At 69.4% G+C, this 54,929-nt stretch carries 50 protein-coding genes and 2 pseudogenes; 32 read left to right on the top strand and 20 right to left on the bottom strand.

Annotated elements, in window-relative coordinates:
- Window positions 1–642: 642 nt before the first annotated feature.
- The 5 genes from ACH4TV_RS31690 to ACH4TV_RS31670 all read right to left on the bottom strand — a co-directional run bounded on the left by ACH4TV_RS31690 (window position 643) and on the right by ACH4TV_RS31670 (window position 4,522).
- Window positions 643–1,470: an alpha/beta fold hydrolase gene (locus ACH4TV_RS31690; protein ID WP_398404164.1), complete on the bottom strand. Its 828-nt coding sequence runs from the start codon at window positions 1,468–1,470 to the stop codon at window positions 643–645.
- 551 nt (window positions 1,471–2,021) lie between these two features.
- Window positions 2,022–3,092, bottom strand: coding sequence for a methyltransferase domain-containing protein (locus ACH4TV_RS31685; RefSeq protein WP_398404162.1), 1,071 nt, complete (start codon window positions 3,090–3,092; stop codon window positions 2,022–2,024).
- A gap of 405 nt (window positions 3,093–3,497) precedes the next feature.
- Window positions 3,498–3,770 carry a TfoX/Sxy family protein gene (locus ACH4TV_RS31680; protein ID WP_398404575.1) on the bottom strand — a complete coding sequence of 91 codons (273 nt, stop codon included), beginning with the start codon at window positions 3,768–3,770 and terminating at the stop codon, window positions 3,498–3,500.
- A gap of 7 nt (window positions 3,771–3,777) precedes the next feature.
- A complete protein-coding gene (locus ACH4TV_RS31675) occupies window positions 3,778–4,254 on the bottom strand; it encodes an SRPBCC family protein (protein ID WP_398404573.1) in 477 nt (158 codons plus the stop codon).
- On the bottom strand, window positions 4,199–4,522 hold the full coding sequence (locus ACH4TV_RS31670; protein WP_398404160.1) for a PhnE/PtxC family ABC transporter permease: 324 nt from the start codon (window positions 4,520–4,522) through the stop codon (window positions 4,199–4,201). Before ACH4TV_RS31670 ends, ACH4TV_RS31675 begins: the two co-directional genes overlap by 56 nt.
- 1,405 nt (window positions 4,523–5,927) lie before the next feature.
- On the opposite strand from ACH4TV_RS31670, the gene ACH4TV_RS31665 reads away from it, so the two are divergent.
- From ACH4TV_RS31665 to ACH4TV_RS31655, 3 genes are all read left to right on the top strand, one after another.
- On the top strand, window positions 5,928–6,431 hold the full coding sequence (locus ACH4TV_RS31665) for a flagellar motor protein MotB (RefSeq protein WP_398404158.1): 504 nt from the start codon (window positions 5,928–5,930) through the stop codon (window positions 6,429–6,431).
- A 255-nt stretch (window positions 6,432–6,686) separates the two neighbouring features.
- Window positions 6,687–7,334 (top strand): hypothetical protein, encoded by a 648-nt coding sequence (locus tag ACH4TV_RS31660; RefSeq protein WP_398404156.1) that lies wholly within the window; start codon window positions 6,687–6,689, stop codon window positions 7,332–7,334.
- A 60-nt stretch (window positions 7,335–7,394) separates the two neighbouring features.
- Complete coding sequence (locus ACH4TV_RS31655; protein WP_398404154.1) at window positions 7,395–7,682, top strand: hypothetical protein; 288 nt, start codon at window positions 7,395–7,397, stop codon at window positions 7,680–7,682.
- Window positions 7,683–7,741: 59 nt separating this feature from the next.
- Here ACH4TV_RS31655 and ACH4TV_RS31650 read toward each other — a convergent pair whose 3' ends face one another.
- Entirely contained in the window at window positions 7,742–8,614 is an 873-nt protein-coding gene (locus ACH4TV_RS31650) for a PIN domain-containing protein (protein ID WP_398404152.1), read from the bottom strand.
- A gap of 103 nt (window positions 8,615–8,717) precedes the next feature.
- On the opposite strand from ACH4TV_RS31650, the gene ACH4TV_RS31645 reads away from it, so the two are divergent.
- The gene (locus tag ACH4TV_RS31645) at window positions 8,718–9,704 is read left to right on the top strand and encodes a PIN domain-containing protein (RefSeq protein WP_398404150.1); all 987 of its coding nucleotides are present in this window, start codon (window positions 8,718–8,720) and stop codon (window positions 9,702–9,704) included.
- 46 nt (window positions 9,705–9,750) lie between these two features.
- Here ACH4TV_RS31645 and ACH4TV_RS31640 read toward each other — a convergent pair whose 3' ends face one another.
- On the bottom strand, window positions 9,751–10,977 hold the full coding sequence (locus tag ACH4TV_RS31640; RefSeq protein WP_398404148.1) for a hypothetical protein: 1,227 nt from the start codon (window positions 10,975–10,977) through the stop codon (window positions 9,751–9,753).
- Window positions 10,978–11,215: 238 nt separating this feature from the next.
- Between ACH4TV_RS31640 and ACH4TV_RS31635 the strand changes: the two genes are divergently transcribed.
- A complete protein-coding gene (locus ACH4TV_RS31635) occupies window positions 11,216–12,427 on the top strand; it encodes a hypothetical protein (RefSeq protein WP_398404146.1) in 1,212 nt (403 codons plus the stop codon).
- Between the two features lie 46 nt (window positions 12,428–12,473).
- A complete protein-coding gene (locus ACH4TV_RS31630) occupies window positions 12,474–13,136 on the top strand; it encodes a hypothetical protein (protein ID WP_398404144.1) in 663 nt (220 codons plus the stop codon).
- Between the two features lie 719 nt (window positions 13,137–13,855).
- On the opposite strand, the gene ACH4TV_RS31625 is transcribed toward ACH4TV_RS31630, so the two are convergent.
- Window positions 13,856–14,599 carry a hypothetical protein gene (locus ACH4TV_RS31625; RefSeq protein WP_398404142.1) on the bottom strand — a complete coding sequence of 248 codons (744 nt, stop codon included), beginning with the start codon at window positions 14,597–14,599 and terminating at the stop codon, window positions 13,856–13,858.
- A 199-nt stretch (window positions 14,600–14,798) separates the two neighbouring features.
- Between ACH4TV_RS31625 and ACH4TV_RS31620 the strand changes: the two genes are divergently transcribed.
- Window positions 14,799–15,074 (top strand): hypothetical protein, encoded by a 276-nt coding sequence (locus ACH4TV_RS31620; protein ID WP_398404140.1) that lies wholly within the window; start codon window positions 14,799–14,801, stop codon window positions 15,072–15,074.
- Between the two features lie 110 nt (window positions 15,075–15,184).
- Here the strand turns inward: ACH4TV_RS31620 and ACH4TV_RS31615 are convergent, their stop codons facing one another.
- Window positions 15,185–15,715 (bottom strand): hypothetical protein, encoded by a 531-nt coding sequence (locus ACH4TV_RS31615; protein ID WP_398404138.1) that lies wholly within the window; start codon window positions 15,713–15,715, stop codon window positions 15,185–15,187.
- Window positions 15,716–15,955: 240 nt separating this feature from the next.
- Between ACH4TV_RS31615 and ACH4TV_RS31610 the strand changes: the two genes are divergently transcribed.
- On the top strand, window positions 15,956–16,801 hold the full coding sequence (locus tag ACH4TV_RS31610; RefSeq protein WP_398404136.1) for a hypothetical protein: 846 nt from the start codon (window positions 15,956–15,958) through the stop codon (window positions 16,799–16,801).
- A gap of 137 nt (window positions 16,802–16,938) precedes the next feature.
- Here ACH4TV_RS31610 and ACH4TV_RS31605 read toward each other — a convergent pair whose 3' ends face one another.
- Window positions 16,939–17,298, bottom strand: coding sequence for a PIN domain-containing protein (locus ACH4TV_RS31605; protein WP_398404134.1), 360 nt, complete (start codon window positions 17,296–17,298; stop codon window positions 16,939–16,941).
- A 188-nt stretch (window positions 17,299–17,486) separates the two neighbouring features.
- On the opposite strand from ACH4TV_RS31605, the gene ACH4TV_RS31600 reads away from it, so the two are divergent.
- Window positions 17,487–19,061: an ISL3 family transposase gene (locus ACH4TV_RS31600; RefSeq protein WP_398404132.1), complete on the top strand. Its 1,575-nt coding sequence runs from the start codon at window positions 17,487–17,489 to the stop codon at window positions 19,059–19,061.
- Here the strand turns inward: ACH4TV_RS31600 and ACH4TV_RS31595 are convergent.
- Window positions 19,008–19,457, bottom strand: a complete 450-nt coding sequence (locus tag ACH4TV_RS31595) for a hypothetical protein (RefSeq protein WP_398404130.1) — start codon at window positions 19,455–19,457, stop codon at window positions 19,008–19,010. The two genes, ACH4TV_RS31600 and ACH4TV_RS31595, sit on opposite strands and share 54 nt — an antisense overlap.
- A 474-nt stretch (window positions 19,458–19,931) precedes the next feature.
- Here ACH4TV_RS31595 and ACH4TV_RS31590 point away from each other — a divergent pair, with 474 nt between their 5' ends.
- The gene (locus ACH4TV_RS31590) at window positions 19,932–20,156 is read left to right on the top strand and encodes a hypothetical protein (protein ID WP_398404128.1); all 225 of its coding nucleotides are present in this window, start codon (window positions 19,932–19,934) and stop codon (window positions 20,154–20,156) included.
- Between the two features lie 265 nt (window positions 20,157–20,421).
- Entirely contained in the window at window positions 20,422–20,985 is a 564-nt protein-coding gene (locus ACH4TV_RS31585; protein ID WP_398404126.1) for a uracil-DNA glycosylase, read from the top strand.
- A 622-nt stretch (window positions 20,986–21,607) separates the two neighbouring features.
- Here the strand turns inward: ACH4TV_RS31585 and ACH4TV_RS31580 are convergent.
- Window positions 21,608–22,141 (bottom strand): TerD family protein, encoded by a 534-nt coding sequence (locus ACH4TV_RS31580; RefSeq protein WP_398404124.1) that lies wholly within the window; start codon window positions 22,139–22,141, stop codon window positions 21,608–21,610.
- A gap of 246 nt (window positions 22,142–22,387) precedes the next feature.
- Window positions 22,388–23,262: pseudogene (locus tag ACH4TV_RS31575) on the bottom strand (PucR family transcriptional regulator); the annotation flags it as partial.
- Window positions 23,263–23,509: 247 nt separating this feature from the next.
- Between ACH4TV_RS31575 and ACH4TV_RS31570 the strand changes: the two are divergent.
- The 4 genes from ACH4TV_RS31570 to ACH4TV_RS31555 all read left to right on the top strand — a co-directional run bounded on the left by ACH4TV_RS31570 (window position 23,510) and on the right by ACH4TV_RS31555 (window position 31,555).
- Entirely contained in the window at window positions 23,510–23,998 is a 489-nt protein-coding gene (locus ACH4TV_RS31570; protein WP_398404122.1) for a hypothetical protein, read from the top strand.
- Window positions 23,999–24,075: 77 nt separating this feature from the next.
- Window positions 24,076–26,109 carry a flotillin family protein gene (locus ACH4TV_RS31565; RefSeq protein WP_398404120.1) on the top strand — a complete coding sequence of 678 codons (2,034 nt, stop codon included), beginning with the start codon at window positions 24,076–24,078 and terminating at the stop codon, window positions 26,107–26,109.
- Between the two features lie 80 nt (window positions 26,110–26,189).
- Entirely contained in the window at window positions 26,190–31,109 is a 4,920-nt protein-coding gene (locus ACH4TV_RS31560; protein WP_398404118.1) for a DNA repair ATPase, read from the top strand.
- Window positions 31,106–31,555 carry a hypothetical protein gene (locus ACH4TV_RS31555; protein ID WP_398404116.1) on the top strand — a complete coding sequence of 150 codons (450 nt, stop codon included), beginning with the start codon at window positions 31,106–31,108 and terminating at the stop codon, window positions 31,553–31,555. The genes ACH4TV_RS31560 and ACH4TV_RS31555 overlap by 4 nt, the downstream gene beginning before the upstream one ends.
- Here the strand turns inward: ACH4TV_RS31555 and ACH4TV_RS31550 are convergent, their stop codons facing one another.
- Complete coding sequence (locus ACH4TV_RS31550) at window positions 31,556–31,828, bottom strand: hypothetical protein (protein WP_398404114.1); 273 nt, start codon at window positions 31,826–31,828, stop codon at window positions 31,556–31,558.
- A gap of 118 nt (window positions 31,829–31,946) precedes the next feature.
- On the opposite strand from ACH4TV_RS31550, the gene ACH4TV_RS31545 reads away from it, so the two are divergent.
- Window positions 31,947–32,504: a hypothetical protein gene (locus tag ACH4TV_RS31545; RefSeq protein WP_398404112.1), complete on the top strand. Its 558-nt coding sequence runs from the start codon at window positions 31,947–31,949 to the stop codon at window positions 32,502–32,504.
- Between the two features lies 1 nt (window position 32,505).
- On the opposite strand, the gene ACH4TV_RS31540 is transcribed toward ACH4TV_RS31545, so the two are convergent.
- Window positions 32,506–32,880 carry a hypothetical protein gene (locus tag ACH4TV_RS31540; protein WP_398404110.1) on the bottom strand — a complete coding sequence of 125 codons (375 nt, stop codon included), beginning with the start codon at window positions 32,878–32,880 and terminating at the stop codon, window positions 32,506–32,508.
- A gap of 148 nt (window positions 32,881–33,028) precedes the next feature.
- On the opposite strand from ACH4TV_RS31540, the gene ACH4TV_RS31535 reads away from it, so the two are divergent.
- Window positions 33,029–33,169 (top strand): hypothetical protein, encoded by a 141-nt coding sequence (locus ACH4TV_RS31535; RefSeq protein WP_398404108.1) that lies wholly within the window; start codon window positions 33,029–33,031, stop codon window positions 33,167–33,169.
- Between the two features lie 101 nt (window positions 33,170–33,270).
- Here ACH4TV_RS31535 and ACH4TV_RS31530 read toward each other — a convergent pair whose 3' ends face one another.
- The 3 genes from ACH4TV_RS31530 to ACH4TV_RS31520 form a co-directional block, all read right to left on the bottom strand.
- Window positions 33,271–33,615: an STAS domain-containing protein gene (locus ACH4TV_RS31530; protein WP_398404106.1), complete on the bottom strand. Its 345-nt coding sequence runs from the start codon at window positions 33,613–33,615 to the stop codon at window positions 33,271–33,273.
- A gap of 252 nt (window positions 33,616–33,867) precedes the next feature.
- On the bottom strand, window positions 33,868–35,121 hold the full coding sequence (locus tag ACH4TV_RS31525; RefSeq protein ID WP_398404103.1) for a cation:proton antiporter: 1,254 nt from the start codon (window positions 35,119–35,121) through the stop codon (window positions 33,868–33,870).
- Window positions 35,122–35,127: 6 nt separating this feature from the next.
- Window positions 35,128–35,613 (bottom strand): cation:proton antiporter regulatory subunit, encoded by a 486-nt coding sequence (locus tag ACH4TV_RS31520; protein ID WP_398404101.1) that lies wholly within the window; start codon window positions 35,611–35,613, stop codon window positions 35,128–35,130.
- Window positions 35,614–36,072: 459 nt separating this feature from the next.
- Between ACH4TV_RS31520 and ACH4TV_RS31515 the strand changes: the two are divergent.
- The 10 genes and pseudogenes from ACH4TV_RS31515 to ACH4TV_RS31470 all read left to right on the top strand — a co-directional run.
- Window positions 36,073–36,387 (top strand): annotated as a pseudogene (locus ACH4TV_RS31515) (Na+/H+ antiporter NhaA); the annotation flags it as partial.
- Window positions 36,387–36,653: a hypothetical protein gene (locus ACH4TV_RS31510; RefSeq protein ID WP_398404099.1), complete on the top strand. Its 267-nt coding sequence runs from the start codon at window positions 36,387–36,389 to the stop codon at window positions 36,651–36,653. The pseudogene ACH4TV_RS31515 and the gene ACH4TV_RS31510, both read left to right, overlap by 1 nt.
- Before the next feature lie 114 nt (window positions 36,654–36,767).
- Entirely contained in the window at window positions 36,768–37,064 is a 297-nt protein-coding gene (locus ACH4TV_RS31505) for a hypothetical protein (protein WP_398404097.1), read from the top strand.
- 468 nt (window positions 37,065–37,532) lie between these two features.
- Window positions 37,533–37,736 (top strand): hypothetical protein, encoded by a 204-nt coding sequence (locus ACH4TV_RS31500; protein WP_398404095.1) that lies wholly within the window; start codon window positions 37,533–37,535, stop codon window positions 37,734–37,736.
- A 263-nt stretch (window positions 37,737–37,999) separates the two neighbouring features.
- The gene (locus ACH4TV_RS31495) at window positions 38,000–39,163 is read left to right on the top strand and encodes a hypothetical protein (protein WP_398404093.1); all 1,164 of its coding nucleotides are present in this window, start codon (window positions 38,000–38,002) and stop codon (window positions 39,161–39,163) included.
- A gap of 244 nt (window positions 39,164–39,407) precedes the next feature.
- The gene (locus tag ACH4TV_RS31490; protein WP_398404091.1) at window positions 39,408–39,980 is read left to right on the top strand and encodes a DM13 domain-containing protein; all 573 of its coding nucleotides are present in this window, start codon (window positions 39,408–39,410) and stop codon (window positions 39,978–39,980) included.
- A gap of 688 nt (window positions 39,981–40,668) precedes the next feature.
- A complete protein-coding gene (locus ACH4TV_RS31485; protein WP_398404089.1) occupies window positions 40,669–41,874 on the top strand; it encodes a lactonase family protein in 1,206 nt (401 codons plus the stop codon).
- Between the two features lie 630 nt (window positions 41,875–42,504).
- Window positions 42,505–43,593 (top strand): PP2C family protein-serine/threonine phosphatase, encoded by a 1,089-nt coding sequence (locus ACH4TV_RS31480; RefSeq protein ID WP_398404087.1) that lies wholly within the window; start codon window positions 42,505–42,507, stop codon window positions 43,591–43,593.
- A 52-nt stretch (window positions 43,594–43,645) separates the two neighbouring features.
- Entirely contained in the window at window positions 43,646–44,182 is a 537-nt protein-coding gene (locus ACH4TV_RS31475) for a MarR family winged helix-turn-helix transcriptional regulator (protein WP_398404086.1), read from the top strand.
- 269 nt (window positions 44,183–44,451) lie between these two features.
- Window positions 44,452–45,123, top strand: coding sequence for a hypothetical protein (locus tag ACH4TV_RS31470; RefSeq protein ID WP_398404084.1), 672 nt, complete (start codon window positions 44,452–44,454; stop codon window positions 45,121–45,123).
- Window positions 45,124–45,149: 26 nt separating this feature from the next.
- Here ACH4TV_RS31470 and ACH4TV_RS31465 read toward each other — a convergent pair whose 3' ends face one another.
- Window positions 45,150–45,896 carry a DUF4142 domain-containing protein gene (locus ACH4TV_RS31465; protein ID WP_398404082.1) on the bottom strand — a complete coding sequence of 249 codons (747 nt, stop codon included), beginning with the start codon at window positions 45,894–45,896 and terminating at the stop codon, window positions 45,150–45,152.
- Window positions 45,897–47,485: 1,589 nt separating this feature from the next.
- Here ACH4TV_RS31465 and ACH4TV_RS31460 point away from each other — a divergent pair.
- Both ACH4TV_RS31460 and ACH4TV_RS31455 read left to right on the top strand, forming a co-directional pair.
- Window positions 47,486–47,923, top strand: coding sequence for a hypothetical protein (locus tag ACH4TV_RS31460; RefSeq protein WP_398404080.1), 438 nt, complete (start codon window positions 47,486–47,488; stop codon window positions 47,921–47,923).
- 116 nt (window positions 47,924–48,039) lie between these two features.
- Window positions 48,040–49,857: a copper resistance CopC/CopD family protein gene (locus ACH4TV_RS31455; protein ID WP_398404078.1), complete on the top strand. Its 1,818-nt coding sequence runs from the start codon at window positions 48,040–48,042 to the stop codon at window positions 49,855–49,857.
- Between the two features lie 224 nt (window positions 49,858–50,081).
- Here ACH4TV_RS31455 and ACH4TV_RS31450 read toward each other — a convergent pair whose 3' ends face one another.
- On the bottom strand, window positions 50,082–51,314 hold the full coding sequence (locus ACH4TV_RS31450; protein ID WP_398404076.1) for a cation:proton antiporter: 1,233 nt from the start codon (window positions 51,312–51,314) through the stop codon (window positions 50,082–50,084).
- 390 nt (window positions 51,315–51,704) lie between these two features.
- On the opposite strand from ACH4TV_RS31450, the gene ACH4TV_RS31445 reads away from it, so the two are divergent.
- From ACH4TV_RS31445 to ACH4TV_RS31435, 3 genes are all read left to right on the top strand, one after another.
- Window positions 51,705–52,760: a PucR family transcriptional regulator gene (locus ACH4TV_RS31445; RefSeq protein WP_398404074.1), complete on the top strand. Its 1,056-nt coding sequence runs from the start codon at window positions 51,705–51,707 to the stop codon at window positions 52,758–52,760.
- 433 nt (window positions 52,761–53,193) lie between these two features.
- Window positions 53,194–53,625 (top strand): NfeD family protein, encoded by a 432-nt coding sequence (locus tag ACH4TV_RS31440; protein WP_398404072.1) that lies wholly within the window; start codon window positions 53,194–53,196, stop codon window positions 53,623–53,625.
- 4 nt (window positions 53,626–53,629) lie between these two features.
- Window positions 53,630–54,667, top strand: coding sequence for an SPFH domain-containing protein (locus ACH4TV_RS31435; RefSeq protein ID WP_398404571.1), 1,038 nt, complete (start codon window positions 53,630–53,632; stop codon window positions 54,665–54,667).
- Window positions 54,668–54,929: the final 262 nt, after the last annotated feature.

Raw genomic sequence — 54,929 nt, 5'->3', positions numbered from 1 at the left:
TCCCCCCCCCCCCCGGCCGCGGGCGCCCCCGGCGGGGGCTTGGGGGGGTCGGGGGCCCTGGGGGGGGGTGGGCCCCCGGGGGGGGGGGGGGGGTGCCCCCGGGGGGGCCCCCCCCACCCCGCTGCCGCTCCTGTCTCTGAGAAGGCTTCCGCATACCGGTCGATGGGTGTGGTCAGTCAAACTGGGTGCTAGATCGGGTGATCGCTGCGGCGTCGGCGCATGAAGACTTCTTCTCCCGGGCCTCCAGCATTTCGAGCACCGACGGCACAGCCACCTCCACGGACAAGATGAGCAGACGAACCGCCCCATCTCTCCCACCCACAGGCGGAGTTCACGCCCACCAACCTCGAACCACACGATCACGTTCGGAAAGCGGAAGCCTTCTGACATCAACCCGGGCCACCGGCCCAAGTGCTGGGAAACGATCAGATGGTGGATGGGAAGCGATCTCTGATGGCTTGAGATGTCGCTGCTCAGATCTACTCGTGAACACCCGTCCAGGGGTTCCACGGTGCCGATGGCACGCCGGCCGCTGCGGGCGATGCGTTTACGCCTGGCGCACCAGAGCTTGGGGAACGGGCCGTGCAATGGGCGGTGGCTGACTCCAACTCCGCCGAGCGGGCGCCCCGGTGGCCTTGTCGGCTATGACGGTTGGCGGTGTTCCTCGATGAAGTCGGTCACGAGGCGTGCGTAGTCGTCGGGGTGGGTGACGTGGGGGATGTGCCCGGCTCCCTCGAAGGTGTGTGTGCGGGCCTGGGGCAGTGCTCCGGAGAGTCTGGCGATGATCTCGGAGAACCATGGCGGGCTCTCCGTGCCCTTGGTCAGCAGGGCGGGCCCGGTGTAGCCGGGGAGGCGGCCGAGGTCGAGGTTCGCCCAGTCCGGGTCGGCCTGCTCGTCGAGGAATGTGGGGGCGTTGGTGAGGAAGGTCTGGCGGAACTGGTCCGGCAACTGGTCCCAGGCTCCGGGGCCGAGCGCGACCTCCTCCACGAACTGGCGTGCCCCCGCGAGGGTTTCGCCGGCCCGGAGGTGGGCGAGGACGCCTTCGATCCGCTCCCCGGCGGCCGCCATCAGCGGCAGCAGCCGGGTGTCGTCGGCCATCACACCCATGAGTGGGGGTTCGTGGGCGACAAGGCCCCGGAGGAGTTCGGGACGCCGGGAGGCCAGGCTGAGCACGGTCGAGGCGCCGAAGGAGTTGCCCGCGACGTACGCCGGGGCGAACCCCAGAGTCTCCATCAGTGCCGCCAGATCCTCCTCGTCCTCGAACCGCGACCCCTGCCCCGGCGGACGCTCGCTCCGGCTGTGGCCCCGGCGGTCGTAGACCAGTACCCGGAATCGCTCGGTGAGGGCGGGCAGGACCGGGGCCCAGTTGTTGTGGTCGCCCCAGGAGCCGTGCACCAGGACCAGCGGATCGCCGTCCCCGTCCCCCTCCTCGTAGTAGAGCTGGACGTCGTTGGCCTCGATCCGTGGCATGTCACGGTCTCCTCATCGGAAAGATGGTGTCCGCCCTGGAGCCATTCAGCCACCGCAAGCCCCGCGCGTACGACCTGCCAGTGCCTTCGTGGACCGAACATCATGCGTCCGGCCCATCGGCGACTCTGGTGCAAGACGAGTGCTGATCGATGCATCTGGGGAAAGGTCTCCTGGCCGGAATCCACGAGACCGGGGAGCTGCGGATCCGCAGGATGGTCGGCTCGGGTCCATGGCCGTCGCGTTGAGCCGAAGCGACGCCGATCGACGTGCGGACCTGGAGGGCAGGCCAAGGCGCCGTCAGCCGGCAGAAGCCGCCCTCACCGCCCTGGACGCGGAAATGGACGGTGGTGATCGTCGACAGCACCGGGGCCTTGCGGTGGGAGCTTCGGAGTGCTCGCCCGCGTGGTGAGGGTGCGGCGGTGCGGATCTGGGCCTCGCTGCCGCAGGACACCCTGCTTATACGGCATGGCGGCCACGGCCAAGCCAGTTCGGTCACCCGAGACACGGCTGCGGACGTGCCTGCCCGTACCGCCGCGAGGCTCGCATCCGCTCTACGGCTTGATGTCGTAGAGGACGTTGAACGGGTCGTCCGCCGTGGACCGGGCCACGTCGCTGAAGCCCGCCTCGGTGCACAGAGCGCGTACGACCGTCTCGGGCATACCGCACGTTCCGAGGGCGGCTCCGCCGTTCGCGAGGGACGTGGTCATGCAGTAGAACACGCTGAACCCGTAGAACATCGAGGCAACGGGGCCCACGTTGTCCTCGGGCCGGTCCTCGCAGTTGACCTCCAGCATCAGATAGTCGCCGTCGTCCTTGACCGCGGCCCTGATGGCGGCAAGCAGCCGCTTCGGTTCCGCCGAGTCGTGGAGGACGTCGAACGTGGTGATGAGGTCGTAGCGCCCGGGAAGCCCCTGGGCGGCATCGACCGTCTCGAAGGTCGCCCGGTCGGCGACACCAGCCGTCTCCGCGTTCGCCCGGGCACGTTCCACCTGGCCCGGGAAGTTGTCGAACCCCGTGAAACGGGAGCGGGGAAACCTCTTGGCGAGCACGATCAGAGCGCGGCCCGCGCCGCATCCCACGTCCGCGACGTCGATGCCGCGCTCCAGCCCTTCGACGACGTGAGGGAAGGTGCTCAGCCAGTCGTCGACCATCACGCTCTCGAACCAGCTGCCGGTGAAACGGCTCATGCCGTCCCACAGGCTGTCCGGGTAGTCGCCCTGCCGTACTCCGCCCCCACTCCGGAATGCCTCGACCAGTCGTTCGTACGGCGCCCAGGCTGCGGGCATCATCTGGTACACGCCGCCGAGGAACATGGACCCTGTCTCGTCGGCCAGAGCGGGGGCGTGCTCGGCGGGAAGGGCGAAGCGCCCGGCCTCACGTTCCTCCAGATAGCCTGCCGCGGTGAGACCGCGCAGCCACTCGCGAACGTATCGCTCGTTCAGGTCCAGTCGGTCCGCGAGCTCCTGGCTGCCGGCGGGGCCGTTGGCCGCTAGGTCCTTGAACAGACCCAGCCGGTCGCCCAGGTGGCACAGACCGACAGCCATCGTCCCGCTGATGTCCCCGAGCGCCTTCTCCATGAAGGCTTCGACCTTCGCTTCGTCCAATTCACCCTGCGCCGCCACGGTGTGCCTCCTGACCGAGCCCGATCGCGGGGCGCGACCGGCCCGGAAAGCAAAGCACCGGGCTGCCCCCTCGGGTCGGCCGCCACGACGGGCAGAGTCGCTCGGGCCGGATCGCCTCACCCGATCCGCGTACCGGACGCGCCGAGGGACCGACGGCCCGACATCCTGATCCCGAATGGCCTGCAGGCGTGCGTGCGAGAGGGTGAAGCGCGGCATCCCCGACACCGAACTCGAAGGCGATGGCCTCCAGGGCGCGGCGGTCGCTCAGCCGCTCGCCTCACGCCGGACGGGCCGTCACCGACGGTGGCTGAAGCACGGGCGTGGGCGCCGACGGCCGGCCCCGGTCTGTCTGAGGCTGACGAACCGTCGGCGTGGTGCACCCAGTGACGGAGCGGACCTCCGCGCTCACTGCTTGGGTGGCAGGCTCTCGGCGAAGGCGCGTCCTTCGTCGATCCACGTGCCGAGGACGTCATCTTCCGTGAGAGTGGGCCCGGCGACGAGGATCCAGCCGCGCATCGGCCGGCCGGTCATGTCGAAGAGACGTGTGCCGGGCCGGGCCAGGGCCGCGTCGGTGTTGTCGGGGCCGACCCGCACCATGAGATCGTCGCCGCTCACGCTCACGGCCATGTTGCCGCGGTGCAGGAAGGCAATCCCCCCGAACATGTGCTTCTCCCTGATGTCGGGATCAGCGTCCAGCCGTTGTCTGATCCGTGCCCTTCGTCGTACGGCATGAAGGTTGCTCCTGCTCTCTGGTGAGCCGGTGTTCGAGGTCGCGCAGGTCCTTGCCGATGGAGGAGCGGACCTGGCGGGCCAGGAGAGGCGCGGTCAGCCGGTAGAAGCCTCCTCCGCCGCCCCGGACATGAATGCGGGCGAGGGTGCCGTGCGGGTCCGGCTCGAAGGTGTAAGTGACGTGCATGGGCATCGGGCCGGCCGCGGAGATCATGTCCAGCAGGCGGGGCGGCTCGTACGCGGCCACGCGCAGGACGTAGTCGATGCGTCGGCCGAGGAAATGCGCTGTCCGGGTGACCTCGGCGCCCACGCCGAATCCGCCTTGATCCGCTTCCCGGGTCAGCTTCGCGGTGCGGATGCCCTGGGTCCACTCGGCGTCATGGCGCCAGTCCATGGCATACCCGGCCACCAGCTCCGGCGGGAGCGGAATCATTCGCTCCACGGATACGTCGTACGCAGATCTCGAACCGGTAGAGCGTGTAGGTGATCAGGTGGTTCGCGGACGGCGGTCCCATGGACACGACGGCCGAGATTGCTCGGGTTACGCCGGCGTTGCGCAGGGACTCCCGGGGTGCCAGGTCCATGGTCTCCCAGGCTTCGGCGACCAGGCGGCCGAGGATGCCGCCGCTGTAGAGCTCCAGCGCCACGGCTCCGGGCAGTACTCCGTGGAAGAGGCCCAGGAGCGCGACGACGGCCCACACGGTTGGTTGGGGGGACCGACCGCAGCAGCGGCCTCCCGATCGTCCGCTACACCCACGCCGAACTCGCCGACCAGTTTCCCGGCGCGGGCTCGGTCTGGGCCGCAGTCTCGGTGGCGTCTTGGTGACGGCGGCTCGGTCTCGGCGAGCGCATCGCGCTGACCCGCGGCGGCCAACATCGTGGCCCAGTGCGGCGTCGACGTTGCGGTGCAGGGTGAGATCGACGATGCGGTCGTCGCTGGGCCGGAAGGGGTGGTTTGGATCCGGCATGCCGAGGAGCGGTTGCGCACCTCCCTCTCGGTGGAGAGCAGGGCGTACTGCTCCCGTTCGGCCCGTTCACCGAGCGCGCTTCGGCCCGAGCGTGATGTGGATCACGGGTTACTCCCCATAGATGGATACCCGGGGCCCCTTGCCCTGGGGACTATCGAACACGTCAACCCGAAGGAGGACCAGCTGGGCCGCGATCACGTCGGCTGGGACCCGAACATGGACGACTGCGGCTGCGGGGAGCCCGTCGCCACCGGCTGGTTCCTGATCGGGCACGACCAGAAGGCTCTGCACGTGCACCGTGACCGACCGTTGCACCCGGCCACGATGAAGCCCGCCACCCGACGGTGGCGTGCCTCCGGCCACTTTCCTTGCTGGCCTCGTGTTCCCGTCCCTGACTCACGGCGCACGGAAGCGGTCAGGACTTCCAGATCGGGGTCTTCTCGGTCTGGCGGAGCACGCGGCCTGTATGGGCCAGTAAGATGCCGCGACGCCGTGTGGGGACGCGGTGGGGGTAGGGGGATCAAAGGTGCGCTCGGCGTGGGATCGCGTGACAAGGGCCTGCGCTGTGGCCGTGGGTGCATTCCAGTTGTTCTGTGCCGTCATGTTCGTGCCCGTGTTCGTGGGTCTGATGGTCGTGGGACTCCTCTGGGAGGACCCCGACGAGGCGAAACGGCCGGCACCAGCCCCGGCTGCGCCGGGAGAGCCCTCCGTGGCGCCGGTCGAGTGGACGTACCAGGGCGCGGTGTGCGCTGACGGCTGGGTGTCCCTGTCGGTTGGGGAGCGGGGCGCATGCAGCCATCACGGGGGAGTCGCCGGAAGCTGGGTAGCGGCAGATGGCACCGAAGCGACCTGTCGGAACTATCCGCCGCGGACTCAGGAGCAGATCAACCGGCTGGTGACGAAGTTCGGCCGAATTGTCTGCTAAGTCAGCACCCATGCCTGTTGCTGACATGCCAAGGACTGGTCCTGCCCGGTAGTGACGTTGCTTGTTGAGCTGCTGCGCCTACGGGCGAAGCCCCAAGTAGCGGACGAGCGCGACGGGCCATCACGGGATGGTCACCACTCCCGCAGATAGCGGACGCATCATCCCCCCGGCAGTACCGTCGTCCCCCTCCAGAACCGCCTGCAGGGGGACGAGATGACTAACCCGTACATGTGGCCGCCCAGACCGCAGCAGCCACCGCGCCTGGCCGCGAGATGGGCGCGCAAGAGGTACGTCCTGCCCACGCTCGGCTTCGCGTTCTTCCTCGGCATCGGCATCGGCGCCGGAGCCAGCGGTGACGGCGGCACGGCCGACGGCGCGAAACCCTCGGTGGCCAGCCCTGGCCCGACCGTCACTGTGACCGCGACGGCGACGGCGACGGCGACGGCGACGGCGAAGCCCGCGCCCACGGTCACTGCGACGAAGACGGTGAAGGTGAAGGTGACCGCTACTGCACAGGCCGCCGCAGACAGCGGCGACGACTCCGGCGGTAGCGGGACAAGCGGCGGGAGCAGCTCTGGCGGCCAGACGGGTGTCCAGTTCGGATACGCCTGCTCCCCCGTCGGCGCTCTCGGCACCGCTGAAGACGGACGGCCCGCCAAATGCTTCATGGGCAAAGACGGCCGGGCTCGGTGGGGCTATGACTCGAACCGCGGATAGATTCTCGGGAAACCGACGTCATGCCTGATCACACCGCCACCGAGTTTGGGCTGCTGATCGATTATCCGCCGGGCACCTACACCCGCCGGTTGTGGCGCCGCTGCCCCGGGACACCAGCCAGGACAGCCTCGGGCAGACTCAGTCAGACGGTAGGAAACGGCTTCCGAGCCTCACAGCTCTCACAGGCCGTGCGGAGTCGGTGTCAGTGCCGGGGCCGATGATGGGCGGCATCTGCCCTGCGAACGAGAGGCCCCCGTGAGCACGACCTACGCCCTGACCGTGATCGAAGAGCACGGTGCCCGCCCGGGCCTGGCCGGATTCATCGAGAGCGTGCACTCCATGATCAGCGTGGTCGCCGACGAGCTCGACGCTCCGGAGTCGGAGCTGACGGTGGTGCTCACCGGCGATATCACGGCGTCGATCCGCGCACGCAGCGAGATCGAGAGGGACTTCACCCCGGAGCGGTCCGGCGGCATCGTGAAGGGCAAGACGATCAGTCTGGCCCGTGACTTCAGCAAGACGGTCATCGTTCTCGACACTGGCGACGCGGCGGGCGAAGAGGAGTTGGAGCAGGCGGAACTCCTTCACCTGGTCGTGCACGAGTACGGACACGCCCTCATCGGCCGGCTTCGTGCAGCAGCCGACACCCGGCCGCCCAAGACGACGCGTCCCAAGACGCCGGAGGAGGTGGCGGCAATCTGGGCGTACGAGGCCGCCGACGAGTTCCGGTGCGACCTGTTCTCCAACGCGCTCATGGGCCAGTGCATCACCGTGACGCCGAGCAGCGGCGGTGAGTCCCGGCGGTTCACCCTTGCCGATCTCCTGGGCGAGGGCTGCCGCGACGCCTTCGCGGGCCTGCTCGATGACGTGCATCCCGGCTGGGCCGACCTGGTCTACGCCTAACAGACACACCAGGGCGGCCTGGACGAGATGTACGAAGGCTTGCTCTTCGGTACTGGCGCGATGCTCAAGCTCATTGCGCACGCCGACGCCGTGGAGGAGGCTGGCGGGAACGCGCCGCTGCTCACCGGGTACGCGGACCATCCTGCAGTCCGGCGGCTTCTGGGCCCTGTGTGGACGCCGATCCGTGAGGTGCTGGATACGACGCCCACCCTGCTGCCGCTGGCTGACTTCGCGGCCGTGGACCGGGCTATCCAGGACTGTGGCCGGCACATCGTCGCCATGTGGGCGTCCCTCGGAGTCACCGGGCGTCTGACGGAGGACGACCAGCTGTACATCTCGGTCCGCTGACGGCCCGCTCGCGTGACCACAGCCTTACATCCTCCTGGGCGGTCTGCTGCCCCTGGGGATCAGGGTTCGATGAACGGCAGGGCGACGGCGTGCAGTTTGGTCTGGAGGTTGATGTCGCTGGTGGCGACGTACCAGGCGGAGCCGGGGTGCCGGGACTGCAGGAGCAGGGTCGAGGCGATGAACCGGTCGTCCGGGACGCCCAGGTCGAGCCAGTCGGGCAGCGCGTCGGACTTGGGTTCGATGTACTCGAAGACGGCGTGGACGTCGCCGGCGACCCGGACGCCGAGGGTGACGTCGCCGTTGTTGCGCAGTCCCTTCAGGCGCCGGTCGGCCTTCTTGGCCGCGTCGCGCAGGACGTCGGTCCGGCCTGCGCGCTTCTTGTCGTCCAGCTCGCGCAGCACGACCGGCAGCAGGTGCGCCATGTAGCGCGGACCGATCTGGGCGGTGTAGACGGCGAGATCGGGGTTGTCGATCAGGGCGTTGGTATCGACGGTCAGGCGCACCGGCCATGGATCCGTCAGGAGCAGGCCGGTCAGACCGTGCAGCTGTCGGACCGATGCCCGTGCGAGTTGCACGGCCTGGGGGATGTGCTGCGGGATGGAGTAGTCCTCCCACGTACGTTCGCGGAGAAGCCAGCGCTCCAGGAGTTCCAGGCTGTCCTTGAGCTTTTCCGCCGTCTCGGGCGTCGGGTGCGGGAACAGCAGGAGGAAACGCGGTTTCCAGTCCCGCAGCCGGCGCAGCAGGTCCATCCGCTGCATCTCCAGCTCCGGGCCGCTCGGCGCCCACTCCCAGTCCGTTGCGGTCACGATTCCCGAGTCCACGTACTGGGTACCGGACGCTTCCAGGACGGCGACGTAGTCGCTCTCGATCGCGTCCACCTGCGTCAGCAGGCGCTCTTTGTACGTGGGCGGAAGGGGCTTCTTCGACGGCATCCACCGATGATGGCCCACCCCACTGACATCGTCGGTCCCGCCAAGTTTCGTCGCCGGGGAAAACCCGTGCACCAAGGCCCTGGCGGGGGCCTACGCTCCCGTCATGTACAGCAGCACCTACCCCCGCCCGTTGACCGGAGGCTTCCGGCTCGGAGTCTTCGACACCTCGGCGCTCACCCAGGACATCACCGCGGCGCTGAAGCGGGGCCGGCCGTCCTCGATCCTCGCCGGAATGCAGCACGGGACGCTGCGCGGCTTCATCCCGCACTACGTGTGGGCGGAGGTCCCCCGGGTGCTGGCCGACCGCAAACGCGAGGGCGGCACCTTCGATCTCGTCAGAGCGGAGCGGCTGTGGTGGCAGCAGTACGTGCCGCTGCTGCACGTCGTCTCCGTAACGGGACTGCCCATGACAGCGGCCGCAGACAAGCTCGCCCAGGAGGACCTCAGCGACGTCGGCATCCTCCAACTCTCCGACGTGCTCGCTCCCGTGGTGCTGTTCGCCGCCGACCCCGACCTGATCCGCCACGGCGTCGCCGTCCCGAACTGGGAAGCGGTACGAAGCGTGCTGGGGCGGATCGGCAAGGCGGAGACGGACATGCAGGGCAGCACCAGCGCGATCCTGGGTACCGGATACACCCTGGCCGGGGCCGCACGGCTGGCGCGCGCCCACCCGCTGGCCGCCGGAGTGGTGGTGGCCGCCGCCGGCGCCTACGCGTACCGCAACCGCACCCGGTTCACCAGCGACAGTCGCGCGACGCTCGCCCGGCTCGGCACGGAGGCCCTCAAGATCCTGGGCGAACCGTTCGTTCAGCACGAGGTGCACGGGCGCGACTGGACGCAGGCGGAACGCGGAACCGCCGGAGAGGACGTGCTCTCCCGGGTCGCCCGGCTGCTGGCCCGTGCGCCCGAGCCGATGACCCGCACCGACATCCTCGCCGCCCTTCCCGCCTCGGTGCACCAGCCGCACCGCCGGCAGATGGACGGACTGGGACGGCTCCTGCACCGCTTCCCCGCCTTCCACCAGACAGGGCCCGGCAGATGGCAGATCGGCAGGACCAACGCGCAGATCACGGCAGCGCCTTGGGGCTAGGCACGGCGGGTACGAGGCCCGTGGTGACCGGACGCGGATCCTCTGCCTATCGGCCCTGCTTGATCGGCAGAACGAAGGGAAGAAGCGCAAGGTGGATTTCTCGTTCGAGATCGTCGTTGGCTCGAATCACGAAGTCGTAGCGCCCCTCTGAGGGGCGGGCATCGAGCGTCCGCTTGCAGTTCGGGTGTTCTTCAATCCTCTGGATTGCCTTCTGGGTCGCGTTTGTCGCGTCTCCCCGTCGGATGAAGAGCAGAAGGGCCCCCTTCGAGTCCCGCCAGACGTGGTACTTCAGGAGCTGGGTGAGGGCGTCTCCGACGACTTGAGGGCCGTCCCAGATCTTGCACTCCCCGATGAAGACATTACGGTCTTCCATGCGGATCAGGATGTCGGTCCTGCCGTCGCCGTTGAACAGCTCACCTCCGCTTGCTCCCATGAAAGTGCTGTTCAAGCTGACCAAGAGCAGGTTGCGGATGTCTTCCTCGCCGAGTTTGGCGATAGTTCCGGGGGTCCGTTCCAGCGCGTTGCGTGAGTGCGTGATGACCCGAATAGCCTCTTCGTAGTCTTTGTCCAGGAGTTCCCACTCGGGCCTGAACGGTTCTGCGACTCCTGGCTGGCGTCGGGGCACCACTTGGCGACGGCTGACGGGAACGGAGAAAGCCGGAGGTCCGTCTTTCTGTCTGACGGGGATCCCGAGAGCGGCTTCGAGTTCTCGGTCGGCAAGGAGCTGGCTCTTCCTACGAGAAACCCGAGCGGGCACCGTCTGCTTCAGGAGCTCGTTGTGGCTCGCGATCTCGGAGCGAGCATGGCCAAGATTCCTCTCGATGACATCGAGCTCCCCGTTGATCTTTTGCAGCACTACGGCCGGGTCCGCGGTGTCACCACGCCAGGTCACATGGATCTCCGAGCCCACAATCCGCGCAGACTGTCCGCTCAGCAGCGACGTGTATGAGCCCGGGCGGTACCTCATCAGGTCCATGTCGCCCTCGCAGGGGACCACGATGGTGATCTCGGTCTGCCGGACATCCCTGCGCCCCATGAGGTCGTCAACGGGGACGACGTGCTCGGTTGACGGGAGCCGTTGCCTCTGGTCGCGGTGCATCACGGGAGCTTCCGCTCCGTACTCGTCGATCAAGTACTTGATGATGTCGGCTTCGGGGGAGGCCAACAGCTCATCCGCGTTCCAGGCGTTGATTTTCTTCAATGCCCTGTCCAGGCGATCTGCAAGGAGTTGACGGAGGCTCTCTGTGTCGAACGGCCCGCTGTGCTGACGCATGCCGCCCAGTGTGAACGACACCACCGACAACCGGCCCTGACCACCTCATGAGCGAGCTTCGGCACGGTCTCCGCCAGATCCAGTGCCGCAGCAACCTCATCGACGGATGTCTCGCCGAAACTGGCCTCGCCTTGACGACATCACGGCAACAACGTCAGTAACGGCACACTTGAGTAACTCGAAGGCGATTAGGCTCTGTCCAGCAAGACCTTATGAGCTGCTCCGGAGGGTGCCAAGAGTGAGTGAGAGTGCCCGGCCGCAGCCAGACGGCGGCCGACTGCCGACACAGACGTGGCGGCCGGAGAAGCGGCGCGCCTTCCTCGGTAGGTTCGCCCCGGCCTTCTACGACGAGGCGAACTCCCATCAGGTGTACGGGCACGACCGCCCCAACGCGGTGCTGGAGAACGCCGTCGGGCTCATGCTGTGCTACGACGAGTTGTGGTTCCTCAGCCGCGACCTGTGCCCTGCGGACATGCAGGAACTGGACTTTGTCCGGTTCGTGTCCGACGACGCCGAGCTGTCGAAGACCGCTCGTGAGGTGTTCCGCGCGCGCCAGGTGGACCTGCGCCGCGAGTTCGCGGAGTGGAGTGACGACACGCGCCGACCGCACCTGCGGGAGGCGGCGATAGCCGGGGATCTCGGCAGGTTCTCCGACTGGGAGGCATCCCGGAATCGGCAGGGACACGCGCAGTACCGAGGGCAGTCGCAACGCCATCGGTATCTGCGGGATCACCTGACGGCGGCCATGAACCGCGCTGGACACGCCACGTCACTGCGGCCCCGCATCGACTACGACGCGATCGCACAGCACGCACAGGCGCCCGGCGACCAGCTTTCGACAGCGGCACAAACCCTGCTCAAGAGCCGGGAACTGGCAGATCTCGACCAGATCGCCGAATGGTCCGTTACTGATGCCCTCCATCTCGGCCCTATGGACTGCATCGTCAACACCGGCTCGGCGATCCTGCTGGCTCCTCCGGAGGACGACCCGGACGACGACGTGCAGTTCGAGACGCACAAGATCGAGGCCATCGAGAAGATCCTCCACCTGCGCAGCACGGACACTCTCACCCCGCGCGGCGCCTATGATGACTACATCGCCGACCTCCGCAAGGACCAGCGGGTCAAGGACCTGCGGCAGTTTCTGGCGGGCCGCCCGTCCCCGGACGGCTCGGCCGCCACGCTGGCCGCAGAAGTCGAGAGGGTCATCGAGGCCCACCAGCGCGAGGGGTTCCGGCGGATGCACCGGCCGGCGAAGCTGCGGGCCGTCGCCAGCATGGCTCTGGGAGCAGTCAATCAGGTGGTCCCCGGTCTCGGGACTGTGCTCGGCGCCATGGTGAACGCCGACCGGAACATCGCGGACTTCAAGTTCAGAAGGGACAGCCGGTGGGCGGTGTTCGTCGTCGACGCCCGTTTCCGGCAGAACCCCGGCCGGGAAGACAGGATCTGACGGCGACGCTGACGCGGTTAGCGACGAACTGGAAGGTGGAGTCCGGATGAGTGGTGCGTTGCTCGCTGCGGCCGAGACCAATCCCTGGGCATCCGGCTGGGACATGCTCGTCGCCCTCGGCACACTCGGCCTGGCTGTGGGGACCGTACTCCTCGCCGTCTTCACGTTCGCGCTCGCCCGCCGAACGCACGATCTCGCACGCGACAGCGAGGCAACCGTGCGCAGTCAGTGGCGGCCGGTCCTGCTGCCGGCCGGCCACAAGCCGTACGAGGAGGAGGGATTCACGACCACCCCGCGGATCAAGCCCCTGGCGTACAACCCGAACGAGCAGATCCTGACTGTACGCATCCACAACGCAGGGACCGGCCCCGCTCTGTACGTGCGCGCGCACCTGGAGCGACCCGATCAGCCGGGCGGCATCAGCCCCCGCAACTGGTCGCGGGCGGCCCTCGCCCCCGGTGAAGCAGCAGACCTCGTGTTCGAGAACGCATCCTTCGCTCAGCGCGCCCAACTCCTCCTCGATTACCGGGACCTGGCCGGTCACCAGTACGGCACGGCGTGCACGATCGAACGGGTCAACCTTGAACCGCGCATGTATGACGTCCTGGTCGAGGACCACTCGGTGACCACGCTGGGCGACGCGGTGTACCCGCAAGAAGGTCTGCGGGACGCCAGGCTCCCTGCCTCGGCTGGACCCAGCCTGACGTAGTTGGCTCAGGGACCCCTGGGCCTCTGGGGCCGATCCGCAGGTCAGCTCGCTTAAGTACCGGCAGCATGTCCGAGTCGCCCAGCTACTGGGCGGCCAGTTGTCCCCTGGTGTCCGAGTTGGGATTCCGGGGCCGACTCCGCCACAGCGCACTCACGCACGACGCGGAAGACGGCACCTCAACGCCGATGCTCCTGGCTCGCTCCCGCCACGCCTCCGTACGACCCCTGGAGAGGTACGCCTGGCCCGGCGTCGACGCGGTTGCCCAGCACGTCGCCGAGCGGGACCCGGCCGCCCGCCGACGGAGTAAGCCGGAGAACTTCCGGTGTGCTTCCCGGACGACACCGCACTCCGAGCGACATCATCCCAGGTCAGCGATATCCGTTGTTTCTGCGGCCGTTACTCTGCCCCTGGCCACACAGCGGGATTCGTCCACGAACCGCAAGGCACCCCGAACTCCATGACCTCACAACGGGCGCCCCGCCGACCCAAGTCGCGGCACACGCTGTGTCCCCCGCAGGTCGCGTCGCTTTCCCCGGAGTGACGGCACGGGCGTGTGTCCCCGCCGTCCAGTCACGAGATGTGCTTTTCCGGGCGGATTGAGACACGGCTTTATGCCGAGCATCACACACAACCCCGACCGGCTGCCCGCCACCTACCTTGGCCTCGCAGATCAGCCGTTCTGAGGCTCCCGCGCTGTGCGGGTGGTGCTGATCAGGTGGTCAGGTGAGGTCGACGAGGGACGGCGCCGGATCGGCCTCCAGGTCGTACTCCTCGAACTCCCACAGCACGATGTTCGCGTCCTTGGGTACGCGGTACACGAACTTCATCTCGTCCTTGAAGCCGGGCTGCAACTGCGCGTTGCACTCGGGGTTCCCCGGGACGTAGTCCAGGTCCTCGATCGTGTCGAAACGTCGGCCCTGGTCATCGATCAGCGCATTGATGATGGGCAGCGAGCACGTGAGGTCCATGCTGGCCTTGGTCTCGTTGCGGACGACGGTCTCGAGGATCACGTACTTTGCGTCCGGGTCGGCCTGTTTGGCGGCACCGTTGAAGGTGATGCTGTTGGCCTCCCGGACCTTCTTCATCGTGACGACGGTGCCCCGATTGCGCGCCTCCTCCCCGACCTTGAACTCGGCTTCGGTAGGCGCCTCAGTGTCGGCGTTGCCGCCGGTCGCTCCTCCTGCCTCAAGGACCTTGTCGCCTGCCTCGTCAACGGCTTGCGACCACTGCTCGTCTGTGAGGTCGGCGCAAGCCTCGGGCCGGGAGTCAGGGGTGTCGGCGCCATTCACCTGGTCGATCATCAGGTCGAAGACGGCGTCCGCGCATTCTTTACTGATGCCGGTTTCGGTGGCGGCAGGTTCGGCTGCACTGGGTGCGGCGGCCGACTTGCTGTCACTGCTGCTGCCGCATGCGGTGAGGCTGGCTATGAGCAGCGCGGCGGTAGCCACCGTTCGGGCGCGCATGGTCCCCCCCAGGAGTCGTGAAGTGCTGGACATCATGCACCTTGTGGTGAGGTTACAGAGAGGCTGTGTTGAAGTCGTGACTTCGCCGCGTCTTCGGTTGCCATGACGGTGGAGCGGATCGAGTGGACGACGGCCACCATGGCGTCTGCGTCCGGCTCCGCACCGGTCGGCGTTCCGATTCCAGCGTGACCGCGACAGCGTGGAACTGCCAGCATCCGGCGAACTCCTCGTTGAGCTGCGCCAACGCCGCTGCTCGACATCGAACACCGGGTCGGTGCCGACCACCATCCACACGGCGATGTCGGCGTTGCCGACGTACGCGCAGGTGACGATTTTCGCGATGCTTGTGGGCGCCCTAGCCGAACTGGGCCTCGATGACCACCTGCCTGCCCTGCTCGTCGCGGGCGGCGAGGCACGGGCGCAGCCCGCCTCGCCAGCCGGCAACGTCCCACGGGCGAGTTGGAAGAGCCGATAGGTCGGCGCGAGCACGGATCGGCGAGATAGATCGGCGGCTTTCAGGTACGCGCGTTCCGCCAAAGCCAGGAATCGGCGACGGTTCGCCGAGCAGGACCGGATGAGGCCCGCCTACGGGAAGGGAGGAACCCAAATGCGCACGCCGAGATGCCGATAGGCGTCTGCATTGTCCCGGATCGTCCACCAGTTCCGGCGGGTGAACTGCAGGGAGGTCGACTGGCCGGTGTGGCGCTTGCCCAGGGCTGCGCAGATCTCGGTCAGGTCAGGAGGGAAGGCCAGTACGCCCGTCACGGTGAACGCTTCGTAGACGACTAGCGCGTACCAGTCGATGCCGGGGATGGTCCGCACAGTGTGCTCGTTCGGCCAGTCGGAGAGAGGGTTGGCGAGGTACTTGACCTGTACATACTCGCCGTCGGCCGATATCAGGTCGTAGTTCGCCTGGACCCGGGATTCAGCGAGCCGGCCTCCCGACAGGGCCGCGACCAGGTGCTCAGCGAACTCGGCCAGGGGGTCCCGGTTCGACTGGCCGAGCCCCAAGGCCCCCAGCAGGGTTTGCCGCGCCAACCGGTAGGAGTCCAAGGCGCTCAACAGCTCGGGTATGCCAGCGCCGTTCGGCGCGGGACGAAGAACGCTATCGGTCACGCAGCAACGATGTCGCACCAGGCTGCAGGTCCGCCAGTGGTTCCTACTGCCGAGGTGATGGCGATATCTGTAGCTGATTTCACGAATCCCCAGGCGGGACATGGAGTCGATACTCCCCCGGGGGTCACACAAGGTCACCAGCCAGCTGGGTTCCTGGGGGACCGACGGCAGTTGAATACGAGAGTCCGCCAGTACCGAAACCCGTCGCGACCGCGTCACGGTGCTGCCACACTCGCGCCCATGAGCGACGACAGCGCCAAGTGCCCCGACGGAGCCATCGGCACCCACGTCAACGCCATCACCTACGAGGTGATGGACTGGGCGACGGAAGCACTGTCGGCGCACGTACCGGCGGAAGACCTGAAGAAGTTGAAGCTGGCCGCGGGCGAGCATCTCGCGGCGATGCTGACGACCGCCTATCTTGGCATCGTGCCGGTCGCCGTAGACGTCCACGGCGGTGTGGATCTCGTCTACCGCGTGGCGGACTCGGACAGCGACGCTCTGTCGTCGCTGCTCGGCCGCAACGGTGTCGAGTTCGCAGACTTCGAGGTGAAGTCGATACCTGGTGACTTCCGCGAGCACGACGCAGCGGTCTCGCGGGCACTGAAGCGAGGTGAGGAGCCAGGCACTCATTGGGCGACGTTCCTGTCAGCGAACGATGTCGTCGAGGCGGCCCAGTCGATGATCGCCAAGGCCGCGAAGCAGTTGCGGGACAAGTCCTCGCCCGACAGGGCGCGGGTGGTGTTCATCGTGTCCCACTTTCTCGACCGGCCCTACGTGGAATGTCTCGACCCGGTGATCGCGCACACCTTGACTGTCCCGACGCTGCCAGACGAGATCGACGCCATGTGGGTGTTCTTCGCGCCCTCGCACCTGGTGGTGTGGTCGGCTGTCGAGCAGCGCTGGACGCAGCTTCTTCTCGGCAGTTTTAAGGAGGACGGGACGGCCCCGGAGGTCGACTTCGGCATGGAGCTGCTGCAGCACTACGAGGGGCTGTTCCTGGAGCGGGCGGGGATCGACGGGCCCTCGCCCTTCTACTACGGCCTCGGGACTGGTGAGCTCCCATCCGCGGTTGACGCAGAGTGACGGCGGCCCGCATCCGTCCGGAATACGCGACACCTCAACATGCGAGCTCACCAGTCAGTAGGCGACCTCCAAGGGGGGGGGAACCGCCGGTTCAGCCCCCGCCTCCCGTTCGACCGGAACTGATCATCTCGGTTCGGTTACCCGGCCGGCTGGTCTTTGCCGCTCTCTGCGGGGAGCCGCAGTGTCTCCAGCCCGGCAGCAGTGGCTCGCAGTCGCATCCCGGTGTCTGCGGTGACCACGGTGACCGGGGCGCCGGTGATCTGCGCCAGCAGCACGCCGCGCTCGATGACTTCGTCGTCGGCGGAGGCTTCGCGTCGGTGACCGGGCTCATCCATCAGGATCTCGATGGTCACGCCTGCGCGTCCGGGCAGCGGCGCCACCCTGCCGGGGCGCGCGCCGTCGAGAAACTTGTCCAGCGCTCGCAGGGCGCTCCGGGCGCGCTGTGCCATCCTGTCCGAGCCTTCGTGCTGTTTGCGGTCGAGTTCGTCGATGACCACGAGGGTGGCTTCGTAGGTGACGGTTGGGCTCTGGCAGCGATCACGGGGAGCCGTCACGGTCGGTGAAAGGACTGTTCGATTCCAGACTGCACGCCGGGGTGCGCCTCAGTCCGAATCGCCACATGTGACGCTCCATCAAGTTTGGTGGGTGCGGGCTGTTTCGTACCGTCCGGGTCGATGCCCAGGACATGGACCACGACGAGATCTCCTGGCAGGACGTGCTGTTCGAGGGCGTCGAGGTGTTGATCACCGCCGCAGCGCACGGCGTAGGCGGACTGATGGTGCGGCTGGCCGGGCGGAGTGGTGAAGGCGTATGTCCGTCCTGCGGCCGGGCGTCGGCACGGGTGCACGACCGCTATGAGCGACAGCTGCAGGATCTTCCGCTGGCCGGGCACGCCGTACGGATCCTGCTGTCCGTGCGACGGTTCGTGTGCGCCGGTCCGGCTTGCTCCCAGCGCACATTCGCTGAGCAGATATCGGGGCTGACCAGCCCGTACGCGCGGTGCACTGACCGGCTCGGCGAGCTGCTGGACCGAGTCGCGCTCGCCTTGGCGGGCCGCGCCGGGTCCCGGATGGCTACTGCCCTGGGGCTGACCGCGGGGCGGATGGGGCTGCTGAACCGCGTCCGGGCGATGCCTGACCCGCTCTACGACACCCCGCGGGTCCTCGGTGTCGATGATTTCGCCACCCGCCGCGGTGTCCGGTACGCGACGGTGATTACCGATGGTGAGACGCACCAGGTCATCGACGTGCTCCCGGGCCGCGAGGCAGGACCGCTGGCCGACTGGCTCACCGCGCACCCGGGCGTGGAGGTCATCTGCCGAGACAGGGCCGGGGCTTACGCGGAGGGCTCCCGGCTCGGCGCCCCGGAAGCGGTCCAGGTCGCCGACCGCTTCCACCTCTGGCAGGGCCTCGGTCGGGCCGTGGAGAAGACCGTCGGCGCACACCGCTCCTGCCTGCAAGAACCGGCCCCGGCCCCGATACCGGCAGACGGCACCGAGCCTGCGGTGGCGGCGGATCCGACCGGCCCGCGAGCGGTACGCAAGCGGGCCGCTCACGCCCAGGTCCACGAGCTGATCGCGCAGGGACACAGCCTCCGGGCGATCGCCCGGCATCTTGGGTGGGGCCGGAAAACGGTGATGAGGTACGCGCACGCCGCCCGCTGGCAGGACACGATCGTCGGGATGCCGATGCGGCCGAGCAAGCTCGATCCCTACAAACCCTACTTGCAACGCCGCTGGTCAGAAGGGTGCACGAACGCCCTTGCCTTGCACTGCGAGATCACCGGACAGGGCTACCCCGACGGATACGCCTCCGTCCGTGACTACCTCGCGGCCTTCCGGCGCAAGGCCGGCACCCCGGCGCCCGCACCACCCAGCGTCCGCCGGGTTACCGGCTGGCTCACCCGCCACCCCACCACGCTCAGCGAAGAAGAACATCAGTACCTCAAGTCGATCCTGGCCCGATGTCCCGAACTGGAGGCCGCTCACCAGCACATCCGCGACTTCGGCGAGATCCTCACCTGCCGCCTCGGAGCCCTGCTCCCCGACTGGATCGACGCCGTCGTCCGGGACGACCTGCCCGGACTGACCGGCTACGCCCGCAGTATGAACAGCGACTTCGACGCCGTCACCGCCGGCCTCACCCTGTCCTGGAGCTCCGGCGGCACGGAGGGTGCCGTCAATCGCATCAAAAAAGTCAAAAGGCAGCTATACGGGCGTGCCGAATTCGAACTGCTCCGCAAGCTGATCCTGCTTCAGTAACCAACCGTGACGGCTCCCCGTGAGGGGGACCACGAGCCGTACAGCCTGCGCCTTCACGCGTGCGGCCCAGTCGATCGCGTCCGGGGGCTGGTAGTGCATCAGGCTGTTGGTGTCATACACCAGCACCCGGCCCGGCCACTCGGCCAGTGCGCCGAGCTGCTCGGCCTGGCGGGCGAGCGCGGTCAGAGCAGCCAGTTGCGCGGCGGCCTCCTGCCCCGCGGGGTCGGGGACCGGCAGGTTGGTGTTGATCCACACATCGTCGGCCTCGGCCTCGTGGTGGCGGTAGAGGTGCCAGTAGCGCCGGGTGTGCAGCAGCGCGACGATGTCAGGCTCGGCGAACACCGCACGCAGCCGGTTCTCGCAGGTGTCCGCCCAGGCCAGGTACTCCACACACATCGGAGAGCGTCCGAGTATTTGTAGGTCCGCTATCACCTCGGCGAGCCGCCGGGATGCCTCACCGATACTCACCCCTCGCACCAGCCGCATGCCGCCGCCCCGGGTTATCGGCGCGGGCCGGTGTCGCACCGGTAACCTGTCACTGGGCCGTCGCTCGCGCCGAGCGCGCCCGCAGACGGGTCCTGCGGCCGGCGGGCTTCCTCGTCCGTCAAGGCACCGGTGTCTTCGGGGGCGTGACGCTTGTGCACCCGCTCACAGTAGCGGCGAGGCACACACCGCGCGGACACTTTTCCGGGACCTGGGGTCGGGCTGCGCGTGCTCTCTGCGCGGCTCCTACTCGACCCCAGCCGCAGACCCGGTGGGGCCCGGAGCTTCCGGGCCCCACCGCACGAAGGTCAGCCCGCGTCGCCGTACGCGGCCGTGCCGCGGGCTACGGCACGTTTCCGACATAATCCCGCTGGCCTCCTGATCGGGGTGGCCGGACTCGACACGACGCAGGCCATGAAGGACTTCGTCACCGACACCGGGGTCGGCACCTTCCCGAACCTGGCCGACGAGGCCGGGGACATCTGGAAGAAGTTCGAGACCACCCAGCCGAGCGTCTACGTGATCCTCGACAAGGACGGCAAGACCGTCTTCACCGGCAGCCTCCCGGCCGGCAAGGGCCTCGCAGGCGAAGTCAGCCCGCTCGTCGGCTGAACTGCCACGTCCGACCTGCCCCTGGCCCTCGCCCCGACACTCAACGTGCGACAGAGCGGGGGCCGGCTCAGCAGCTCACACCACTTGCCTGGACACCGCCGGGAAGAGGGCTGAGCTGGGAGGACGCCGATCGGGTGGCGGGCTTGTCAGTGGGCGTCACTACTGTGAGCCGAGCGAACCAACGACTTGGAGATTCGAAGTGGCCAGACGTATGGCGGACGACGGGTTCCGTGACGAGCAGGACAGAGACCGGTACACACCGCATGTGCGCGCGATCAATGAAATGGTCGACGAACTGCGCGACCAGGACGGCCGCGGCTGGATGCCGTACGTGGCGCCCTGGCACGGAGGCGTCGAGGCGCGCGTGCTGTGCGTTCTCCGTGATCCCGGCCCCAAAACCCAGGAAGGCACCGGTTCGGGCTTCCTCTGCGTGGAAAACGACGACGCCACTGCAGAGCGGCAGTGCACGGGCTTCGCCGAGGCCGGCATAGAGGCACGCGACACCATGCCCTGGAACGCCTACCCCTGGTACATCAACCGTGCGCCCAACGCCGAAGAACGCAGGGCCGGAGTGACGATCCTGGCACGTCTCCTTGGTCTGCTTCCGCGTCTCGAAGTGGTCCTTTTGCAGGGAGTCGACGCCCAAGACTCCTGGAGGCGACTGGAAAGGACCCATCCACAGTTCATTCAGCAGAGCGGCTATCAGGTTGTCAGCACCTATCACCCCAGTCGGCAAGCCCTGTGGTCACCCGACCCGGACGTCCGTGCCGCCCGGGAACAGCAGCGACTTGACTCCTATCGGCGGGTGGCGAAGCTACTCCAGCGGTAGTTGTTGCGAAAGCAGCCCCCACACGGCTATCGCGCGGAAGGCCCGGTGAAGTCCCCGGTCGCCTGACGCTGGTTGCCGAACACCAGTGCGGGTACGGCGCGATGACGCCGACGTTTGGAGATCCCGCGCGATCTTGGCCAGAGCTGGCAGGTGGATGCCCGACTCGGTGCAGGAGAGCCGCACCCGCCGACGCACCGCCTGCACGCCTTCGACGCTTGCCACCAAGCCGTCCGAGGGCGGCGGCGTACTGGCCCAGCAAGGTGCGGATGTTGATGACCATGCTGCCGCGCAGGCCGTGAGATCTTCATGGCGGTGGCGTGTCCAGCACGCAGAGCGGTCAGGTCCTCTGGACGGGAGGTCGGCGACGACACTGGGGCGGTTACGGGAGTGCCGCTGAGTTTGGCTTCGATGGCGCACATGATCGCCAAGGAGTCGGAAGGTGATGCATACCGCCCCACTGTCGCGCGTCTTGCGGCCGAGCCCTCCCTGCGCAACCAGCGTATTGAAGACCTGTTGCGCGCCTACGATCAGCCACCTCTTGGACGAGCAGTGCTGGGACCGGGAGGAAGCCGACCTCGGGCGCTACGGCGGTCGGCCGTACACTTGTGCGCTGTTCCGTCAGTCAGGGCTGCGGGGCGCTGCCCATCTCCGCGGTGAAGATCACGGGGTTGCTGTCGAATCCGCGGACCATCTCGTGAAACTCCCAGGCTCCTGAAGCATCCCGGGTGAACTCCGCGACCGTCACCGCGGTGGATCCGGCGACTTGCGTGAAGTCGTCCTTCAGGAGCTCCTTGTACCCGTCGAGGACGAGCACTCCGGCGTTCGACAGGTCACCGAATGACTTGGGTCCGCTGGCCTGGTGGATCGCCACGCCCACGACCACCCGTGCGAAGGAGGCAGCGAGGCGATCGAGCTCCAGGGTCATGACTTCGACGTAGCCGAAGCCCTGACCGGTCTGGCTGTGCCGGCTCATGTTGATGGTGCCGTCCGGTGAGCGGCTGTCGAAGTGGACGATGTACACAGGCCGCCCGTAGGCGGCATCCGCTGAGTAGGTCGTGGCGATGATGTCGAGATGGTGAGGTGGCTGATTCCAGGGACTCGGGTCCCACTTGAGCCGTACCTCGGCCTTCCCCACGCTCTGGCTCTCATTGCTCACCGGATTGCTGCCTCTCCCGTGCCACCACCACGGGTGGTCCCCCGCAAGGTCAAGTATGTCTTTCGGCCCACCTGTTGAAGCCTTCCTGCGCAGGCCCCTTGGACGGGTACGCGGTGTTGAGGAACACTCAGTGGATGCCATGGCAGTCGATGGTGTGGGCCGTGGTCAGTGTCGGGCCGGGGGAGTGGTTGCGCGGTCGTCGCTTGTGCTGTCCGCCCCGCCCCGCCCGGTGGGTGCCGAGTGGCAGAGGCCCTTGGCAGCGCAGTCCAGCAGCCGCGCGCCGATCGCCTCAGTCTGGAGCATGTAGCGGTGGGTGGAGTCGGCGGGGTCGAGGAGGGTCGTGGTGAGCGGGCCCACAGTGTCGGCGCAGAGGTGGGTGGGCCATTGCTTGGCGGTCGCGGGGTGAGGACGGGGTGAACGGGCAGGTCGGCGGCGTGCAGGACGCGGCGCCGAGGTCGAGGACGCCCAGGGCTTCTTCGTGGGACTGGACAACGCGTCCGGGGCCGGGTTGGGGGCGGCCGACGGCGACCCGGCCGCCGTCGGTGGTGGCGTGTGCCTGTGTGGCGAAGTGGGCGAGTACCTTGTCCTGGTGCCGGGGGCGATGCGCAGGAGACGGCCGTCGTTGGTGGTGATGAGGCCGCTGCGGTCGCCGAAGCGGGAGCTGAGCTCCGGTTCTGCCTGCCGGGGCATCGGGTCGCCTTCGTCGTAGGCGGCCGGGCCCTGCGCGACGGCGACCCCGTGGGCGTGGGGCAGGCGCGGGCTGCAGCGTTAGGCGAGGCGGCCGAGGTCGCTGCGGCCGTCGAGGAGGCTGTCGACGAACTCCCGGCGGGCGGCTTCCTGCTGGCGCACTGCAAGAAGCTGGGCGTGTTCGTATCCCTCGGCGAACGCATCGATGAGCTACTGCACGGCGGCAAGCGCGCCGTCCGCGGCGCCAAGCGGACCGGCCAGGCGATGCGGGCAGCGGTCAGATGGGCGCTGACGAGGATGCGCAGCCCGTCCACGGCCTGGCGCCATGCTCACCCAGGGCGCGGCGGGAGACGATCTCGTCCCGCGGCCGACACCTCGGCCAGGAACTCGGCGTAACCGTCCAGATATTGCTCGGGAAGCTCCCGGTCCGTCATGGCGTCCCCCGGATTCTTGACGCGCCGGTGACGGTTTCTTAGCGGTCACCGGCACACAGACCCTCACGAACACTGCCGGGAACCGGCAATGCGCCTCCGGGGTCGACTCGTGCAGCATGGATTGTGGGGAGCACGGCGGATGGTTCCGATGCCGGACACCGGCAGGTGCCCGACACCGGGGCCCGGAGCGACCGTGCGCCGTCAGAGACGACTGATGCGCGCCGCAGGTGAAAGGGGGGCCCGGGGGATGCGGACACTTTTGGCAGCGGCCACGGGCCTGCCCACGATCCTGCTGACCGCTGCACTGGTCGTGGTCGTCTGCTTCTGGCTCCTGGCCGTCGTGGGCGTCGCCGGCGTCCGCAGCTTCGACACAGACGTGGACCTTGGGGCATGGCACATGGGTGGGGTGCCCGTGGCCGTCGCCCTCTCGCTGCTGACGCTGCTCGCCTGGTGCCTGAGCATCGGAGCGGTGGCTCTGCTCGCCGTCTTCGCGCTCCCAGGACCGGTCGCCGGGATGCTGCGCCTCGTCGTACCCGTCGGGGCGCTGTTCGTCGCCTGGGCCGCGACCTGCCTGATCGTACGGCCGCTGCACCGCCTCTTCCCGGACGAACCCGTGCCGTTCGTGCCCAACGAGGCTCGGACGGGCTCGGCTGAGCCGTCGGATACCGACAGCCGGGATCCCCACGGGGGCGTGTCGCGCGACGCGGTGCTCCCTCTGCGGGGCCGCGCCGTCTGAGGCGCTCCGCTGCCGGAGCTCGTCTCCGGCCCCTTCTGCTTCGCGCTCAACTTCCTTATGCCTGAAGGACGTATGCCATGGTTGCCATGATTGTGGGCGTCGGCGTGCTCGTCGCCGTCTGCCTGTTCGTCGTACTCGTCGTCTCCCAGCTGTTCCGCAAGGTGGAGCAGGGCAAGGCGCTGATCGTCTCCAAGCTGCGGAAGGTCGACGTGACCTTCACCGGGCAGGTCGTGCTGCCGGTGCTGCACAAGGCCGAGGTGATGGACATCTCGGTCAAGACCATCGAGATCATGCGGGCCGGCAAAGAGGGACTGATCTGCCAGGACAACATCCGTGCGGACATCCGGATCTCGTTCTTCGTGAAGGTCAACAAGACCGTCGAGGACGTCATCAAGGTCGCCCAAGCCGTCGGTACGGCACGGGCGAGCGACCGGGACACGCTGCAGGAGTTGTTCCACGCGAAGTTCTCCGAGGCGCTGAAGACCGTCGGCAAGCAGCTGGACTTCACCGACCTGTACACCAAGCGCGAGGAACTGCGGTACCGGATCATCGAGGTCATCGGTGTCGACCTCAACGGCTACCACCTGGAGGACGCGGCGATCGACTACCTGGAGCAGACGCCGCTCACCCAGCTCGACCCGGCCAACGTCCTGGACGCCCAGGGCATCCGAAAGATCACCGAGCTGACAGCCGTGGAGCACGTGCGCACCAACGAGGCCCAGCGCACGGAGGAGAAGGAGATCACCCGGCAGAACGTCGACGCGCGGGAGGCCATCCTGGAACTGGAGCGCCGTCAGGCCGACGCCGAGATCAAGCAGAGGCGGGAGATCGACACCGTACGGGCCCGTGAGGAGGCCGAGACGGCGCGGGTGATGGAGGAGGAGCGGCTGCGCGCGCAGGGCGCGTTCCTGAAGACCGAGGAGCAGCTCGGTATCCAGCGTGAGAACCAGGCCCGCGAAGTCGCCGTCGCGCAGAAGAACCGCGAGCGGGTCATCGCCATCGAGAACGAGCGCATCGAGAAGGACCGGCTCCTCGAAGTCATCGCGCGGGAGCGGGAGACCGGGCTGACCCGGATCGCTGCCGACAAGGAGATCGAGGCGGAGAAGCGGGAGATCGCCGAGGTCATCCGCGAACGGATCGCGGTGGACCGGACGGTCGCCGAGCAGGAGGAGGCCATCAAGACCGTGCGCGCGGTGGAGGAGGCGGAGCGGCAGCGGCAGTCAGTCGTCATCGCGGCCGAGGCCGAGGCACAGGAGCAACTGGTCAAGGACATCAAGGCCGCGGAGGCCGCAGAGCAGGCCGCCGTACACCGTGCCGCCGAGGAAGTCACCCTGGCCGACGCCCGGTTGAAGAGCGCCGACCTCGACGCGCAGGCCAAGCTGAGGCTCGCCGAGGGCATCCAGGCCGAGTGTGCCGCCGAGGGGCTGGCCGCCGTCCAGGTCCGCGACAAGGAGGCCGAGGTCATCGAGAAGGCCGGCCGTGCGGAGGCGGAGGCGACCCAGGCCCGGCTGCGCGCCGAGGCCGACGGCGCGCGGGCCAAGGCGCTGGCCGAGGCGGACGGCATCGGCGGGAAGCTGAAGGCGGAGGCCGCCGGTCTCACCGAGAAGGCCGCCGCGATGGCCGCGCTCGACGACGCCTCCCGCGGCCACGAGGAGTACCGGCTGCGGCTGGAGGCCGAGAGGGACATCCGCCTGGCGGGACTGGAGGTGCAGCGGCAGGTCGCCGAGGCACAGGCCGCGGTGCTCGCCACCGGGCTGGAGAACGCCGACATCAACATCGTCGGCGGGGACTCGGTCTTCTTCGACCGGCTGGTGTCCTCGATCGCGCTCGGTAAGAGCGTCGACGGCTTCGTCCAGCACTCCGAGACGGCCCAGGCGCTCGTGAAGCCCTGGCTGGACGGCACCTCCAGCTTCACCGACGACCTCAGCCACGTCCTGGGCTCGGTCTCCACGGCCGACGTGCAGAACCTGACCGTCTCCGCCCTGCTGATGAAGCTGATGAAGAGCGGCGGCGCCAATGCCGGACAGCTCCAGCACCTGCTGGACAAGGCGGGCGAGCTGGGCCTGGCCGACACTCCGCTCGCCGCGGTCAACGGCAGCGCCACGCTCTGACGACCCATGGCCGGGAGCTGCCGCACAGGGGAGGGCAGCTCCCGGCCATGCCTCCTCAACTCTTCGAGAGGGACGATCCCATGACCACCGGCCTGGACACCGGCACGTACGACGTACTGCGCGACCGCCTCACCGCGCAGGCCACCGAACTCGCCCGCCGCGCCGAGACGCTCAACGCCCGCCGCACCGAGGAGTTCGGCTCCAGCCGCCTCGAACTCGCCGGTACTGAGCGGCTGCGCACCGGGCACGCCTGCGTGCCCCGCGACATCGCCGCCGTCGGCGACGTGCTGCTCTTCGGCCACAACGTCTTCCTCGGTATCAAGCCGGAGACGACTGTCGGTGACGTCTTCGCGTTGCACGACCGCGACCTGAACCGGCTGCCGGACGACGCCGTGCCCGGCCTGCTCGACGATCCCGCCTTCGTCCGTGAGTTCGCCGCCCTCTACCGCTACTACCGCCAGGCCCACCTTCTCCAACTCCACTGTGTCCACGTCAAGTTGCTGGCCGTCTTCCAGACCGGCGACAAGGCCGGCGACATCCGCGTCCTGCGCTGGGCGCTGACCGGCGACGGACAGGCGACCTTCCTGGACGCGCGCGGCGACCGCGACGAGCAGCTCAACGTCGTCCCGTCCTCCCACGACTTCGAGTGGACCGAGGCGACCCGCGAGGACCACGTCCTCGGCCGCCACCCGCACATCTCCATCCTCGGCGAGGTCTTCGTCGAGACGCTCGGCGGGACGCTCACGGTCAAGGTCGAGAACAACACCGAGACGGGCGAGGGCATTTACGCCGAACCGGTCGACGAGCCGCTGCAGTCCCTCGCCGACGCCGACATCGCGTACACGCGCGTGGGCACCCTCATTCTGCTGCGCGTCCGCCCCTACAAAGAGGACGCCGACCGCCACCTGGTCTTCAACACCCTCACCCGGACCGTCGTCCGCCTCGACGGCATCGGCCGTGCCTGCCGCCGCCTGCCCGAGGACCAGGGCATCGTCTTCCCCGGCGGCTACTGCCTGGCCACCGGGGCGTACAAGACGTTCGACGGCGTCGACACAGCGGACCTGCAGTTCGAGCGGGCGGTCCGCTCCCCGAACGGCGAGGACGTCCTGTACGCCTTCCACGCGCGGGCCGAGGGCCGCAGTCTGCTGCTGCCATACAACATGATCCGTAAGGAGGTCGCGACCCCGCTGTCCTGTCACGGCTGGGCGCTCTTCGACGACGGCTCCCTTGTCGTGCTTCGCGGGGACCCCGCGGGAATCAACGCCGAACCGCAGCGCGTCCACCCCGTCCAGCTGTGGAACACGCCCTTCGTCTCCGACATCCACGCCACTGCCCAGCCGGTAGGCGCCGGTCCGCTCGCCCGGGTCGGCAACGCCGACCTCGTGCGCGGCATCTCCGACTGCCTGTCCATCAGCCGCGCCGTCACCGAGACCACCCCCACGAGCGCGGTGTACGAGGAACTGGCCGCCTCCTGTGTCCGGGCGGCTGATTCCTACCACTGGCTGGGCCAGCCCGAACTGGGCGATCTGCACGAGCCGCTCACGCAGGTCCGGGCCACCGCCGAGCAGGTGCTGGCCGAGTTCGAGACCGTCCAGGCCCTCACCCGGCAGGCCGCAGACGCGCTCACGGAGGCCGCAGCACGCGTCGCCGCCGTCGTACGGCGCCTGCGCGGCGAGGCCCCGCGCAGCGCCACCGCCTGGGTGACCGGCCTGACCGAACTGCGCCACGCCCAGGGCCACCTGCTCACCCTCAAGGACCTACGGTACGCGCAGACCGCCCGCATCGACGAACTCGCCGCCGAGGTCGACGCCGACCTCACCTCCTTCGGGAAGCGTGCCGCCGCCCACCTCGCCCGCGAGGACGCTTTCACGGACCACCAGGCCGAGACCGAGCAGCTCGCCGCCGACGCGGAGGCGATCGTCACCGTCGCCGAGGCAACGCCCGTCGCCACCCGTCTCGACGAACTCGCCGACGGGCTGCGCACGGTGACCGAGGTCGTCGCCGGGCTCGACATCGGCGACGCCACCGTCCGCACGTCCATCCTCGAGCGGATCGCCGAGGTCCTCGGCGGCGTCAACCGCGCCCGCGCCACCCTCGACAGCCGTCGCCGTGCGCTCCTCGACCGTGAGGGGCGGGCCGAGTTCGCTGCCGAGTTCGCGCTGCTCGGCCAGGCCGTCATCGGTCGGCTCGCCGCCGCCGACAGCCCCGAGACGTGCGACGAGCAACTCGCCCGCATGCTGGTGCAGGTGGAGAACCTGGAGGCCCGGTTCGCCGAGTTCGACGACTTCCTCGGCGAGCTGGCGGACAAGCGCGACGAGGTCCACGAGGCGTTCTCCGCCCGTAAGCAGACCCTCGCCGACGCCCGCGCCCGCCGCGCCGAACGCCTCGCCGACTCCGCGACCCGCGTCCTGCAGACGGTCACCCGCCGTACCGGCACGCTCGCCGACACGGACGCGATCGCCACGTACTTCACCTCCGACCCGATGCCCGCCAAGGTCCGCCGCCTCGCCGACGACCTGCGCGCACTCGGGGACCAGGTCAGGGCGGAGGAACTGGACGGCCGCCTGAAGTCCGCCCGCCAGGAGGCGCTGCGCGCCCTGCGCGACCGCACCGACCTGTACACCGACGACGGCCGCACCCTCCGCCTGGGCACTCACCGTTTCGCCGTCAACACCCAGCCCCTCGACCTCACCTTGGTCCCGCACGGCGACACCCTCGCCTTCGCGCTCACCGGCACCGACTACCGCTCGCCGGTCACGGACCCCGACTTCGCCGCCACCCGCCCGTACTGGGACCGCCCCCTGCCGTCCGAGTCGCCAGAGGTCTACCGTGCCGAGCACCTCGCCGCCCGTCTGCTGGACGAGCACGGCCCGGCCGCGCTCGCGGCGGCCGATCTGCCCGCCCTGGTCCGGCGGGCGGCGGAGGCGGCATACGACGAGGGCTACCAGCGCGGCGTCCACGACCACGACGCGACCCTGATCCTGGCCGCACTTCTCCCCCTGTACGAGGGCGCCGGTCAGCTCCGCCACGAGCCCGCCGCCCGCGCCACCGCCCATCTCTTCTGGGCACACGCCACGACGGCCGAGCAGCGCGAGAACTGGACCCGGCGGGCGGTATCGCTGGCGCGCGCCCGGGACACGTTCGGACTCACGCCCGCCATCGACGACCTGCGGGCCGAACTGGCGGAGGCCATCGGCACACAAGCGGCGGCGGCCTACCTCTTCGACGAGCTGACGAGCGGCCCCGAAGGTTTCGTCATCAGCGCCGGCACCCGCACCCTCCTCGACAAGTTCCGCCGTACGGTGGGCACTTCCGCCTACGACGACGACCTCGCCGTCCTCACCCACCCGGGCGCCCGCAGGCAGCTGGTCGAGGCGTGGCTGACGTCGTACGCCACCGCGACCGGCACGGAGACCACCCCCGGCGACCTGGCCGAGGCGGTGGCCGCCGAGCTCTGCCCGGATCTGCCCCGCTACGAGTCCGACGCGCCGCTGACCGGGACCGTCGAGGGGCTGCTCGGCACCCACCCGCGCGTCAGCGGCCGCACGCTCACCGTCCGCGTCGACGAACTCCTCGCCCGCACACGGGAGTTCCGGGTCCGCGAGGTGCCCGCACACCGGGCGTACCAGCGCCGCCGTGCGGAGTTGGTGGCCGTCGAGCGCACCCGCCTCCGCCTGGACGAGTACCGGCCCCGCGTGATGTCGGCCTTCGTGCGCGGCAAACTGATCGACGAGGTGTACCTGCCGCTGATCGGAGACAGCCTGGCCAAGCAGCTCGGCACCGCGGGCGACGCCAAGCGCACCGACACCAGCGGCCTCCTGATGCTCATCTCCCCGCCCGGCTACGGCAAGACGACTCTCATGGAGTACGTCGCCGACCGCCTCGGCCTGATCCTGGTCAAGGTCAACGGCCCCGCACTCGGCCATGCGGTGACCTCCCTCGATCCGGCCGAGGCTCCGAACGCGACCGCCCGCCAGGAGGTCGAGAAGATCAACTTCGCGCTGGAGACGGGCAACAACACGCTGCTGTACCTGGACGACATTCAGCACACCTCGCCCGAGCTGCTGCAGAAGTTCATCCCGCTGTGCGATGCCACCCGCCGCATCGAGGGTGTCCGGGACGGCGCGCCGCGCACCTACGACCTGCGTGGTAAGCGCTTCGCCGTCTGCATGGCGGGCAACCCCTACACCGAGTCCGGCAGCCGCTTCCGCGTCCCCGACATGCTCGCCAACCGAGCCGACATCTGGAACCTCGGCGACGTCCTGACCGGCAAGCAGGACGCCTTCGCGCTCAGTTTCATCGAGAACGCGCTCACCGCCAACCCGGTCCTCGCCCCGCTCGCCGGCCGCGACCGCGCCGACCTCGACCTGCTTGTCCGCCTGGCCGAGGGCGACGCGACGGCCCGCACGGACCGGCTGACCCACCCGTACGCGCCGGCCGAGCTGGAGCGGATCCAGGCCGTACTGCGGCACCTGCTCACGGCCCGCAGGACGGTTCTGGCGGTGAACGCCGCCTACATCGCCTCCGCCGGCCAGTCCGACGCCACCCGCACCGAACCGCCCTTCCAACTCCAGGGCTCCTACCGCAACATGAACAAGATCGCCCAGCGCATCCAGCCGGTCATGAACGGCACCGAGCTGGCGGCGCTGATCGACGACCACTACCGGGCCGAGGCCCAGACCCTCACCGTCGGCGCGGAGGCCAACCTGCTGAAACTCGGCGAACTGCGCGACACGCTGTCGCCCGAACAGGCTGTGCGCTGGGCCGAGCTGAAGGCCGCGTACGTCTGCGGCGACAACGGCTTTCCCTCGGCCTCCGGTCAGGAGGATCCCGGTCTCGCTGCGCTCGCCCGGGCCGTCGCCGCCCTGGGCCTCCTCGCCGACCGGGTCGCGGCTGTGGAGACGGAGATCAACCGCGCCGTGGACCCGCGCCTGGCGGCGGCCAACCTCACCGCCCGGCACGCGGACCGTCCGATCTCGGGGCCAGGGGAGGAGAAGTGACGTCGAGAGAGGGGCCGACGGACCGGAGTGAGGATGAGCTTCTGGTCGACGAGCTTGCTGCGTTGGCGCGTATGGCAGGGGCCAGCGAGCGGATCGTACGGCTGGTGGCCAGAATGCTGAGGAAGAACGTCCACGAAGTCGACCTGATCGTCCCGCTGCCGCCCGAGGAGACCCTCAGACACGTGGTGCGGGTCCTGGAACAAGCCGGGAGGGGGATCGAGCCCACAGTTGCGGAAGGCACCGCCGACCGGTCGACGGTCCGAGGGCTGGTGAGCGCCGGGATCGGCGGACTGAATTCCGTCGTGGTCACCGCCCTGGTCTCCATGAGCGGAGAAACGGAAACGGACGTGAGGCTGCGTGCGGCTGCCCTTGAGGGTTTGATCAGGCAGCGTGCCGGCGAGCGCACCGCGGAGCGCCTGGCCATGGCCCTGGACCAGCCGTCGTGATCATGGGGCGCCGAAAGCGCCGAGGAGTTCGTGAAGCAGGTACGAGGCCGTGATCACGCCCAGCAGACGCGTGCCCCCTTTCTCCAGCCCACCGGTCCCCGCCTTGTCCTTCTGATCGGGGACCGGCGGTGGTTCCGCGTGCTTCTCGTCGTCGTGGGTCACGTACGCGGAGACCAGCACCTTCGCCATCCGGGAGCCGGGCAGGATCGCCTTCGGCTCGCTCCTCTCGTCGAGCACCCGCAGGCCCGGCAGCCCGCGCCCAGCGTCGTACATCCGAGGGCCGGGAGGCCGACGCGGACCGTACGCGGCGCGTTCGCCGGGAGCACACTGGAAGGGTGCTGTCGGAGCTCACCAAGGGGTGATGCCTGTGGCTGCGTCACGGTGTCGCAGGGTGCGTCCGTGGCGGTGGCGGAGCAATCCGCTGCGGCGGCGCAGCGACCTGGTCGAGGCGTGGATCGTGCTCGCCGGCTGGGTGGTCGCCCTGGTCAGTGGTGTATTCGCGGGCCTGGCGGCGGCGGACGCGGTCGAGGCGGAGGCCGAGCGGCAGCGGGCGCGAAGCCATGAAGTGTCGGCTGTGCTCGTCGAGGACACGAAGGATCGTGCGCCCGCGCGGGCGACGATCGACGGCCGGGTGTGGGCCACCGTGCGCTGGACCGCGCCGGACGGTTCGACCTACACGGACGAAGCGCGGGTGCCGCACGGGGCCCCGCCCGGGAGCACGGTCACCGTGTGGACGGACGCGAGCGGGCACATCACGGCTGAGCCCCTGACCGACGGGGAGGCCCGGCTGCACGCGGTGTCGGGCGGTGTGCTGGCGGCGATGGGTGCGGGCGGGACAGTGCTGGGCGCTGCCTGGGTCGTACGGCTGAGGCTGGATCAGCGGCGTCTGGCGCAGTGGGCGGCGGAGTGGGAGCAGGCCGACACCCGGCGGGGGTGGAAGACGGGCTGAGTCAGCCGGTGGACTCCGGGCTGTGCGTCCGCCCGCTCTCGTCCCGCGCTTCATCGAGGAGCCGGGCCTGCATGGCCTGGCGGTAGAACCACTCGCCGAGCTGTGAGCCGCACAAGAGCCCCGCTCCGAACATCATCAGGCCGAACTGCGCGGGGAAGGTGAGAAACATGCTGTCCTCGGAGTCCAGGCCGCTCCACCGGGCCAGCGGGACAACCATGCCGCTCGCCCAGAACACCAGCAGCGCGACGCCCCGGACGCGGATGCCCCACGGACTGATCTGATGCCGGGTCCACTTGGGAGCCCAGCCGCGCAGCGAGGCGATCGCGAGCGGCAGGGCGAGCGCCGACCAACCGAGCAGCCACAGCCAGTCGAACACGACGCGCACTCCCTGTTGGTTCGGGTGACAGTCCAACGGCGGTCGGGGACCTGCCTCCGCGCGATGTCGTCCACCACGCCGCGACGACGATCCCATGCGCCGTCGAGAAGCGTCACTGCCTGGTTCCGGCACTCTTCATGGTCCCTCGATGCCTGACCTACGCGTCCGCGGGCCGTGTCCCGGGCCGCGGCTGTCGGCCGAGGACATCGGCCATGCACTGGCTGCCGGCGGCGAGGACTATGCGATCCTGCGGGCGCAGGACCAGTCGGCGACCGTGAAAGCCCGGTAAGTCTCTTCAGCGCCTTCACTACGCGGCCCTGACAGGTCGCCAGCGCGCAATCCGGCAGGCCGGACACTGCCGGTTTCGGGAAGGAAAACGTGTCGGCCCGCCTATGTGCCGTTGTTCGCTCCGGTCGCCAGCGCGCGGGTGATGCCGATCTGGCGCAGGATCGCCTTTGCCCGGTCGTTCGCATGCGTGATGACCAGCCGTGTGCCGCGCGCCCGGGCGGCTCGAAGGGCCATGAGCAGCGCCGCGCAGCCGTCCGGGCTGAGGCGGTTCACACCGGCCAGGTCGATCTCCAGGACGTCGGGCCCGGCGTCGATCAGCCAGACCAGACGGCGGCCGGTCGCTTCGGCGTTGCGGGCGTCCAGGTCGCCGCGCAGCCGGACCACCTCGTGAGCCTGCGGGCTGCGCGGCCTGGCCTGTCGGCGGTGATGCAGGCGGAAGAAGTGCATTCGTTGGCTCCGGGGCAGCATCGGATGACTGCCGACCAGGCTTCCCGGCACACCTGTGGGAAGCCTACGGGGGGCATGGCCGGGGTGCCTGTTCTGTGCCACCCCTTCGGGACAGCCGAGATCCCTGTGGAGGCGTAAGGAAACACCTGACGTGGGCAAACGCGTCGGCTCGGCCATTGGCCCGGGGCGGCGGCCGGTGGCGGCGCCGCAGCCTCACCTCTCGTCGTCGAAGCCGGGCCCTCGCGCGATCAGTCAGGCGTGGCCGACGGTGTCCTGGTCGTCGATGGTCCGGTACGTGTCGGGCGGCGTGGGCGGCCTTTCCTGGGACGGCGGGGTGGACCGCCGGTGACGCTGTCCGAGCAGGCGGGTGGCCAGAGGCTCGGTGTAGCGGGCGGTGAGGGGGCCGAGGACGACGAGGATCAGGACGTAGGCGGTAGCCAGCGGGCCGAGGGAGGGCTCGATACCGGCTGTGACGGCGAGACCGGCGATCACGATGGAGAACTCGCCGCGGGCGACCAGGGTCCCGCCGGCCCGCCAGCGCCCCTTGGCTCCGATGCCGGCCCGCTTGGCGGCCCAGTAGCCGGTGGCGATCTTCGTGGCGGTGGTGACGACGGCCAGGGCGAGAGCGGGCACCAGAACCGGCGGGATGCTGGCGGGGTCGGTGTGCAGGCCGAAGAAGACGAAGAACACCGCCGCGAACAGGTCACGTAGCGGGGCGAGGAGGCTGTGGGCGCCGTCGGCGGCCTCGCCGGACAGGGCGATGCCGACCAGGAAGGCGCCGACGGCGGCGGAGACCTGCAACTGCTGGGCGAGCCCGGCGATCACCAGGGTCAGTCCCAGCACGACCAGCAACAGCTTTTCGGGGTCGTCGCTGGAGACGAAGCGGGAGATGTGGCGGCCGTAGCGGACTGCGAGGGCCAGCACCAGGACGGCCGCGCCGAGTGCGACGGCGAGGGTGACACTGCCTGCCGCGAGTCCGGCCCCGGCCAGCAGGGCGGTGACGATGGGCAGGTAGACCGCCATGGAGAGGTCTTCGAGAACGAGGATGCTCAGGATGGTCGGGGTCTCACGGTTGCCGAGGCGGCCCAGGTCGCCGAGAACCTTGGCGATGACACCGGAGGAGGACACCCAGGTGACGCCAGCCAGTACGACGGCGGCGACCGGGCCCCAGCCCAGCAGCAGTGCCATGGCCGCGCCTGGCAGGGCGTTGAGGGCGGCGTCGACGAGTCCGGCGGGGTAGTGGGTCTTGAGGTTGGAGACCAGATCGCTGGCGGTGTACTCAAGGCCCAGCATGAGCAGGAGCAGGATGACGCCGATCTCGGCGCCGATGGCGACGAAGTCCTCACTGGTGCCCAGCGGCAGCAGCCCGCCGTTGCCGAAGGCGAGGCCGGCCAGTAGATACAGCGGTATCGGGGAGAAGTGGAAGCGTCCGGCGAATCGGCCGAGCAGCCCGAGTACGAGGATGATGCAACCGAACTCGATCAGGAAGACGGCGGAGGAGTGCACGGCGGGTCACTCCCGCCCGAGTATCGCGGCGGCCGCCTCCACGCCCTCGCGGGTGCCGATGAGGATGAGGGTGTCACCGCCGGCGAGCCGGAAATCGGGCGTGGGGGAGGGGATCGCATCCGCCCGGCGCAGTACGGCGACGATGGAGACGCCGGTCTCCGTACGCATCCGGGTCTCGCCCAGCAGGCGCCCGTTCCAGTGCGATGTGGCCGACAGCTCGATGCGTTCGGCGACGAGGCCCAGGTCGGTGGTGGACAGCAGGTTGGGCGTGTGGTGGGCGGGCATCAGCGCGTCGATGAGGGTGGCCGCCTCCTCCGCGGTCAGCCGGGCGGAGAGGGCACAGGCGTCCGGATCATCCTTGCGGTAGGCGCTGATCGTGCGGTGCCCGTCGCGGTGGGCGACCACGGACAGGCGGCGGTCCTCCCGCGTCGTCAGGTCGTAGCGGACCCCGATTCCCGGCAACGGCGTACTGCTCAGGCGTGGCGCGCCCATGGCTGTCCCCCTTCTCTCGGCGTGAGCGTTGTTCCTGTGGCTCGCGTGCGGGGGTCGCCCTTGACGAGCGCCCAGGTCCGGCCTGTGGCTTCATCCTAGGTGGCCGGACAAATGCGCACTGCTTCCGGTGATCGTCACCCGGCCGGGGAGAGAGCGTGCCCGGCGGTGGCGCCGTTCGCTGTCGTCTCTGTGCCCACCTGCGGCGGCGCGCGGTCGGCCGACGGTTCGAGACATCGCGCAGACCTTGTCACGGTGCTGAGGATCGAGGTGATGGGGCCGAGAATGACTGACTCCGCTTCGCATCGAGGTGTACGGGCCTCAGCAACGGATAGAGTGTAAAGAACGCGTCAAGTGACGCGCGGTGTGCCGGGAAGTCTGGTCGGCGTGGAATGGGGCCATGGGCCCTTCGTCCCCGATGCCCGGAGGTCGCCTGTCATGGCCGACGCCCCACAGTCCCGGAACCCGGATCTTGCCCGGGCCGACGTGTTCGCCTTCGCCGCGCCGGCAGGGATCGGATTCACCGTTGCCCTGCTCATCGGCGAACTCGCCTTCCCGCAAACCGCGCTGGGCGAGCACGTCCAAGCCGCGGTCCTCATCGGCTCGCTGGTCTCCGCCCTCCTGGCCGTGCTGCTCCTGCGCCGCCGCAACCGGCCCTACCGTCGCCTGCACGAGGAAGAGAACACCGACGCGGACGCCGACGGCATCCCGGGCATCTACCAGCAGGCCGCTCCAACGCCGACCGGGCCGGACCGGTCTGACGGGACGTCCGGCTGATGGCCGCCGACGCCTCGCTGCTGGCACCCGCGATCGTGGCCGCCGCTCTGGCAATCAGAACAGCCGTCAGCGAGCTCAGAGACCCAGGCAGCGCCCGCGCACAGTGGGCCTTCGCCACCAACCGCCGTGCTATGGCCGCCGGAGCAGTCGCCGCCGCGGCCGTAGTCCTGCTCGGCCGGCACCAGTCCGGCCCCGCTGTCGCGGCCTGGGCCCTGCTCATCGGGGCGCTCACCGCCCACATGTTCCACCGCGACACGAACGGCTGATGACCGCGCACCGACGACGGACTCTGTCCCAGCAGCGCCGACCACCGGTCCTGGGGTGGTCGCCGCGCACCCGACCCGCCCGCACACCCACCCACCCACAGGAGCCCTGCACCTATGACCTGGCACTGGACCGGTCTCGTTTTCTTCTCTCTCACCCTGCTGCCGGCCGGGCTGGCCCTGGTCAGCGGCCGGATACCGCACAGGTTGCGGCACCGGCTCGCCCCTATGCGTCCGCGCGGCTGGGCACTGCTCGGCCTCTACACCGTCGCCCCTCTCAACACGATCCCGCGTCTTGCCGAGGCGCCGCCCGTGATCATCTTGGTGGCTACGGCCGCCGCAGCTGTCCTGGCCGCGGCGGGCTGTACGTACGCAGCGCTCGCTCCGCACCGACCCAGGGACGCCGCCCAGTGACCGGGCGGCCGCGCCTGTTGCGCCTCGCTATCTCGCTCACCGTCTGGTGGATGCTGATTGCTCTCGTTCTCTGGCTCCTGGGCAGGGCACTTGACCAGCCCGCCTCACTCGCGCAGTGCACCGCCTCGTCTGCCTTTCTCGTCGTCCTGGGGGAGGCCGGTGACTGGCTGCGGCGACGCTGGAGGGCCGATCGGATCACGAGCCGGCACCGGCCGGCACCGTCACGGCCTTCACCGCCCGACGAGAAGGCGCCGACCACGCACTCGTGACCACTGTCTCCAAGGGAGCGTGTTGCCTCGTGGCGAGTGGCGTTCGGCGGGACAGCGCAACCGTCGGGAAGGATCGGCTGTCTCCTTTACGGGCACCAGGTGTCCCAGGAGTCGAGGGCAACCACAGGCCACGCGCCCCACTCCGAGAGGCGGCTGGCGGGTGAGATTCACAGGTCCGTTCTGCGAGGAGGTACGCGGGATGGCTGCACGTCGTGACGATTCAGACGGCTTCCCAGCGCGTTCTCGCCGGCACGGCGAGGCCGCCATCGAGAGCCTGCAGACCGCTGGGCAACGCGTACATGTCAGGCAGGAAGTGGTCGAACCGCTGCTGCGCCGCGCCGACTTGTTGTCGCAGCTCCTGTGGGTCGGTTACGCACGTGACCAGCAGGAGCGGGAGACGTAACAGCCCGCGGGGCATCCCTGGCAGCCCGCGCAGGACCATCAGGAATGAAGAGCGCCGCGGCCCGCGCTCTCGTTCTGCGCCGGCCCGTTCGTCATGCCGTGGAGGGCGGCGAGCGCGGCGGTGACCGGTCGTCCTGGACGTGAGCTCGCGCCGTCGTCCCGGGCAGGGCGGCAAACACCCGTGATCCGTACGTGATCAGCGGCCCGTAGTCTCCACCCGACCAGCGGGGCGCGGGAGGCGCGACCAGAACCGGGGGACAGCACATGGCATACGGGCGTGCAGCGATACCGGCACTGATCGGAGGGGTGCTGCTCACCGCGCTCCTGTGGTGGGCGGGGGCCAGTGCGCAGGCGCTGCACCTGCCGGGCACCGCCGACGCGATCGGCGGCCGGGCTGCGGCCGATCTCCAACAGTGGCTCACTCCTTGGTCGTACGACCCTCCGGCCTCGGTCCGGTTCGGCGCTGGGGTGTCCGGCGGAATCGGGGAGGCGACCGGTACCGACGGCAGCCGCTACCTCGATCTGTACGCGACCGCGCTGCAGATCCGGTTCGCCGCGGTCTTCGCCTTCTTCGTGCCCGGGGCGCTGCTCCTGGTCCGCAGACTGCCGCCGGTGCACGGCCGGATGCCTGCCGCGCTGCTCGCAACATGGGCGTGGGGGCTGGTGGCCGGGACCCTGGCGGTGACCGTCTCGGCGCCGTGGCTGATCGCCGCGCAGGGGCACGGCAGTTACCGCTTCCTGCCCCAGCTGGCGAGCGTGATCTCTTCCGGGCGGCAGATCCTGGTGGTGACCGCGCTGGTCACGGCGGCGGTGACGGTGTTCGCGGCGCGCATCACCGCCAAGGGCGCAGGTCCGCTGCCACAGGAGATCGTCCCGGCGCGTGCTGCCCGTCTGGCCGCCAGTGCCGGGATCGCGGTGATCGCCCTGTCCCTGGTGGTCCTGTCCTACCAGTCGGTCGCCGCCGCTCTCCAGACGGCCTTCACCGGCGGCGGCCTGCTTGCCGAACCGGGCGACCTGCTGCGCCAGTGGCTGCTGCTCGGCGCCTGGGCCGGCCCGGCGGGCGCACCGCTCGGTGACTGGCTGCTGTACCGGGCCGCCGACGTGCTGCTGCTCGCGGTGGTGTGGTGGGCGCTGCGGCGGTTGCCTGGGCTGCTCACCCGGGTCACTGTCCCGGCGATGGCGATCGGCGCCGTCTGCGCGACCGTTCTCGGGCTGCTGGCGAGCCAGGTGCTGCGGGTGGCGACGGACGGGGCGGGCATGCGCTGGGGGCTGATATATCTGTCCGCCAACCTCGGCGGCGGTGTCCCGGCCGCCCTGGTCTGGGGCCTGGTGTCGGGGGTCACGGCTGCCGTGACGCTGCGGGTGGCCGTGGCCCGCACCCGGACCGCCGATGCAGCGGCTTCCGTGCAGGAACCCGCCGCGCAGTAGTACTGCTGCATGGTCCTCGACCGAACGGGGTTCGGGGCCACGCTTCCGGGCTCTCGGCCATAGAGGCGGGAGGCGCGCGCACGACGGTGACGGATGCCCATGACAACCCCGAGCACCGCTGAGCCAGACCGGGGTCAGGGGCTCTTGCCGTAAGGATTCCGTCATCATCTGCGGGGTGCGGGACGGCCGCCCGACCCCGTTGACTGGCAGAGCGACAAGTGAACTCCTAGTGGGCGAGGCAAGGATGGGGCGCGTGCGGAAGGTACTGAGCAGGCCGTTGGTCATCGCGGTGCTGGTGGTGGCGGTCGGGGGAGTCGGCTTCGGGCTGTACTGGTTTCAGCCGTGGAAGCTGTGGCAGGACGAGACCGTCCAGGAGGCACTGCCGGAGGTGGTGGCGACCTCCGCTCCTCCTGCTGCGGTGCCCTCGGACGAGCCCTCCGCGCCGCCCTCCCCGGCCACGGGACCGCAGACGCTGGCGAGCGGTGAGCTGATCAGCCACGAGCATGCGACTTCGGGCACGGTGAAGCTCGTACGGCTGGCCGACGGCTCGCACATCCTCCGGCTGGAGAACCTCGACACCAGCAACGGCCCGGACCTGCGTGTCTGGCTGACCGACGCTCCTGTGAAGGAGGGGCAGGCCGGATGGCATGTCTTCGACGACGGGAAGTACGTCAGCCTCGGCAAGCTCAAGGGCAACAAGGGAAGCCAGAACTACGCCCTGCCCAGGGATGTTGATCCGTCGGGCTACAGCAGCGTGAGCATCTGGTGCGACCGTTTCGACGTCTCGTTCGGCGCCGCGGAGTTCGCGCGCGTCTGACAGCGGTGAGGACCGCCAACACAGCCGGAGGAGGCGTGGGCCGGGCCGGCCTCGCGGGATCTGGACAGTCGAGCCGGACTCCGGCGCGTCGGCTGGAACGGTCAGAGCTCCTTGGAGCCGGGCGGCGTGCCGTCCTGCTCCGCGGGTGTTCCGTCGCCGCCGTGCCCTTCAGAGCGGTCGCGGTTCCCTCTTCCCCTCGGGCCTCAGGCTTGGGGTAGGCGGCCCTCGTCCCCGGGAGTGCCGAATGGCCCTGCGATCGTTGGGGCGCCGTCGGTGTGTTCGGGCTTGTAACGCCGAGTGCGAGCCGTCCACGCTCAAAAATCCGTACCCCCTGTCCAGCCCGTCCGCGGCGAAGCTTCGAAATGGCCGGGCGCGCAGAGCTGCAGGAGGGGGAGCCCGCCGACGGCCGGTATGCCGTCCGTGCCGCGAAACTTTGCAGGTATCACTCCTGGGCGCCGAACGGCAATCGGCCGTCGGGTCGGCTCCCCCGCTCGATCATTGCATAGAGCAAAACGCGATCGCCAGTCATTCCGGCCGCTTTCCGGGAAGTCATCGTGTCGGGGGAGGCGCAGACCTTACGAGAACCTGACGTGGTGGTGAAACCCCTCGTGGCCCACTCGTCCCGCAGGCAACTCTGGTGCTGCGCGCCGCCGTTCCGTGGTGGCGGCGAAGGTCCGAGGAGCAACGCATGAGCAGGCACACCAGGCGCAGGTCATCGCTACAGGTCCGGCTGACCGTCGCCGGAGCCGGGATCCTCGCCGCGGCGGCGGCCGTCACCACGGTGAACTTCGCCTCCGCCGGGGAACCCCAGCGGCCCGGGCGCACGGCCAAGGCAGATCACGCGGTCTTCGTACAGGGCAACGAACTCGCCGGCAACACCATTCACGTCTTCGAGCGCGGTGACGACGGCGCGCTGAGTGCCGCGGGCCGCTACGCGACCGGCGGCAAAGGAGGAGACCAGGTCGACGCGCCCACGGACTCGCTCGCGTCCCAGGGCTCCCTGGTCTACGACGACCGGTCGGGGTTACTGCTGGCGGTCAACGCGGGCAGCGGCACCGTGACCTCGTTCCGGGTCCAGGGGCGGAAGCTGACGAGCCGCCAAGTGGTCTCCTCCGGCGGGGACTTCCCTGCGTCGGTCACCGTCTCCGGCACGCTGGCGTACGTCATGAACGCGGGCGGGAAAGGCAGCGTCCGGGGATTCCGGATCACCGCGAAGGGCCTGGTGCCGTTGAGCGGTTCACATCGCTCGCTGGGGCTGGCCAACGAGAAGGTGCCGCTGTTCAGCAGCTCGCCCGGCCAGGTCGCGTTCACGCCGGACGGCCGCGCGCTCGTCGTCACCACCAAGTCGGCCAACACCGTCGAGGTCTTCCCCATACGGCGCGACGGACGCCCGTCCCACCGGCCGGTGGTCAATGACTCGGCGGGCGGCGTGCCGTTCGCGATCACCTTCGACAAGGGCGGCCGGATGCTGGTGGCCGAGGCCGAGAAGTCGACGGTCAGCACGTACAAGGTGCGCGCCGACGGAACCCTCAAGGTCGTCCAGCAGCCCCTGGCCAACGGCCAGAACACGCTGTGCTGGCTGGAACGCGCCGGCGACTTCTTCTACGGCGGCAACACCGGCAACTCCACCGTCACCGGCTACCGCACCGACCGGCACGGCAGGCTCGCGCTCACCAACGACGTCGGCATCGCCACCCCGCCCTCGGCCATGTCCCAGGGCGTGATCGACCTGGCGGTGACCAGGGACGAGAAGTTCCTGTACGTGCAGAACGCCGTCTCCGGCACGGTGGACGGCTTCCGCGTCGGCAGGAACGGCTCGCTCACCAAGGTCACCACCGCCACAGGACTGCCCGCCTTCGCCGAGTCCGGCATGGAGGGCATCGTCGCGGTGTAAGAAAGCGGCCACCGCGGCCCGACGCCCCGGACGTCCTCGTCCGGGGCGTCATGCGTGGGAGCGTCCGCGCTGACAGTGCCCGACGGCGGCGTCGAGGCGGACGAAGGAACTGGCTCATCCCGCCTCACCGCCATCCACGGGAAGTCCCGTGTGCGCGCACAGGCGGCGGCCGTCCGGGGGTGCCGCCGGGCGTCGTCGGCCATGCCCCAGGAGCCTCTGTCGGGTGTGAGGAAGCGGGCGGTGACGGCGCGCGGACGGTTGACGAACCGGAGGAGCGTCTTCGGCTGCTCGCGCAGGCTCACGTACCAGTCGGCCTTCGGCCCGAATCAGCAGGAGCAGCCGTTTCCCGAAGAAGGACCCCAGCCCCGCGTGCAAGAGCAGGATCGGCAGCAGTTGCACGATCAGGTGCCGCCGCCCGGTGGGGAGTCGGAGACTGCGAGGTGTGGTGTTTCTGTTTGTCCTAGTTGCTTTACGCAGGCCGGGAATGTCGGCTCTCGGCCTCGATTGGGCAAAGAACCGGGGTTGAGAGCCGTCTCGCGCGAGTTACCTTTGCATAGTCTAAAAGTGGGGAAGGGGTGCCTGCGGAGATTGGGGGCGGCTCTCGAACGCCGCGACACCGCTGGAGTGAGTATGACCGACAAGAAGCCGCCGTCGAGCGGGACGGTGCTGGCCTGGATGCCGGCGGTGGTGATGGCGGTGGTCGCGGTTATGGACATCGTGGCCGGGCCGGGGGTGGGCTTTCTCCCGCTGGTGTCACTCGGGCCCGCGTTCTCCGGGTTGGTCGGGGGGTGGCGTCGTACGGCGGTGTTCGGGCTGGTGGCGCTGGTGCTGTGCGTGGGGCTCGGCCTGTACGACGGGCTGTTCGAGGAGCGTCGCGGGTTCACCGCCATGGCGGCGGTGGCGGGCGTGACCGGTGTGGGCATCGCGGCGGCCGTGATGCGCTCGCGCCGCGAGGGGGAGTTGGCCAGTGTGCGGTCGATCGCGGAAGTCGCCCAGCGGGTACTGCTGCGGCCGGTGCCGTTGACCGCCGGGCCGCTGCAGGCGGCGGTGTCCTACACCTCGGCGGTCGCGGAAGCGCGCATCGGCGGTGACCTGTACGAGATCGTGGCCTCGCCGCACGGCATCCGGGTGATCGTGGGCGATGTCCAGGGCAAGGGCTTGGCCGCGGTGGAGACGGCGGCCGTCGTCCTCGGCGCCTTCCGGGAGGCGGCGCACGACGAGCCGGACCTGGTGGGCCTCGGCGAGCGCCTGGAACGGAGCGTGGCCCGGGAGCTGGAGGGCGAGAAATTCGTCACCGCGATCCTCGCCGAGATCGGCGCACGCCACGAGGCCGTCGTCCTCAACTACGGCCATCCGGCCCCGATGGTCGTACGCCAGAACGGAGCCGTCGACTTCCCACAGCCGCTCATCCACGCCCTCCCGCTCGGCCTGGGCGCACACGCGGGGGAGGGGCCGAAGCCCTATCAGGTGGACTTCGCCCCGGGCGAGCAGCTGCTGCTGTACACCGACGGTGTCACCGAGGCCCGCGACGACCACGGCCGCTTCTACCCCCTCGGCGAGCGCGCGCACCTGCTCAAGGACCCCGACGCGCACCGCGCCCTGGAGGCCCTGCGCGCGGACCTTGCCCAGCACGCCGGCGGTCCGCCCCACGACGACGCCGCGATGCTCCTGCTCCGGTATCACGGTCATGAGAAAGGAAAATCTGTTCCCCTTGCGTGAGTGAGTCCCCATGCGTGAGTGAGCGGCGACTTCGGGACGGTAGAAAGGACCTATGCCGGAGCGCGAGACCCCTGCCGGGGCGATGGACGATGTTGACGTGGTGACCCGTGCGGTGCTGACCGCATCCCGCCTGCTGGTGGCGGTCTCCGCCCGCTCCCTTGCCGAGGTCGAGGAGCGGGTGACGCTGCCGCAGTTCCGGATGCTGGTGGTGCTGTCCACACGCGGCGCCACCAAGCTCGTCATGCTCGCCGACCTGCTCCAGGTGGCGCCGTCCACCGCGATGCGCATGGTCGACCGGCTGATCGCGGCCGGGCTCGCCGACCGGCAGTCCAATCCCGACAATCGCCGCGAGACCCTGCTGCAGCTCACGGACGAGGGACACCGCACGGTCGCGGACGTCACCGCCCGGCGCCGCGCCGAGATCGCCACGATCGTCGAACGGCTCACCCCCACGCAGCGGCTGGCACTCATGGAGGCCCTCGCCGCCTTCAACGAGGCAGGGGGAGAGCCCCTCGCAGCGGCGCTGGACCACGCGGAACCGCACCCACTGGGCTGGGCCGTCGACGTGCCTGTGGCCCGCGACGCCTGACCCGCCCGGGCAGCCGCCGGATTCGGGCCCGCTCTTCTCCGCCTCGGGTGCGTTTTGCATAATGCAAGGGAAGTGGGCGGGTGTGGTCCGGCTGCCTGATCCCGGCAACGGGGGCCGCGCGGACTCGTCCGGCCGCCGAGAACAGTGTGGGCCGCCCGCCCGCCTGTCACGCCAGGATGCGGGGCCACGGCCGGACCGGAAGGACGCTGGGAGGGGACACCCGTATGAGCCGAAGACGTCGGCCTTCGCCCGTGCCGGAGGCGCACTTGATGACGCATCTGCGGAGCATGGTGTGGGGGCCGGCCGAGTTTGTCGGCCTCCCGCCGCGGTGGCTGGCCGCAGAGGGACTTGTCGCCGGGTGCGTGGCGGCGGGGGCGATCGTCGGGGTGACGATCGTCGGTGCCTGGTACGGGATTTCCGGGCTGGCGGACGGTGAGGGCGGCCTGGTCTGTGCCGTCGCGCTGGCCCTCTACCTTCGCGTGAGGCGGGCCGGGCGGGCACTGATCGCCGTCGTCGCCCTGCTCGGGTCCTGCCTCGCGCTGCAGGCGCCCCAGGCGGCCGTGGGTCTGGTGCTGGCGGAGCGGGCGCGAGTGGAGCCCGTGGTGGTGACATCGGTCGAGGGCGGACCGGCAACCGGCTCCGGCCACGTCCGCTATCTCTGCTCGGTGGCCGACCGTGACGGCGTACCGCTGAAGGTCCGTATCTGGCGGGGGTGCGGGCGGGCCACACGGCCCGGCGATGCGCTCCCCGTCGTGTACGACGCGAAGGCGCGCGTGCCGCCGCGTGGTGTGGGGGCCGGAGCGTCAGAGCCCCTGCGTGACCTGGGCGGCTGGGCCGGCACGCTTGTCGCCGTGTGCGTGGTCGCGGTCGTACGCTCCTACCGGCTCTCCCCTGCCGCATCCGGCCGCCCTGGCCGGCCGACCGCCCCGGCGGGACCGTGACAGCGCGCCCAGCCTCCCCTCGCTGGTCATCCGGCGGCCGGGCTGGGTGTGGGGGTCGGGGAGCTGGTGTTGACGCCCAAGTCGGGGCGCGGAGCGAGGACGACGATCGGGGAACCGGGCTGGGGTGCGGGCGGGGTCAGCTCGGCCTTGGGGAGCTTGGGCGGGGTGGTCTGCTGGAAGTTGACCTGGTCGATGTTGACCAGGCCGGTGTTCTCCAGCACGGTGATGTGGTCCAGGACGGTGTCGTTGGCCAGGTCGGCGAGCTGGCGGACCAGGCTGTTCTGGGTGCTGGCCCGGATCTTGGCGATCGTCGGGAAGATCTGACCGTGGGTGACCCGCATGATGGCGACCGCGGTGGAGTCGAACTCCTGGCCGCTCTTGGAGTCCACCGTCGCCACGAACTGCTGCTGCTGAGGGCTCGCCAGGTTCGGCAGGGTGATGTTCAGCTCGGGGGCGATCTTGAGGCACATCCGGTCCAGCCCGGCATGGCCGACGATCAGGTGCTTGCCGGCCTCCTTCATCTCCGCGGTGGTGCCCCGCTCCATCGCCATCTCTCCCAGGGGGTACTCCCAGAGTCCGGCCGCGCGGACCTTGACCACGAAGTCACGGTCGGCCTCGGTCAGTGGCCCGTACTGGGTGTTGGCGATGATCCGGGACGTGTTTGTCGTCGCGTTCTCAATGCCGAGCATGGCGGGATAGGCGAGGGCCGTAAGGGTCAGACCCAGCGCCCCGAACACGAAGACGCTTCCCAACTTGTTGAGTGAGGCGGGCATGGAGACTCCTGACGTGGGCGAGCTGTGTGACAAGGAGTACGGGCGCGCAGAGGGGAATCTTCATTGCAGTAGGTAAATCTTGCAGTGTGCGACGTGACGTGCGTCACAGCTTGAGTGCTTGGGGCCGGCGGCGGGTGAGCGCCCCTCTCGCGCGAACACGTGGATCCAAAGAGGCGAGGGGTGGATGTCAGTCAGGTCTCTCGCGTCCGACGGAACCGATGGCCAGGGCAGAGGCAGCGGTCTTGAGGGTCGCAGCCTTGGGGCTGATCCGCCCGCCGCACTGCGCGACGGCCGGTATTGCTTGGGAGCTCCGTGTCCGCGCGCCGCCGCGTGAGCCGGTTCGTCAACTGCCCTTACGGCAGGCCGCCCAGCATGGCCCGAACCGGGCTCTGGTTAATGGGTATCGCGTAGTCCGCGTGGCGGGGGAGAAGCGTGTGAAGGTCTGGTTGCATCAGTGGGAGGCTGCGGAATCTGCGCCGGCCCGGCGTCGAAGGCCGTCGCGACGACCATCGACGCGCAGGATGCGGCGCGTATGCCTGTGCCGGCGCGAAGCGCACATCGCGGCCGCTGTCCTGAGCTGCCCGTCCTCCGCCGCACGGATGGCACTCCTCGCTCCCCTTCCGCATGTTTGCGTGATGCAAAATGCGAGGGAGTGAGGGAGGTGTGCCCTGGCGGATGTCCGAATTGTTTTGCATGATGCAAAACTTTCGGATGTGATGAACGAGGCCGATGGCGCTTCCGTACCCCCTTGAGAGCGTGGTGGTACGGCTATGTGGCAAGCCGCCGATGCCCGTTGACATGTGGTGTGGCGTGTTGCCGGCAGTGGCCTGCCGGGGCGGAGGGAGGGGCGATCATTCAGGATGGGATGGCGACGGCCCTCGGCGACCGCCTCGTTCGGATCGAGGCGAGTCGCGCCGCAGCGTGGGTCAGGGCAGGGATTCTCGCCCTGACTGGCGCGATGCTCGCCGCCCTGGGGCATCACGCCGTCGCCGACGGAGCGGTGCCCTGGCGGTTCGTGATGCTGGTGGCGGGAGCACAGTTCGTCGTGATCCGGCCCGTCGTCCGTCGGCCTTTCTCGCTCCCTTCCGCTCTGGGATGCACCCTCGCCGCGCAGGGCACGTTGCATCTGGCGCTGGAGATCGCCGGCTGTCCGGACCCCGCTGGGATCGGCCAGGTCGGCCACGCCGCTCATGGCGTGGGCGGTCAGGTGTCCATGCCCGGGGGCAACGGGCACGCCTGGCATCAAGGCGCTGCCGTGATGACCGCCGTCCACGTTCTGGCCGCGCCGGCGGTGGCCTGGCTGCTGCACCGGGCCGACGCCGCCGTGTCAGCCGCCCTGGACATCGCTCGCGCCGTGCGCGGCATCGTGGTCGCCGCCTGGGTCCGCTTGCTGCGGCGCCGTGGGCAGGTCCGCCCGTTGCCCGCCGTACCGGCCACCGCGCGTTCGGCGCCTCCCGTGTCGGCACGGGCACGTCTCCGGGGACACCCGATGGTGCGCAGGGGACCACCGGGACACCGTCGCGTCCCGACTCGCGCCCTGACCGGGCGGCCCATACGGCTGTTCGGTCTCCCCGGTAAGGAGCACCCCTGTGTCCGAGCACCACGCTGCCCGCGCGTCGGGCCGTGTCACCGCGGCCGACGCCGCCGCGCTGACGGACGTCCTGACTCTGGTCGATCCCGCCTCCGCCCCCACGGAGGTCGAGGACGACACCCCGCAGACCCTCGCTGAGGAGGACGTCACCGACACGTTCGTCTCCGAGGCCGAGTCCGCCAGGTCCGGCTTCACCCACGTACGCGTCGTCCTGTCCGACGGCATCGCCCACGACGATGTCACGCCCGCCGACGCGCCCAACGGGTGGAAGCCGACGACCGCCGCCGACGGCCGCACTGTCGCGGGCCCCGCCCTCAAGACCGGAACCGACGCTGCATACAAGATCAGGGTCCGCCGGCTGCCGGATGCCGAGCAGCTCGTGCTGGGCGGAGGTGTGTGGTGGCCGGCCGGACGCCGGGCCACCTCCGGTATCTGACCCGTCCGTGTGCTGTCCGCGCGGCCGGAGTACGGCCCCGACGGCAGCACGGCGTCGGATGCGTCCGCACGTGTCCGAACGCCTCCGAGATTCAAGAGCCGACCCGGAGACAAGACGTGGAACGACGACAGGCGAAGCAGGGTGGGCGCGTGGGCAGGGCGCTGCTGGTGGTGGCCGCCGTGCTGGCCGGTGTCCTGCTCGGCGGCGCGACGCCGGCCTCCGCACACGCGGTGCTGACCGGCAGCGACCCGAGCGCGGGCATGGTGCTGAAGACGGCGCCGAAGTGGGTGACGGTCTCCTTCACCGAGTCCGTTGCCCTGGCCGAGGACTCGGTGCGCGTCCTCGATCCGGACAGCCGCCCGGTCACCGCGGGCGACCCCGAGCACGCGGACGGCAAGGCGGACATCGCGCGCGTGCCGCTGACCGGTGACCTGAAGGAGGGCACGTACACCGTCTCCTGGCGAGTGCTGTCAGAGGACAGCCACGCCGTCTCCGGTGCGTTCACCTTCTCCATCGGAACGCCCTCGCAGACCCGGGCCGAGGCCGCTGCCGAGCCGGCCGTGGATCCGGCCGTCAACACGCTGTACGGCATCGGCCGCTACGTCGCCTATGGCGGCCTGGCCCTGCTGATCGGCAGCGCCGTGTTCATCGTCGTCTGCCGGCCCGGAGCCACGGCCGTACACGCGGTGCGCAGGCCGCTTGCGGCCGCGTGGTGGGCGCTGGTGCTGTCGACGATCGCGCTGCTGCTCGTACGGGGGCCGTACGCGAGCGGGGACGGACCGGCCGGGGTGTTCGACCCGAGACTGCTGCGGAGCGCGGTGGACAGTCGGCCGGGCAGCGCACTGCTGGTCCGCCTGGCCCTGCTCCTGCTGGTGGCCCTGCTCCTCAGGCGAGGCCGGTCCGAGGGGAAGGCCGGCCGGGGCACGGTGGCGGTGGGCGTCGCCCTCTGCGTCGGCCTTGCCGGGACCTGGGCGGCGGCCGAGCACGCGTCCGCGGGGATCCAGGTGCCTGCGGCGATGGTCTCCGCCGTGTTGCACCTGCTCGCCATGTCCGTGTGGCTCGGCGGGCTGACCGCGCTGCTGGTGGCGCTGTTCCGGGCACCGGCCGACGACCCGCTCCCGGCGGCCGCGGTGGCCCGTTTCTCCCGGCTCGCGGTCGCGTCCGTGGCCGTGCTGGCAGCCACCGGCGTCTACCAGTCCTGGCGCGGACTCGGTTCCTGGGAGGCGTTCACCACCCCATACGGCAGGACGCTCGCCCTGAAGGTCGCGGCCGTCGCGCTCATGCTGGTGGCGGCGTCGTACTCGCGGAACTGGACAAGGTGGCTGCTGAGGGTGCCCGAGGTGAAGCCGGCGCTGGTCGCCGTGGGCGGTGGCGACCAGAACTCTCCGCCCGACCGGACGACCGGGCCTGCCGCTGGATCCGGCGCGGCCGAGCCCGGCCCTGAGGCCCAGCGGCGCGGCCTGCGCAGGTCCGTGCTGGCCGAGGTGGTGATCGGCGTCGTCGTACTCGCGGTCACGACCGTGCTGACGGGCAGCCGGCCGGGGCGGGCCGCCATCGAGTCCGCGGCGGCCTCCACGGCCGCCGGGCGGCCGAACGTCACCCTCGCGGTGGTCCCTTTCGACACGGGTGCCCCCGCCGGGAGCGGCAAGGTACAGGTCACCCTGGAGCCGGGCCGGGTCGGCCGCAACGTGGTGGAGGCCGTGGTCTTCGGTGCCGACGGAAGCCTGATCGCCATCCCCGAACTGCGCCTCACCTTCACCCAGTCCGCGCAGCGCGTCGGCCCGCTCGACGCCGAACTGGTCGACCAGCGCGGCTACTGGGGCAGCGACAACCTCAACCTCCCGCTCGCCGGGACCTGGACGATGCGGGCCACCGTGCGCGTCTCCGACATCGACCAGGTCACCGTGTCCAAGCCTGTGAAGATCACCCCGTGAGATCCGGGCAGGGACCACAGCCCCGGAGCGAAGGCGGCCGCCGAGCCGCCGATCGTCGGCCGTCGACCGGCACGTGCGTGCACGTTCTCGTCCATACGTCCGTCACGAGCGGGAAGCCTGCCGGACAAGGAGCTGATGCCTGATGCCTGAAGCAGGCGGGGTGTCGTCTGAGAGTTCGGGCCGTACTCGCCCCGGTCGAGGATCAGTTCAGCGTCGGCAGGCACTCACGCTTGACGAGGAGCCGTCTCCCGTGCGTCGGTGCCGTCGCGCCCGGCCGGGATTCCAGCGAGGTCCTCGACGCGGAACATACGGGCGATCGGTACATCGGTGGAGCTGTGGGCGATGATCGAGAAGGCGATGCACACGGCGATGAGCGTGAACGCCTCCTCGCCTTGCGGGATCCCGGCCTGCAGCACCAGCAGCCCGTACACCACCGAGGCGAAGCCCTTCGGCCCGAACCAGGCCGCGACCAGCTTCTCCTGCCGGGTGAACCGGGTGCCGACCAGCGACAGCAGCAGCGAGGCCGGACGGATCAGGACGATGGCGAGCACGACGGCGACGTAGCCGCCCACCGACAGGTCCCCGAAGAGCTGCGGGGTGAGCAGTGCGCCGAACACCAGCAGGGCCGCGAACTTGGCCAGCTCGGACAGTGCCTCGCCGAGCGGTTCGAACGCCTCCTTCGCTTCCAGGGAGCGCGCGGTGAGCACGGCGCCTGCGGAGAACGCGGCGAGGTAGGGGTTGGCGTGCGTGAGGTGGCAGGCCGCGTAGAGGATCACGCCGATCGCGAGCGGCAGCAGCGGCTGCAGCTTGGGCTCGGCGCCCAGCAGCCGGAACCGTACGAGCTCGACCACCACGAACGGCAGGGCGACACCGAATACCAGGCCGAGGACCAGCTCCAGTGCGATCTTCCCCAGTGACGCCTCTGCGTGCCCGGAGGTCGGTCCGGCCGCGGCGATCAGGATGAGCACGACCGGGAGGGCGAGTCCGTCGTTGATGCCGCTCTCGACGTTCAGCAACTGCCGCAGCTTCGCCGGGACTTCCTTGCGTCCGACGATCGCGGAGGCGAACACCGGGTCCGTGGGAGCCAGTACGGCGCCGACGAGGAACGATGTCGTCCAGTCCAGGCCCACCAGGTAGTGCGTGATGAGCGCCATGCCTACGAACGCGAGCGGCATGCCGAGGCCGAGCGCGCGGGCCGGGTTGCGCCAGTTCTCCCGCAGCTTGGGGAACGAGACGTGCATGCCGTCGGTGAACAGCACCGCGAACAGCGCCAGATCGGCTGTCACGGACACGATCGCGCTGTCCGGGGTGATGTGGATCAGCCCGAGGAATCCGTCACTGACGAGCGCGCCACCGACGAGGAAGAGCAACGACGTCGACAGAACGGTCCGGGCGGCAAGCCCTGACAGCAGCACCGCGATCAGCAGTGCCACCCCGAAGACCACAACAAGCACCATGACCCGAATCCCCGATCTGCGAAGAGAGTTGTCCCCAAACCGCCGACCAGGCTTCCCGGCACACCGCTGGGAACCGTACACGTTCTTTACGCGACATTGACAGGATCCCGGAGCGCACTCTGGGGCCCCGTACATTGCCGGACTCCGGCATGGTGGACCGCCTTACGACGTGCCTCACCAGGTTTCGGCGTACCGTTCTCCACGTCTCCGGGCGGCCAGGAGGGCTGTGAAGGGATCGCCAGACCGGTGCTGATGACCGCCTGTCATCACACCCGAAACTGCCGGAGGCAGGCAACGATCTCGGTGATGTGGGGTCAGTTCTTCCAGGCGTGCGCTAAAAAGTGCCAAGGCACATCCACTCCAGGGGGGAACAGCATGGCGGGGCCGCACATGTCCGATGAGTACGAGGAGTACCTGCGGGGGTACGCCCGCATCCTCGCGGATGCCTCGGCGACCGGCCGCCGGCTGATCCGGGACGAACTCGATTCCCGCCGTGCACTGGGTAAGCAGGCCGCGGAGGCCGGCCTCGGGCTGCGAACCCTGGTGGGCACCCACATGGCAGCCACCCGGGCCCACTGGCCGACCGGGAATGGCGCGTCCGTGGACGACGTGCTGGCCGCCGCGGCCCAGGCCGTCGATGCGTTCGCCGAGGGCTACGAGCAGGCGCAGCGAATTGCCGTACGCCAGGAGGAGGCGGCCCGCCGGGAGTTCATCGACGACCTGCTGTACGGCCGCAGCGACCTGGGCCGACTGGCCCAGCGCGCGGAACGATACGGGCTGCGGCTGTCGTACGAGCACGCGGTCGCCGTGGCGCGCGGACCGGTCGCGTACGAGGAGGGTGACGCGGTTCTCCGGGAGGTCGAGCAGGCGGTGATCGGGAGGTTCGGCGACCGCAGCATCCTGCTCACCACCAAGGACGGACGGCTGGTCTGCATCGCTCCGGGTGACCAGAGCGAGGTTCTCGCGTACTTCGCCAAACAGGCTTTCGCCGCCACTGGTGGCGGACAGGTGGGGATCGGTCGCACGCAGCCCGGCGCGGCCGGCGTCGTCCAGTCCTACGAGGAGGCACTCAACGCCCTCGACCTGGCTGACCGGCTGGAGATCGACGAACCCGTGCTGCGCGCCGCCGACCTCCTCGTCTACCCCGTCCTCACCCGCGACCGGCAGGCCATGGCCGACCTGGTCGAAAGCGCCCTCGGCTCGCTGCGCGGATCCCGCGGTGGCGCGCAGCCGCTCCTGGACACCCTCACCGCGTACTTCGACTCCGGCTGCGTGTCCGCGGAGGCGGCGCGGCGGTTGTCGCTGAGCGTGCGTGCCTTCACCTACCGTCTGGAACGCATTCACAAGCTCACCGGCGCCGACCCCTCCGACCCGGTACACCGCTACACGTTGCAGACCGCGGTGATCGGGGCCCGGCTGCTGGACTGGCCGGCGAAGCCCTTCTGACCCGTGTACCGCGACGCCGTCGGCCGACCGCCTGCCTTCTGCGACCCGCGGAATCACGGGAGCCACAGGGCCCAGCGGTCCCAGCCGAGACCGGGGCCGAGGACGCCGACGGCATCCCGACATCTACCAGCGCACCACCCACGGCCGCGATGAGGCCGAGGGAACCGCCTGAAGGAGGACAGCCACGCGACGAACCGCTCGATCTCGGAGACGGGCAGGTCTCGCCCGGTCGGCCGGATATACGCCTTCGGCCGCCACGCCGATATTCTCCCCATGGGTAAAGTTGCTGTAAAGGCGTGAAGCGGCTTTCGCGCAGCGCACCTCCGGCCGTTCGGCAGGGATTCTTTTCCAGGGGTATCGCGGATGCCCCCTATCGGGGTCCAATGGTGGGAGTCAGGCCCTTCGCGCCCGTACCGGTCAGAAGAGGCACGCAATGGATCCATGGCTGATCTGGTTGATCGTCGCAGCTGTATTGGCTGTGGCGGAGATCTTCACTCTTACCGCCGCGCTCGGATTGCTGGGTGCGGCCGCGTTGGTCACGGCGGGTTCCGCCGCGGTTGGGCTGCCGCTGCCCTTGCAGTTCTTGGTGTTCACCTTCGTTGCCACAGTCACCGTGCTGTTCGTGCGCCCCGTCGCGATGCGCCACGTGTTCCGGCCCCAAGTGCAGCGATTCGGTGTGGACGCGCTGGTCGGCAAGGCTGCTTATGTCGTCTCGGAGGTGACGGGCCTGGGCGGCAGGGTCCGTATCGACGGTGAGGAGTGGACGGCCCGCGCCTATGACGAGACGCTGGTGATTCCACCTGGAAAGACCGTCGACGTCATGGAGATCAGTGGCGCCACCGCGATCGTCTACCCCCGGGACTGAAACCATGGAAACCTCAGCGTTCCTCATTGCCGGCCTGATCGTCGCGCTGATCGCGGTTTTCGCCGTGGTGCGCGCGGTCCGTATCGTGCCCCAGGCGCGCGCTCGCAATGTCGAGCGGCTCGGCCGCTACCACCGGACCCTGGATCCCGGCCTCAGTCTCGTCATCCCTTTCATCGACCGCGTTCATCCGGTGATCGATCTGCGGGAACAGGTTGTTTCCTTCAAACCGCAACCGGTCATCACCGAGGACAATCTGGTCGTCGAGATCGACACCGTGCTCTACTTCCAGGTGACCGACCCGCGGGCGGCTTTCTACGAGATCGCGAATTTCCTTCAGGCGGTCGAACAGCTCACCGTCACCACCTTGCGCAACGTGGTGGGATCCATGGACCTGGAGAAGACGCTCACCTCACGGGACACCATCAACAGCCAGCTCCGTGGCGTGCTGGACGAGGCCACCGGAAAGTGGGGTCTCAGGGTAAACCGGGTGGAGATCAAGGCCATCGACCCGCCGCAGTCCATCAAGGACGCGATGCAGAAGCAGATGCGAGCCGAGCGGGACAAACGGGCCGCGATCCTCGGGGCCGAGGGGCAGCGCCAGTCGCAGATCCTCACCGCCGAAGGCGACAAACAGGCCGCCGTCCTGCGCGCGGAGGGCAACCGTACCGCCGCGATCCTCCAGGCCGAGGGCCAGTCCAGGGCCATCGACGAGGTGTTCCAGGCCGTACATCGCAACGACCCCGACCCCAAGCTGCTCGCCTACCAGTACCTTCAGACGCTGCCCCAGCTCGCGCAAGGCTCGGGCAACAACTTCTGGGTGATCCCCAGCGAGATCACCTCCGCGCTCCAGGGCGTGTCCCGCGCCTTCACCGAGGAACTGCCCCAGTCGCCGGCCACCCGCGAGAAGCCCTCGGACGACATGGTGGCCCAGGCCGACAACGACAAGGCCCAGGCTGCCGAAGCCGCTGCCCAGGCCCTCGCCGAAGCAGCCAAGGCCGAGAGCGTCACCCCTGATGTCCTCCCGTCCCACCAGCCTCGCTGACGGCGGGCGGCGTGGAAACCTTCGAGTGTCCGGCCCTCTGACGATCGCTGCTTGTGTGCACTTGAGTGCACCCATGCGGAGATGGCCGAATGGGCTACTGTCAGGCGCCCGAGTAACGCTGGGCCGAGATGGTGGCGCTTTCGCGTTGCCTGCTGCTCCGTGCCAAGAGGTTATGAAGGCGCCGCTGCGATCGGCTGTGCGGTTCTGGCTTCTCGCCGAGCACATCTGGGGGCGATGCGGATTCGGCTGACGCGTCTGCCAG

Source organism: Streptomyces sp. NPDC020898 (assembly GCF_044333925.1).
Lineage (GTDB): Bacteria > Actinomycetota > Actinomycetes > Streptomycetales > Streptomycetaceae > Streptomyces.
This window is presented reverse-complemented; position numbering and strand designations above follow the sequence as displayed.

Excerpts from the sequence above, each read along its gene's own strand:
- ACH4TV_RS31690 (WP_398404164.1), bottom strand. The coding sequence starts at position 1,470 with ATGCCACGGATCGAGGCCAACGACGTCCAGCTCTACTACGAGGAGGGG.
- ACH4TV_RS31675 (WP_398404573.1), bottom strand. The coding sequence starts at position 4,254 with ATGATTCCGCTCCCGCCGGAGCTGGTGGCCGGGTATGCCATGGACTGG.
- ACH4TV_RS31665 (WP_398404158.1), top strand. The coding sequence starts at position 5,928 with ATGACTAACCCGTACATGTGGCCGCCCAGACCGCAGCAGCCACCGCGC.
- ACH4TV_RS31655 (WP_398404154.1), top strand. The coding sequence starts at position 7,395 with ATGCTCAAGCTCATTGCGCACGCCGACGCCGTGGAGGAGGCTGGCGGG.
- ACH4TV_RS31650 (WP_398404152.1), bottom strand. The coding sequence starts at position 8,614 with ATGCCGTCGAAGAAGCCCCTTCCGCCCACGTACAAAGAGCGCCTGCTG.
- ACH4TV_RS31645 (WP_398404150.1), top strand. The coding sequence starts at position 8,718 with ATGTACAGCAGCACCTACCCCCGCCCGTTGACCGGAGGCTTCCGGCTC.
- ACH4TV_RS31640 (WP_398404148.1), bottom strand. The coding sequence starts at position 10,977 with ATGCGTCAGCACAGCGGGCCGTTCGACACAGAGAGCCTCCGTCAACTC.
- ACH4TV_RS31630 (WP_398404144.1), top strand. The coding sequence starts at position 12,474 with ATGAGTGGTGCGTTGCTCGCTGCGGCCGAGACCAATCCCTGGGCATCC.
- ACH4TV_RS31625 (WP_398404142.1), bottom strand. The coding sequence starts at position 14,599 with ATGCGCGCCCGAACGGTGGCTACCGCCGCGCTGCTCATAGCCAGCCTC.
- ACH4TV_RS31610 (WP_398404136.1), top strand. The coding sequence starts at position 15,956 with ATGAGCGACGACAGCGCCAAGTGCCCCGACGGAGCCATCGGCACCCAC.
- ACH4TV_RS31600 (WP_398404132.1), top strand. The coding sequence starts at position 17,487 with ATGGACCACGACGAGATCTCCTGGCAGGACGTGCTGTTCGAGGGCGTC.
- ACH4TV_RS31595 (WP_398404130.1), bottom strand. The coding sequence starts at position 19,457 with ATGTGTGTGGAGTACCTGGCCTGGGCGGACACCTGCGAGAACCGGCTG.
- ACH4TV_RS31570 (WP_398404122.1), top strand. The coding sequence starts at position 23,510 with ATGCGGACACTTTTGGCAGCGGCCACGGGCCTGCCCACGATCCTGCTG.
- ACH4TV_RS31565 (WP_398404120.1), top strand. The coding sequence starts at position 24,076 with ATGGTTGCCATGATTGTGGGCGTCGGCGTGCTCGTCGCCGTCTGCCTG.
- ACH4TV_RS31560 (WP_398404118.1), top strand. The coding sequence starts at position 26,190 with ATGACCACCGGCCTGGACACCGGCACGTACGACGTACTGCGCGACCGC.
- ACH4TV_RS31550 (WP_398404114.1), bottom strand. The coding sequence starts at position 31,828 with ATGTACGACGCTGGGCGCGGGCTGCCGGGCCTGCGGGTGCTCGACGAG.
- ACH4TV_RS31535 (WP_398404108.1), top strand. The coding sequence starts at position 33,029 with ATGCCTGACCTACGCGTCCGCGGGCCGTGTCCCGGGCCGCGGCTGTCG.
- ACH4TV_RS31530 (WP_398404106.1), bottom strand. The coding sequence starts at position 33,615 with ATGCACTTCTTCCGCCTGCATCACCGCCGACAGGCCAGGCCGCGCAGC.
- ACH4TV_RS31520 (WP_398404101.1), bottom strand. The coding sequence starts at position 35,613 with ATGGGCGCGCCACGCCTGAGCAGTACGCCGTTGCCGGGAATCGGGGTC.
- ACH4TV_RS31510 (WP_398404099.1), top strand. The coding sequence starts at position 36,387 with ATGGCCGCCGACGCCTCGCTGCTGGCACCCGCGATCGTGGCCGCCGCT.
- ACH4TV_RS31505 (WP_398404097.1), top strand. The coding sequence starts at position 36,768 with ATGACCTGGCACTGGACCGGTCTCGTTTTCTTCTCTCTCACCCTGCTG.
- ACH4TV_RS31500 (WP_398404095.1), top strand. The coding sequence starts at position 37,533 with ATGGCTGCACGTCGTGACGATTCAGACGGCTTCCCAGCGCGTTCTCGC.
- ACH4TV_RS31495 (WP_398404093.1), top strand. The coding sequence starts at position 38,000 with ATGGCATACGGGCGTGCAGCGATACCGGCACTGATCGGAGGGGTGCTG.
- ACH4TV_RS31490 (WP_398404091.1), top strand. The coding sequence starts at position 39,408 with ATGGGGCGCGTGCGGAAGGTACTGAGCAGGCCGTTGGTCATCGCGGTG.
- ACH4TV_RS31485 (WP_398404089.1), top strand. The coding sequence starts at position 40,669 with ATGAGCAGGCACACCAGGCGCAGGTCATCGCTACAGGTCCGGCTGACC.
- ACH4TV_RS31480 (WP_398404087.1), top strand. The coding sequence starts at position 42,505 with ATGACCGACAAGAAGCCGCCGTCGAGCGGGACGGTGCTGGCCTGGATG.
- ACH4TV_RS31475 (WP_398404086.1), top strand. The coding sequence starts at position 43,646 with ATGCCGGAGCGCGAGACCCCTGCCGGGGCGATGGACGATGTTGACGTG.
- ACH4TV_RS31470 (WP_398404084.1), top strand. The coding sequence starts at position 44,452 with ATGACGCATCTGCGGAGCATGGTGTGGGGGCCGGCCGAGTTTGTCGGC.
- ACH4TV_RS31465 (WP_398404082.1), bottom strand. The coding sequence starts at position 45,896 with ATGCCCGCCTCACTCAACAAGTTGGGAAGCGTCTTCGTGTTCGGGGCG.
- ACH4TV_RS31450 (WP_398404076.1), bottom strand. The coding sequence starts at position 51,314 with ATGGTGCTTGTTGTGGTCTTCGGGGTGGCACTGCTGATCGCGGTGCTG.
- ACH4TV_RS31445 (WP_398404074.1), top strand. The coding sequence starts at position 51,705 with ATGTCCGATGAGTACGAGGAGTACCTGCGGGGGTACGCCCGCATCCTC.
- ACH4TV_RS31440 (WP_398404072.1), top strand. The coding sequence starts at position 53,194 with ATGGATCCATGGCTGATCTGGTTGATCGTCGCAGCTGTATTGGCTGTG.
- ACH4TV_RS31435 (WP_398404571.1), top strand. The coding sequence starts at position 53,630 with ATGGAAACCTCAGCGTTCCTCATTGCCGGCCTGATCGTCGCGCTGATC.